At 69.2% G+C, this 55,573-nt stretch carries 54 protein-coding genes and 4 pseudogenes (1 of these 58 cut by a window edge); 28 read left to right on the top strand and 30 right to left on the bottom strand.

From position 1 onward, the window contains the following. The 7 genes from ABZT02_RS34180 to ABZT02_RS34150 all read right to left on the bottom strand — a co-directional run. Nucleotides 1-440, bottom strand: partial view of a cell division protein FtsK gene (locus tag ABZT02_RS34180; RefSeq protein ID WP_356024590.1) — the beginning only. 1,786 nt of this gene lie to the left of the window's left edge; 440 of the gene's 2,226 nt are visible here — the first part of the coding sequence; it begins with the start codon at nt 438-440; its stop codon lies beyond the left edge, outside the window. Between the two features lie 255 nt (nt 441-695). Then, on the bottom strand, nt 696-1,076 hold the full coding sequence (locus tag ABZT02_RS34175; protein WP_356024587.1) for an RRQRL motif-containing zinc-binding protein: 381 nt from the start codon (nt 1,074-1,076) through the stop codon (nt 696-698). Further along, nucleotides 1,076-2,065, bottom strand: a complete 990-nt coding sequence (locus tag ABZT02_RS34170; RefSeq protein WP_356024585.1) for a DUF2637 domain-containing protein — start codon at nt 2,063-2,065, stop codon at nt 1,076-1,078. Before ABZT02_RS34170 ends, ABZT02_RS34175 begins: the two co-directional genes overlap by 1 nt. Next, complete coding sequence (locus ABZT02_RS34165; RefSeq protein ID WP_356024583.1) at nt 2,062-2,715, bottom strand: GGDEF domain-containing protein; 654 nt, start codon at nt 2,713-2,715, stop codon at nt 2,062-2,064. Before ABZT02_RS34165 ends, ABZT02_RS34170 begins: the two co-directional genes overlap by 4 nt. Then, nucleotides 2,712-2,999: a hypothetical protein gene (locus ABZT02_RS34160; protein ID WP_356024580.1), complete on the bottom strand. Its 288-nt coding sequence runs from the start codon at nt 2,997-2,999 to the stop codon at nt 2,712-2,714. The genes ABZT02_RS34165 and ABZT02_RS34160 overlap by 4 nt, the downstream gene beginning before the upstream one ends. Nucleotides 3,000-3,112: 113 nt before the next feature. Next, nucleotides 3,113-3,562, bottom strand: a complete 450-nt coding sequence (locus ABZT02_RS34155; protein ID WP_356024578.1) for a transcriptional regulator — start codon at nt 3,560-3,562, stop codon at nt 3,113-3,115. Nucleotides 3,563-3,567: 5 nt separating this feature from the next. After that, a complete protein-coding gene (locus ABZT02_RS34150; protein WP_356024576.1) occupies nt 3,568-3,825 on the bottom strand; it encodes a hypothetical protein in 258 nt (85 codons plus the stop codon). A 561-nt stretch (nt 3,826-4,386) separates the two neighbouring features. Here ABZT02_RS34150 and ABZT02_RS34145 point away from each other — a divergent pair. Together ABZT02_RS34145 and ABZT02_RS34140 are read left to right on the top strand one after the other, a co-directional pair. Then, nucleotides 4,387-5,154 carry a helix-turn-helix transcriptional regulator gene (locus tag ABZT02_RS34145; RefSeq protein WP_356024574.1) on the top strand — a complete coding sequence of 256 codons (768 nt, stop codon included), beginning with the start codon at nt 4,387-4,389 and terminating at the stop codon, nt 5,152-5,154. Then, the gene (locus ABZT02_RS34140) at nt 5,154-5,627 is read left to right on the top strand and encodes an NUDIX domain-containing protein (RefSeq protein ID WP_266526881.1); all 474 of its coding nucleotides are present in this window, start codon (nt 5,154-5,156) and stop codon (nt 5,625-5,627) included. Before ABZT02_RS34145 ends, ABZT02_RS34140 begins: the two co-directional genes overlap by 1 nt. Here ABZT02_RS34140 and ABZT02_RS34135 read toward each other — a convergent pair. From ABZT02_RS34135 to ABZT02_RS34120, 4 genes are all read right to left on the bottom strand, one after another. Then, nucleotides 5,615-6,184, bottom strand: coding sequence for an HD domain-containing protein (locus ABZT02_RS34135; protein ID WP_356024571.1), 570 nt, complete (start codon nt 6,182-6,184; stop codon nt 5,615-5,617). The two genes, ABZT02_RS34140 and ABZT02_RS34135, sit on opposite strands and share 13 nt — an antisense overlap. Before the next feature lie 11 nt (nt 6,185-6,195). Beyond that, complete coding sequence (locus tag ABZT02_RS34130) at nt 6,196-6,642, bottom strand: winged helix-turn-helix domain-containing protein (protein WP_356024568.1); 447 nt, start codon at nt 6,640-6,642, stop codon at nt 6,196-6,198. Nucleotides 6,643-6,747: 105 nt separating this feature from the next. Beyond that, nucleotides 6,748-8,760, bottom strand: a complete 2,013-nt coding sequence (locus tag ABZT02_RS34125; protein ID WP_356024566.1) for a HEAT repeat domain-containing protein — start codon at nt 8,758-8,760, stop codon at nt 6,748-6,750. A 10-nt stretch (nt 8,761-8,770) separates the two neighbouring features. Beyond that, a complete protein-coding gene (locus ABZT02_RS34120; RefSeq protein WP_356024564.1) occupies nt 8,771-9,595 on the bottom strand; it encodes a hypothetical protein in 825 nt (274 codons plus the stop codon). A 743-nt stretch (nt 9,596-10,338) separates the two neighbouring features. Here ABZT02_RS34120 and ABZT02_RS34115 point away from each other — a divergent pair. Next, entirely contained in the window at nt 10,339-11,463 is a 1,125-nt protein-coding gene (locus tag ABZT02_RS34115; RefSeq protein ID WP_356024561.1) for a hypothetical protein, read from the top strand. A 125-nt stretch (nt 11,464-11,588) separates the two neighbouring features. Here ABZT02_RS34115 and ABZT02_RS34110 read toward each other — a convergent pair. Beyond that, nucleotides 11,589-11,723: pseudogene (locus ABZT02_RS34110) on the bottom strand (integrase core domain-containing protein); the annotation flags it as partial. A gap of 41 nt (nt 11,724-11,764) precedes the next feature. Between ABZT02_RS34110 and ABZT02_RS34105 the strand changes: the two are divergent. Both ABZT02_RS34105 and ABZT02_RS34100 read left to right on the top strand, forming a co-directional pair. Next, the gene (locus ABZT02_RS34105) at nt 11,765-12,826 is read left to right on the top strand and encodes an IS630 family transposase (RefSeq protein ID WP_356024559.1); all 1,062 of its coding nucleotides are present in this window, start codon (nt 11,765-11,767) and stop codon (nt 12,824-12,826) included. Nucleotides 12,827-12,884: 58 nt separating this feature from the next. Beyond that, on the top strand, nt 12,885-14,039 hold the full coding sequence (locus tag ABZT02_RS34100; protein ID WP_356024557.1) for an alpha/beta hydrolase: 1,155 nt from the start codon (nt 12,885-12,887) through the stop codon (nt 14,037-14,039). Between the two features lie 293 nt (nt 14,040-14,332). Here the strand turns inward: ABZT02_RS34100 and ABZT02_RS34095 are convergent. The 3 genes and pseudogenes from ABZT02_RS34095 to ABZT02_RS34085 all read right to left on the bottom strand — a co-directional run. Continuing rightward, nucleotides 14,333-14,872, bottom strand: a pseudogene (locus tag ABZT02_RS34095) (DDE-type integrase/transposase/recombinase); the annotation flags it as partial. An 87-nt stretch (nt 14,873-14,959) separates the two neighbouring features. Beyond that, nucleotides 14,960-15,379: a hypothetical protein gene (locus ABZT02_RS34090; protein ID WP_356024555.1), complete on the bottom strand. Its 420-nt coding sequence runs from the start codon at nt 15,377-15,379 to the stop codon at nt 14,960-14,962. A 1,218-nt stretch (nt 15,380-16,597) separates the two neighbouring features. Beyond that, entirely contained in the window at nt 16,598-17,737 is a 1,140-nt protein-coding gene (locus ABZT02_RS34085) for a pentapeptide repeat-containing protein (RefSeq protein ID WP_356024552.1), read from the bottom strand. 659 nt (nt 17,738-18,396) lie between these two features. On the opposite strand from ABZT02_RS34085, the gene ABZT02_RS34080 reads away from it, so the two are divergent. The 3 genes from ABZT02_RS34080 to ABZT02_RS34070 all read left to right on the top strand — a co-directional run bounded on the left by ABZT02_RS34080 (nt 18,397) and on the right by ABZT02_RS34070 (nt 21,295). Continuing rightward, nucleotides 18,397-18,903, top strand: coding sequence for a hypothetical protein (locus ABZT02_RS34080; RefSeq protein ID WP_356024550.1), 507 nt, complete (start codon nt 18,397-18,399; stop codon nt 18,901-18,903). 375 nt (nt 18,904-19,278) lie between these two features. Next, the gene (locus tag ABZT02_RS34075) at nt 19,279-19,944 is read left to right on the top strand and encodes a hypothetical protein (protein WP_356024548.1); all 666 of its coding nucleotides are present in this window, start codon (nt 19,279-19,281) and stop codon (nt 19,942-19,944) included. Nucleotides 19,945-20,404: 460 nt separating this feature from the next. Beyond that, nucleotides 20,405-21,295 (top strand): SDR family oxidoreductase, encoded by an 891-nt coding sequence (locus ABZT02_RS34070; RefSeq protein ID WP_356024546.1) that lies wholly within the window; start codon nt 20,405-20,407, stop codon nt 21,293-21,295. 25 nt (nt 21,296-21,320) lie between these two features. Here the strand turns inward: ABZT02_RS34070 and ABZT02_RS34065 are convergent, their stop codons facing one another. The 10 genes and pseudogenes from ABZT02_RS34065 to ABZT02_RS34020 form a co-directional block, all read right to left on the bottom strand. Next, nucleotides 21,321-22,298: a glycosyltransferase family 9 protein gene (locus tag ABZT02_RS34065; RefSeq protein ID WP_356024543.1), complete on the bottom strand. Its 978-nt coding sequence runs from the start codon at nt 22,296-22,298 to the stop codon at nt 21,321-21,323. Beyond that, the gene (gene rfaE2, locus ABZT02_RS34060; protein ID WP_356024540.1) at nt 22,295-23,788 is read right to left on the bottom strand and encodes a D-glycero-beta-D-manno-heptose 1-phosphate adenylyltransferase; all 1,494 of its coding nucleotides are present in this window, start codon (nt 23,786-23,788) and stop codon (nt 22,295-22,297) included. The genes ABZT02_RS34065 and rfaE2 overlap by 4 nt, the downstream gene beginning before the upstream one ends. Next, the gene (locus tag ABZT02_RS34055) at nt 23,785-24,441 is read right to left on the bottom strand and encodes an SIS domain-containing protein (protein WP_356024538.1); all 657 of its coding nucleotides are present in this window, start codon (nt 24,439-24,441) and stop codon (nt 23,785-23,787) included. Before ABZT02_RS34055 ends, rfaE2 begins: the two co-directional genes overlap by 4 nt. Next, nucleotides 24,438-25,673 (bottom strand): glycosyltransferase, encoded by a 1,236-nt coding sequence (locus ABZT02_RS34050; protein WP_356024536.1) that lies wholly within the window; start codon nt 25,671-25,673, stop codon nt 24,438-24,440. Before ABZT02_RS34050 ends, ABZT02_RS34055 begins: the two co-directional genes overlap by 4 nt. Continuing rightward, nucleotides 25,670-26,632, bottom strand: coding sequence for a glycosyltransferase (locus tag ABZT02_RS34045; RefSeq protein ID WP_356024533.1), 963 nt, complete (start codon nt 26,630-26,632; stop codon nt 25,670-25,672). The genes ABZT02_RS34050 and ABZT02_RS34045 overlap by 4 nt, the downstream gene beginning before the upstream one ends. Beyond that, nucleotides 26,629-27,540 carry a glycosyltransferase family 9 protein gene (locus tag ABZT02_RS34040; RefSeq protein ID WP_356024832.1) on the bottom strand — a complete coding sequence of 304 codons (912 nt, stop codon included), beginning with the start codon at nt 27,538-27,540 and terminating at the stop codon, nt 26,629-26,631. Before ABZT02_RS34040 ends, ABZT02_RS34045 begins: the two co-directional genes overlap by 4 nt. Nucleotides 27,541-27,711: 171 nt before the next feature. Then, nucleotides 27,712-28,245: pseudogene (locus ABZT02_RS34035) on the bottom strand (HAD family hydrolase); the annotation flags it as partial. Continuing rightward, a complete protein-coding gene (locus ABZT02_RS34030) occupies nt 28,242-29,276 on the bottom strand; it encodes a glycosyltransferase (RefSeq protein WP_356024531.1) in 1,035 nt (344 codons plus the stop codon). The gene ABZT02_RS34030 and the pseudogene ABZT02_RS34035, both read right to left, overlap by 4 nt. Continuing rightward, complete coding sequence (locus ABZT02_RS34025; protein ID WP_356024529.1) at nt 29,273-30,907, bottom strand: carbamoyltransferase C-terminal domain-containing protein; 1,635 nt, start codon at nt 30,905-30,907, stop codon at nt 29,273-29,275. Before ABZT02_RS34025 ends, ABZT02_RS34030 begins: the two co-directional genes overlap by 4 nt. A 44-nt stretch (nt 30,908-30,951) precedes the next feature. Beyond that, a complete protein-coding gene (locus ABZT02_RS34020) occupies nt 30,952-31,947 on the bottom strand; it encodes an NAD-dependent epimerase/dehydratase family protein (protein ID WP_356024527.1) in 996 nt (331 codons plus the stop codon). 607 nt (nt 31,948-32,554) lie between these two features. On the opposite strand from ABZT02_RS34020, the gene ABZT02_RS34015 reads away from it, so the two are divergent. From ABZT02_RS34015 to ABZT02_RS33985, 7 genes are all read left to right on the top strand, one after another. Further along, nucleotides 32,555-33,853: an MFS transporter gene (locus ABZT02_RS34015; protein ID WP_356024525.1), complete on the top strand. Its 1,299-nt coding sequence runs from the start codon at nt 32,555-32,557 to the stop codon at nt 33,851-33,853. 225 nt (nt 33,854-34,078) lie between these two features. Beyond that, on the top strand, nt 34,079-34,276 hold the full coding sequence (locus ABZT02_RS34010) for a hypothetical protein (protein WP_356024523.1): 198 nt from the start codon (nt 34,079-34,081) through the stop codon (nt 34,274-34,276). A 91-nt stretch (nt 34,277-34,367) separates the two neighbouring features. After that, on the top strand, nt 34,368-35,441 hold the full coding sequence (locus ABZT02_RS34005; RefSeq protein ID WP_356024521.1) for an acyltransferase family protein: 1,074 nt from the start codon (nt 34,368-34,370) through the stop codon (nt 35,439-35,441). Nucleotides 35,442-35,495: 54 nt separating this feature from the next. After that, nucleotides 35,496-36,092 (top strand): hypothetical protein, encoded by a 597-nt coding sequence (locus ABZT02_RS34000; protein ID WP_356024519.1) that lies wholly within the window; start codon nt 35,496-35,498, stop codon nt 36,090-36,092. 184 nt (nt 36,093-36,276) lie between these two features. Further along, on the top strand, nt 36,277-36,789 hold the full coding sequence (locus tag ABZT02_RS33995) for a SigE family RNA polymerase sigma factor (protein WP_037903645.1): 513 nt from the start codon (nt 36,277-36,279) through the stop codon (nt 36,787-36,789). A gap of 8 nt (nt 36,790-36,797) precedes the next feature. After that, the gene (locus ABZT02_RS33990; protein WP_356024515.1) at nt 36,798-37,202 is read left to right on the top strand and encodes a hypothetical protein; all 405 of its coding nucleotides are present in this window, start codon (nt 36,798-36,800) and stop codon (nt 37,200-37,202) included. Nucleotides 37,203-37,249: 47 nt separating this feature from the next. Beyond that, on the top strand, nt 37,250-37,756 hold the full coding sequence (locus ABZT02_RS33985; RefSeq protein ID WP_356024829.1) for a peptidylprolyl isomerase: 507 nt from the start codon (nt 37,250-37,252) through the stop codon (nt 37,754-37,756). Nucleotides 37,757-37,807: 51 nt separating this feature from the next. Here the strand turns inward: ABZT02_RS33985 and ABZT02_RS33980 are convergent, their stop codons facing one another. Continuing rightward, entirely contained in the window at nt 37,808-38,830 is a 1,023-nt protein-coding gene (locus ABZT02_RS33980; RefSeq protein ID WP_356024513.1) for a Ku protein, read from the bottom strand. Nucleotides 38,831-38,891: 61 nt separating this feature from the next. Here ABZT02_RS33980 and ligD point away from each other — a divergent pair, with 61 nt between their 5' ends. Further along, nucleotides 38,892-39,773, top strand: a complete 882-nt coding sequence (gene ligD, locus ABZT02_RS33975) for a non-homologous end-joining DNA ligase (protein ID WP_356024511.1) — start codon at nt 38,892-38,894, stop codon at nt 39,771-39,773. Between the two features lie 440 nt (nt 39,774-40,213). Here the strand turns inward: ligD and ABZT02_RS33970 are convergent, their stop codons facing one another. Continuing rightward, a complete protein-coding gene (locus ABZT02_RS33970; RefSeq protein WP_356024508.1) occupies nt 40,214-41,017 on the bottom strand; it encodes a nuclease-related domain-containing protein in 804 nt (267 codons plus the stop codon). A gap of 130 nt (nt 41,018-41,147) precedes the next feature. On the opposite strand from ABZT02_RS33970, the gene ABZT02_RS33965 reads away from it, so the two are divergent. The 8 genes from ABZT02_RS33965 to ABZT02_RS33930 all read left to right on the top strand — a co-directional run bounded on the left by ABZT02_RS33965 (nt 41,148) and on the right by ABZT02_RS33930 (nt 49,038). Beyond that, nucleotides 41,148-41,654: a protein phosphatase gene (locus tag ABZT02_RS33965; protein ID WP_356024506.1), complete on the top strand. Its 507-nt coding sequence runs from the start codon at nt 41,148-41,150 to the stop codon at nt 41,652-41,654. 46 nt (nt 41,655-41,700) lie between these two features. After that, nucleotides 41,701-42,489: a hypothetical protein gene (locus tag ABZT02_RS33960; RefSeq protein ID WP_356024504.1), complete on the top strand. Its 789-nt coding sequence runs from the start codon at nt 41,701-41,703 to the stop codon at nt 42,487-42,489. Further along, nucleotides 42,486-43,721, top strand: a complete 1,236-nt coding sequence (locus tag ABZT02_RS33955; protein ID WP_356024502.1) for a HAMP domain-containing sensor histidine kinase — start codon at nt 42,486-42,488, stop codon at nt 43,719-43,721. Before ABZT02_RS33960 ends, ABZT02_RS33955 begins: the two co-directional genes overlap by 4 nt. Nucleotides 43,722-43,818: 97 nt before the next feature. Continuing rightward, nucleotides 43,819-44,313, top strand: a complete 495-nt coding sequence (locus tag ABZT02_RS33950) for an SH3 domain-containing protein (protein WP_356024499.1) — start codon at nt 43,819-43,821, stop codon at nt 44,311-44,313. A gap of 56 nt (nt 44,314-44,369) precedes the next feature. Beyond that, the gene (locus tag ABZT02_RS33945) at nt 44,370-45,731 is read left to right on the top strand and encodes an FtsW/RodA/SpoVE family cell cycle protein (protein WP_356024497.1); all 1,362 of its coding nucleotides are present in this window, start codon (nt 44,370-44,372) and stop codon (nt 45,729-45,731) included. Nucleotides 45,732-45,748: 17 nt separating this feature from the next. After that, the gene (locus ABZT02_RS33940; protein ID WP_356024827.1) at nt 45,749-47,212 is read left to right on the top strand and encodes a penicillin-binding transpeptidase domain-containing protein; all 1,464 of its coding nucleotides are present in this window, start codon (nt 45,749-45,751) and stop codon (nt 47,210-47,212) included. A gap of 45 nt (nt 47,213-47,257) precedes the next feature. Continuing rightward, nucleotides 47,258-47,767 carry a DUF3291 domain-containing protein gene (locus ABZT02_RS33935; protein WP_356024495.1) on the top strand — a complete coding sequence of 170 codons (510 nt, stop codon included), beginning with the start codon at nt 47,258-47,260 and terminating at the stop codon, nt 47,765-47,767. Between the two features lie 50 nt (nt 47,768-47,817). Beyond that, nucleotides 47,818-49,038: a PQQ-binding-like beta-propeller repeat protein gene (locus tag ABZT02_RS33930; protein WP_356024492.1), complete on the top strand. Its 1,221-nt coding sequence runs from the start codon at nt 47,818-47,820 to the stop codon at nt 49,036-49,038. 12 nt (nt 49,039-49,050) lie between these two features. Here ABZT02_RS33930 and ABZT02_RS33925 read toward each other — a convergent pair whose 3' ends face one another. Then, on the bottom strand, nt 49,051-50,157 hold the full coding sequence (locus ABZT02_RS33925; RefSeq protein ID WP_356024490.1) for a ferritin-like domain-containing protein: 1,107 nt from the start codon (nt 50,155-50,157) through the stop codon (nt 49,051-49,053). A gap of 90 nt (nt 50,158-50,247) precedes the next feature. Here ABZT02_RS33925 and ABZT02_RS33920 point away from each other — a divergent pair, with 90 nt between their 5' ends. From ABZT02_RS33920 to ABZT02_RS33905, 4 genes are all read left to right on the top strand, one after another. Further along, complete coding sequence (locus ABZT02_RS33920) at nt 50,248-51,186, top strand: diiron oxygenase (RefSeq protein ID WP_356024487.1); 939 nt, start codon at nt 50,248-50,250, stop codon at nt 51,184-51,186. A 139-nt stretch (nt 51,187-51,325) separates the two neighbouring features. After that, a complete protein-coding gene (locus ABZT02_RS33915) occupies nt 51,326-51,973 on the top strand; it encodes a TetR/AcrR family transcriptional regulator (RefSeq protein ID WP_356024485.1) in 648 nt (215 codons plus the stop codon). Continuing rightward, nucleotides 51,966-52,268: a hypothetical protein gene (locus ABZT02_RS33910; RefSeq protein WP_356024483.1), complete on the top strand. Its 303-nt coding sequence runs from the start codon at nt 51,966-51,968 to the stop codon at nt 52,266-52,268. The genes ABZT02_RS33915 and ABZT02_RS33910 overlap by 8 nt, the downstream gene beginning before the upstream one ends. Before the next feature lie 101 nt (nt 52,269-52,369). Continuing rightward, on the top strand, nt 52,370-53,458 hold the full coding sequence (locus tag ABZT02_RS33905) for an NlpC/P60 family protein (RefSeq protein WP_356024480.1): 1,089 nt from the start codon (nt 52,370-52,372) through the stop codon (nt 53,456-53,458). Nucleotides 53,459-53,715: 257 nt separating this feature from the next. Here the strand turns inward: ABZT02_RS33905 and ABZT02_RS33900 are convergent, their stop codons facing one another. After that, nucleotides 53,716-54,408: a hypothetical protein gene (locus ABZT02_RS33900; protein ID WP_356024478.1), complete on the bottom strand. Its 693-nt coding sequence runs from the start codon at nt 54,406-54,408 to the stop codon at nt 53,716-53,718. 84 nt (nt 54,409-54,492) lie between these two features. Then, nucleotides 54,493-55,477: pseudogene (locus tag ABZT02_RS33895) on the bottom strand (site-specific integrase); the annotation flags it as partial. Nucleotides 55,478-55,573: the final 96 nt, after the last annotated feature.

The raw sequence follows: 55,573 nt of genomic DNA, 5'->3' as shown, positions 1-55,573 counted from the left end.
AACTTCGCGGCACCGGACGGCGCCTGAAGCGTGAGCCGTGCGGCGTAGACCGGAGACCGCAGCGCGTGATAGCCGACCGAGTGGGCGTAGTGGCGGGCCACCCATCCGGTGGCGGTCTTCAGTTCCGCCACGGACTTCAGCCACAGCGGAACGACCGGACGGCGCTGCGCGGCGAGCAGCCGACCGAGGTAACCCGGACCGGTCGCCTTGACGCTCGGAAGGTCGACCATCACGCGGGCGGTCGGATCGCCCGACTCGATACCCGACCGACTCGGGTCGGGGTCGGCCGACGGGTCGGCGTCGGGTCGGGTGGTCGGGTCGGCCGACTCGGTCCGGGCCGACCGTGCCTTGTCGAGGTCGACTACCTCGCCCCCGGAGTCGGCGGCCATGTCGGCTTCGAGGCGGTGGAAGAGTTCATTCTCATCGTCGGGGTGCTTCACTGAAGGTTCCTTCCAATGGGAGGCAGGGCGGGGTCCGGCCGACGCTGTAGGAGGTGGGCGGACGGACCCCGCACGGCAGTGCTACGGGGGGTGGCATGGGAAAATCTGAGGCCAGGACGCGGCAGTGCGAGTGGTGCGGCAAGCCGGTGCAGCACCCAGAAAGCCGCTGGCGAAGGCAGCGTTTTTGCAGCAAGGCACACCGCCGCAGGAACCGAATCCTGGACGCTGTCTGGGAGTTCCTGGACATCTGGTAGGTCACGCAGCGCGCTGTTCCTCGGGATAGGCGCAGGGCACGCACATGCCGAGCGAGGTGGGGATGACGTATCCCGCATCCGTGCGGCACTGCGGGCAGGTACGGCGGGCGCGCATCGCCTTGGCGAGCGCGGCCCGCTTGCCGGGCGTCATCGGCCGCACGGGCTTGGCTCGGTCGACGCAGTAGAGGTAGGCGACCAGCGGCCCGCGCCGGTAGCGCGGGCGCAGCACCTGCGCCGCGATCGGCTGACCTCCCGGACGTAAGCCACGGGCGCGCAGTTGGCGACGAGTGGCGAGCCCGTCGGGGGCGTAGCGCCACGGGTAAGTGGGGACGCCGTACTGGCTGCCGCTCGGGTCGTAGCACTTGCCGAATGCCGCGGGCATCAGGCGGCCTCAGCCTCGGACTCCTCGCCCTCCGTGTCGTTGACGGAGTGCAGCGGGCGGCCCTCAGCGCGCTCGGACTTCAACACGTCGCGCAGTGTGCGGGCGTTGGTTGCCGAGCAGTGCACTTCGGTGCGGATACGTTCCGCAGTCAACTCCGCGTCCGGCCACTGTGCGGTGACCGTGCGTGCCTCGGTCAGCAGCTCCTCGAAGGTGCGCTGTGCCTTGGCCTTTCCCTTGACGGGAGTCCGGCGGCGCGGACGCTGCTTGGCATCGGCCGGGGGCGTCGGCGTGGCCACCGGTGGCGGCGCGGGGGTGGTCTCTTCGATGGCGGGGGCGAGGTCGCCCATGCGCAGCATCACGCGTTCGCGGCGCGGGGTCTTGGACCGCCACTTGCGGCCGTACTGCTCGCGCAGATCCGCGCGAGCCAACTGCCGCTCCTTCTCCCGCGCCAGCGCCTCGCTGTATGAGGTGACCTCCCACAGCGTCATGCGGCGCCAGAGTGCAAAGGTGGAGGGGAAGGCGAGCAGCCAGCGGGAGAACCGGATCTTCTCCATGCGCCGGCCGGTGGCAGCGCCGATCCGCACGGCGTAGATATGCGCGCCGATCTCGGAAAAGACCACCCACAGCAGCGGCATGGTGCCGTGGGCGACCTTGGCCGAAAGGGAGTGTCCGGCGGCGATGTTCAACCCGCACGTGATCAGCGTGAGCGCCCAGGGCACGAACCGCACCCACGCGAGCGCCATATCCATGCGGATCAGCAGCAGGTTGGCGACGGTGAATACCGGGATGGCTACGTCGATACCGACCGGCAGCATCCACGGCGAGGCAAAGCCCCAACTCGCGGCGGCAGCAGAGACCGCGTCGAAGGAGGAGATCAGTCCCAGCGCACCGACCGCGGCGGCGGCGAGCGCGCCGATTCCGGCGAGTCCCAGTTCCGGGCGGGTCAGCGGCGGCACTCCGGACGCGGGTGTGTCGGGGGTGGTAGTCATGCTGCTGCCTCCATCCCGCTGGACGTGCCGGGGCGACCGGCGCGGCGGTTGTTGACGGTCCCTGCTTGGGGGGTGAGGTCCAGAGCGGTCAGCCAGTCGGCGCCGGAGTTCTTGGCCGCGTACATCTGCTCATCGGCCAACCGCAGCAGCGTGGACAAGTCCACGTCGTCGGCGCGAGGGTCGTAGGCGACCGCGCCAACGGAGGCGCCCACCGTGAGGGGGCGGCCGTCGACGGTGACCGGCTGCTCGATGGCGCGGGTCAACTCGCCCAACGTCCACGACAGATCAGCGCGACTGAAGACGCGAGCCACCGCGGCGAACTCGTCACCCCCCAGGCGCACCACGGTGCCCCCGTTGATGTCGGCCCATTCCGCGAGCCGCCGACCGGTGGCCGCAATGACCGCGTCGCCGGCAGCGTGCCCGTAGGTGTCGTTGATCTCCTTGAACCTGTCGAGGTCAACGACGTAGACCGCACTGGGACCCCCCGCCAACACCTTCATGGCGCGCTCCGCGAACGCGTCGCGGGTGAACAGACCAGTCAGCGGGTCACGTCGGGCGGTCTCGATACGGCGGCGCAGGCGCAGCGCGTGCAGTGACCATCCGGCCGCCATCGGCACGCCGGCCGCAGCGGCAAACAGCAGCTCACTCATGCCGCAGCCCCCTTGCGCGCCGCACGCTGGCGGGCGGGGCGGACCAAGGGAACGACGTCGAACAGGTCCGGGTTCTCCTCGATGACCTGCGCCGCGATGCGGACCAGGTGGTCGGGAAAGTTCGGGTTGTCGGCGAGGATGTCGCGCGCCGCGTCTTCGCGGGCCGCGCGCTCTTCGTCACTCTCGCCCTCGACCCCGAGCCACAGCTCAACCGGGGTACCGAGCGCGAGTTCCGCGAAGTCCTCGGTAGAGATGGCCTGTTGGCGGCCGATGTACGTACGCATGGCAGTTCTCCTGGCATCGAAGGGATGCCGGGGCGGTCGCGGTCTTTGGCGAGAGGCGACCACCCCGGAAAGGCAACGCCCGCACCGCAGACGCGGGCGGGGCGGTACGGGGGTCAGACGGTGGCGATGATGAGCGCGGCGACCAACAGCCACAGGTAGTGGAAGGACTGGTCAAGCGCGTAGGCGCCGGTCCCGATGTGCGGGTTGTCGTCGCGGCCGGCGCGCGGAGCACCCAGCCGGTAGAACTCGCCCTTACCGGTCACCTTGGCCAGCCATGCGAGCGTGCTGCGCCGGTCAGCCCACCAGTGCGTGGCCGCGTCCATGGCGAGCCCAGCGACCGTGCCGAGCAGCGACAGGCGCAGGTTCAGCAGCCAGGCGACCGGCAGCAGGACAGCAACCTTGGTGGCGGTCAGGGTGGCGACGTGCCGGGCGTCGGCGAGACGGCCGACCCAGCCGGGGCGGCCCTTGTGAGCGGACTGGTGCGAGGTCTGCACCCAGTGATCGCCCACGCTGTGAGCGACGTACAGGGCGATGAACACGGCGGCGAACGTGGCAGCGTCCACGGCGGTCACCGGCTCTCGTCGCGGGACTGCACCAGCTGAATGGCCAGCCGGGCGAAGTGAGCAACGGCGTCGAAGTCCGCGAACGTCACGCCGTAGGTCTCGGCCGTCTGAAGCATCCCATGCAGGATCGAAGCGGCATCAGCCGTCTGAGCGGCCGTCGGGCGGTGTCCGGGGGTGAACTCCATGGCGGCCGACCCAATGCGGTTGGCGATGTTGTCGAGGTCGCTTTGATTCACGGTTCTTCTCCTGGTGTCGAGGGACATGAGGTCGAAGCGGTCGCGGTCCTTGGCGAGAGGCGACCGCCTCGCGGAGCGTGGCGGCGGAGTCAGAGACGATCCCGGCTCCCCTCAGCGCTGCTCGTACGAGACGAGCAGCGGAGGCAACCGGCCGCCGCGCCAGAGCGCGGCGGCGAGGTGAGGTGGTGCGTTGTCTCCTTCATCGCGACCGCGCTCCCGTGTCAGGTAGAGCTGTCCGGCCTCGAAGTAGGCGTATGGAGACGTGACCTTGCGGTCTAAGCCCTCCGGTTAATGCCAAGGCGCCGGGTCGCCTCCCCCCGTCCGATGCGGGGCTCCTGGTCGTGCGCGCGTTCCGGTCGCTGACGCGATCAGAACGAGAGGAACATGTATTACGTGTTCCTCATCTTGCAGAGGGAGGTTCGCCCCGTCAAGCCCTTCGGCTGATGGAGGTCTGCGAGACCCTCGCGCTCGATGTACCTACAGACTGGCGTCGGCAGCGACGACGTTCGACTTCGCGGTTGCGCGGCTCAAGTCGTTCTTAGCTACCGTGAAGTCGAACCAAGTCGTCCCAGGAAGTCGGAGGTTGGCATGGCGAACGAGCGACTGCGCGGCGCGATAGTGGACTTGGGCCTGACGCTCGATGAGGTCGCCGAACGACTCGGGGTCGCGGCCAAGACGGTTGAGCGATGGATCAACGAACCTGAGCGCAAGCCATACCGCCGCTTCCAGTTCGCAACGGCATCGCTGTTGAGGTGCGAGGTGTCGTACCTGTGGCCCGACGAGCGCACGTCAGCTGAGGTCGCGGCTGCTGGCAACGCGGAGTTGGTCAGGCTCTATCCGCACCGGTCCGTCGTTATGCAAAACCTCTGGACGAACCTCTACTCCAAGGCGACCCGTCAGTTTGACCTGCTGGTGTACTCCGGGTTCTGGCTCACGGAAGACGCGTCGTTCCACCGCATCGTGAAAGAGAAGTCAGCCGACGGAGTGCCCATCCGCTTCATCCTCGGGGAGCCCACGTCGCCGGCCGTGGCGGTGCGCGGCGAGGACGAAGGGATCGGCGCGGCGATGGCGGGCAAGATCCGGAACGCCCTCATCAACTACGGCCCGCTCTTCGGTCTCCCTGGGGTGGAGTTCCGGCTGCACAGTACGACCCTCTACAACTCCATCTACCGGGCCGATGACGAGATGCTGGCGAACGGGCACCTCTACGGCGTCGGCGCCTACATGGCGCCCGTGCTGCACCTCCAACGCGTGCCCGGCGGTGAACTCTTCGACGCCTACGCTGAGAGCGTTGAGAAGGTCTGGCAATCGGCCCGCCCGATCTCTTCTCCCGCCGATTGGGAAGGCACTGCCTGATGAGCCGCATCGACTACTTCCGCGACCCGAACGCCCCTCAGGCCAACTCGGTGGTGCCCTCGGTCACCGCGATCGTTCGAGACGACACGGGGCGGTTGCTGCTCATCCACAAGACCGACAACGACCTGTGGGCGCTGCCCGGTGGTGGCCACGACATCGGCGAGCGCATCGCTGACACCGCCGTACGTGAGGTCGCGGAAGAGACCGGGATTGACGTCGAGGTAGACAACATCGTCGGCCTCTACACCGACCCTGAACACGTGCTGGCGTACGACGACGGAGAGGTCCGGCAACAGTTCTCCATCTGCTTCCGAGCCCACCCTGTCGGGGGCTCCCTGCGTACGAGCAGCGAGTCAAAAGAGGTCCGCTGGGTTGACCCAACGGACCTTGACGGGCTGGACATTCACCCGTCGATGATGCTGCGCATCCGCCACGGCCTCGACGACTCGCGGCGAGAGCCCTACATCGGCTGACTGCCGGCGGAGGCCTGCGCCAACCGGCTCTCAACACGCTTCGCCGCTGCGTGAATCTCGGGGGCCGCGCGCTGAATGAACCGCCCGACGATCGTGTCTGGACCGTACCGGTGCACGATCTCATCCAGCCGCTCGGTCGAGGTGGTCTGCGTTCCGTCGGGCGTCGTCGTCATGTCGCAGAAGAGCAGGGCGTCGACCAGGTCCGGACGCTCTAGCTCGAACTCCCCTTCAAGCTCCTGCCTCAGCCCGCGTTCCTCGGCTTCCAACAGGGCGCAGGAGTGGTGGGCCACGAGACGAACGACCCGCTCGTCTGCCTTCTCCTGGTCGCGGAGGAACCGCGCACCGTCCAGGGGATGAAAGCCGGTCGTGGCGATGGCCGGCGAGTACCCGATGTCATGCAGCACCGCGGCAGCTTCCAGCAACTCAGCATCGGCACCCATGATCGGGCCCAAGGAGCGAGCGCGCTTGGCGACCCCCAGCGAGTGCGCCCACCTGCGCGGGAGCGGATCGGACAGCAGCGATTCGGAGAGCGAGTACGCCCACTCAGTCAGTCCCATGACGGCCAAGACTACGGCTGGGCGGTGGACGTCGGGAGAGCGCGTACAGTTCGCCCCTTGCCGTGCACGGTGGCGAGCAGGCCGTTTCCTTCCATCTGGGCAAGGACACGACGCACCGCAGTACGGGAGGCGCCGAAGCGCTCACAGAGCTTCGCTTCGGATGGGTACTTATCGCCCTCGGAGAGTGAGTCCTCCGCGATCAGGTCTGTCATCCGCTCTCCGAGGGAACGTCGATCACCACCTCGGACGACGCGCCACCCGATACCGGGAACTGACTCGACAACGCCTTCAGCCTCCAGCACCTTCAGAGCGCGGCGGACGGTGTTGCGGGAGACGGCGTGCGATCTCATCAGGGCGGCCTCTGACGGCAAGGCATCACCTACACCTCCCGCTTCGATCTGCTGGCGCAGCGATTCAGAGACCTGCAAGTACGTACCTCGCGGACTGGCTTGCGGCACCTAGCTCCCCCCATCCTCGACCTCTGTCACGCCATCCAGGCGGCCCCTCTACTCGTCCAGTTTCCCACGTCAGCCCCAGCGAGCCATCGGCACCTGCCTCCCGTCTCACCGCCCTCGCAACCGTCTCCCCCACCCGCGATGCGGGAGATTCTTGTCTCCGTGAGCACTTTGCCCACTAGAATCCACATCGGGAGCTGCTATTTCTTTCATTACTTCGACCCAGCGTTCCTGGGCATCCAAGTTTGCAGCTGCCCCGATAAGTTGTTGGACCAAGGGCGCCACCGATTCGGCCCACCCATCTGACCGCGGCCGGATATTAAGGCTCTTCGCCAGCACATCTAGCATCCGCGAGTCAATACGTCCTGATTGGACAGCCGAAATAATATAGTCGAGCAAGTTCCTGCGAAGACCGTCACCAGACAATGCAGCCTGTTCCACCATGGAACGAATAGCACCTGCACGAACCCAGCTATCCTTGTCTGCGAAGCGGTCTTGCAACGCAGAAGCGTTGCGTGGAGAGGGATGCATTCCCAAGGCGTGAACGGCACGCCACCTATGCACGGGTGACGCCTTTCGTGAAATTTTCACAAGCTTCTTTGCAGCCTTTTTATCAAGCGTGCACCGCCGCAGAGAGTTAGACAATGCCCAACCTTCCAGCGAATCTTCAACGCACAGCCTCTTGATGAGCTGAGGACTAGCAGGGAAGCCATCCTCAATGCTGAACATTTCCAGCCAAGAGGCGAAATCGGATTCCCCCGTCATCGAATCTTCTACAATCGCAATAAGATCAGATCGACACTTCGATCCCAGCATCATGCTAGAAAGTGTCGACCCATTGAGCCTGAGGGCGTCTTCTACTTCCTCCACGGTGTTTCGAACCGGATCCCATCTCTTCTCGGCCAGCATCGCGAGAACGGCGACTATCATCCCCTTAGAAACTCTCCCGTTTATCAGAGAGTAGCCTGCAGCAGAGTAGTTCCAGTCGTAAACCAAGGATATGAAGCAGTCAGCCCGCTCGGCCCCCTCTATCTGCTCAACCGCGAGCCGGAGAGCATCAAAAGACACCGCCCCCAGCGTAACTTGATCAAAAGACGATGAATTCCAATCCTGAGCGTTGTGAGCCAGATGGCGGGCAACGAGAAAATCATGGAGCAAATGATGCGAAAACCATGCACCCTCATCTTTCACCTTCAAAGTGCCTGACTCCACTAGGCACCTCGTATTGCGCTCGCCAGCGAGCTTGGTAAACCTGGCCAGGTCCACTATCCTGCTCTGATTTTGCTGATACTCATGCATCGCCGCCAGGGAAACCTTCCCCAAGGCGTCGTCTGGGATATCGAGAATACTCCTGTAGAAGGCTTCGATGGTCGCAGCTCCGCTTGCTCCAACAGATTCCGATTCCAACGCTCTATCCAAGAAGAACGGTCGCGTCAGGAGCCCTAGATTTACAGGCAATGCGGTTACTTTACGACTTTTCTCCCAGACCCTCTTTATCTCCTCCTGATGCAAAGGTAGAACTGTAGCCAGCAGCCAACGGTCCGGGTTCATCGCACGGCGGGCTAGGCGGTCAGTAACTACAACACTCAAAAACGGGTAGCGGCGTGCTAGTTCGTCAAGGGCCCGCAAGGCTGGCCCTACATACTCCCGCGAGGCCTCATTGAGACCATCCGCCAGAACAAGCGTGCGGGGAGCGTAACCATGATATTTGAGCACAGACTTAAGTGGAGGATCGGACAAGTTAACAAGCTCACGCATTATGTAGTCTGGGTCCCCGGAAGCCGTACTCGTGGCAGGAAGATCCCTCAGCGGCACCCACACAGGAACGATCTCTGACTCCGAAGCCTTAAGCGCAAGCCGGGCCAGAGTCCATGTCTTCCCACTGCCCGCTTCCGCCGATAGAAGTATTCGCCCTGTCTCAAAAGCCTTGCCCAGAATTTCTTTTTCAGCCCTTTCACCGGACGTCACGTCTGGAAAACGTCCCTGGAAGAGCTCGTCGTATCCCCGACACCAAGCCACTCGCGGCCGAAAGGCGGGTTCATGAGAAATGATTCTCAACGCCTTCGCGTGAACGATCGAGCGCATGCCATCCCAGACCGCCGCCTCTTCGTTTTCGTCCATGCGCCTCGGTTCACCTCAATCTCGTATCGGGCTCATCCTCAAGGAATTCGTTAACCAATTCATGGACGAATGCACTGGCAATCTCCGCAGTCGCCTCCTTGTTCACCTTCCGTTCAGTATTATTACCCTTTGAATTAATCATGTCGGAGATGCAGCGAACTACAAGGAGTCTTGGATTGTACGATGGGTTGTCGCGCGATGCGGCTACAGCGGTACACACGCCGGCCGACTCCATGTCAATCGCTACAGCGTCATCGAAAGTCTTAACGACCCAACGCTGCTCTTCACTGGTCGGATCCCCATATACCTTATCGCCCGCCACAATGCTGCTATCAGTGAGGACCTTACTGCCTCGGAACTGCTTCCCACCGACAGGGTTCTTTCGGTTTCGCTCCTTCCAGTCATATCCAAGATGGGCCGCATGGTATTTGTGTAGCCTTATCGACGGGTGATCGTATGGGACGAAGCGGGTTTGCCTGCCATGCTTGCTCAGCTTCGCAAACGAGCAGTAGTGGATATACGGAGGAACCACAAGGTCACCGACAGAAATACCTTCTCTGCCATTGATTCCGCCCGCAATCCCGCAAAAGACGATGAGCTCCGGCTGCATCCGCTCAATTAGATCTTTGGTAGGGTCACCAACCATCAAGTTTCCCCGACCAACCTGACAGTGAATCACGTCCGGAAAGTCCGGGTCAGCATCAGGGGCCGCGTAAAAGTCATACTTGAGGTGCCTGCCAAGGTTGCACCTCTCGCGCACAGCCCACGTTTCCTCAGCTATGGCAGTGAGTATTGCTACGCGAGCATGCGCATAGCGGCCGTCAGTCTTTGGCATGTCGCCACCCCGCAATTCACGCTTGCGGGCCCCATGCAGCCCACTAACCACGCTACTGCTGGCACTCCCCGCGTGCATCTCTGTGAGCCTCTGTGAGAGCTTCCCCGGCCCATGCCACCCGAGGCCTTGCCGACTGCGTGGCTGACTGGGCGAAGCGTGCTGCCACACAAACCACCGGTCCTGGTTGACGCGACGCGTGCCGGGGCGAGCCAGCCTCAGTTCAGCATCCGGCCCACGCACGGTACGCGATAGAGATCGACATGGCGCAACGCTTCCGGTCGAAAAGCAGCAGGTCATGGCCCGTTCCCCTGCCCGTCATGGCATGCCCTCCGGAGCCGTGTGCGCAGGTTCGAATCCTGCCGGGGGCACTCGCCAGTCAGCCAGCGTGAATCACGCTCTGACCAGTGCGGATGCCGACTTGAGAGAGCGGGAGTCAGTCTCACTGACTCCCGCTCTTTCTCGTTGTCTCTCAGCGTTCGCGACACACCTCCGACACACTCGTCAACAACAGGACTGAGGGCCTGAGGATCAGCATCCACACCCCAGCCGCTTCAGCCTCAACCGACAGAGCCGTGTCGGTGCGTGAGCGTCGTACCAAGTCGCTCGCGCCCAAGCGGCGAAGCACCGGCCGACTACGGACGGCGAACGCCCGATCAGAGAAGTCGAGACACATCCTCAAACGAGGATGAATACTGTTCCGCATGGCTAGCCCAACAACTATCGCAACCGCACCCTTTCGACGGGTGGCAATTGCTTCCTCCCGCCGCATCATCCGCGACACCATGCAAGCGGTCGATGACTTGCCGGGATTTAATGCGATACAGCGGAGAGAGTTGCGCAAAGATGTACGGCGGATCATTTGCCGCCCTCGGGTTGCGACTATGCATCTCACTCAGCTCTGGATGCCTGCATACTACCTCGTAACCTGCATATCATTCTTTGGCATTCTAGCGGGAACGCTGGCATGGACCAAAGAAGCAGCCGTGCGCCCCGCCAGCATTGGCTTTGCAATCGGAGTAAGCGCAATGGCGGTTACCATGCTCATCTCTCGCACACTCAATGGACGATACCGTCGCATCCGTCTCTTGAGAAACTATCTCAATTCATCGTTCTTGCTTTACCTCTTCTCCGCACTGTCTTACTCTGCTCTACAGGCATCTTGGGCAGCCGCAACCGCGATGGTCGCAACATTTCCAATGTCACTTTTTGTGGGAATCTACTCATACTCGGCAATAATTGCATTGACCGTGCGTCGTCGAATGGGCCGGACCGGAAACATATATAGGATTGCCGCAAGGTCGATGCTTGAGACGGCTGCGTTGATTTCACGCAGCCGCACACGGTGGGACTCTCCCCAAATTTCACGGAAAGCAGTGGCATCCATCGAAGATCTCGCGAGGGCCTGCCAGAACTCACTTACACTACGACCTCGTATAGGTTTCTGGCACGCTGACGTCTTCTCGCAGACAGCTACTGAGGCACTTAAGGTCGCACACTTGGTGCGAGAGCACAAGAAGCCAATTGTATGCGCATCCATGGAAGAAGATTTCGAGAGAGTCGCAACGTCACTATCACATGGGTTCATTGCTCTACTAAATAACGACCGAAGCAAACTTCTTGAGAACGCTCCTGAAGCCATCCGTAAAGACCGCCTCAAGATTGCACTTCGACACCTGCTGCCAGTAGCACTGTTCACCGCAGCAGCTATCGCACTCCCAATGATCCCGCCAATCTCCGACCAGGAAAAAATCGCCGAAAGCCTGAGGCTAACTTTCATCGTGGCAGCAATCCTTTCCCTTGTGGCACCGCGGAGCGATTCCTCCACGCGGATCCTTGATACGCTAGAAAAATCAATTCCATCTAAGTAGCACTTAGCCAGCCGAGGCGGTTCGCGGGCAATAAATCACCCGCAGAGACCGCATGAAATAGAAGCTCAAAACTGCGCACACAAGCCTCCCAAAGTGGCCACCAGGGCTCGCTTTGGGAGGCTGTCCTAGTTGTACTGCCCAGGGAGGTTGGTCAGCCTGGTGATGGGTGGCTTGCCGCCGATTGCGGTGTGGGGGCGGTGGTGATTGTAGTGATGGAGCCAGGCCGGCAGGGCTTTGCGGCGGGCTGATTCGCTGGAGTATTTGATCAGAAACGGTTTGGGTTCTGGGTCGTTGGGTGGGTGTGAGCGATCTGGTGGTGGACGCGCGACATCTGTCGCCGTCGGCTCAGGAGGCCCTGCGGCTGCGGGCGGTGGCCGCGCTGGTGGCGGGACGGGACCGTGAGGACGTGGCGGCGGTTTTCGGCGTGTCGCTGAAGGCTGTCGACGGGTGGTGGGCGAAGTGGCAGGCCGGCGGGCGGGAGGCGCTGGTCATGCGTCCTCGTGGCAAGCCAGTCGGTGTGCACCAGGTGCTCGGGGAGGCCGAGCAGGTCGCGGTGCGTCAGGCGGTCCTCGATCACCGGCCCTGTGACGTGGGGCTTTCCGGTCAGCTGTGGACGCGGCGGTTGGTGGGCGAGCTGATCGCGAAGCTGTACCGGGTGCGGCTAACCGAGGTGGGGGTGGGCAAGTACCTGAAACGCTGGGGGCTGTCCTTCCAGCGGCCGGACAAGCGGGCCGTGGAGCAGGACCCCGATGCTGTCAGGCGCTGGCACCAGGAGACCTGGCCGGAGATCCGCGCGAAGGCGAGGAAGGGCGGCGGGGAGATCCTCTTCGCCGACCAGGTCGGGATCCGCTCGCCCCAGGTCACCGGTCGGACCTGGGGCGAGAAGGGGAAGACACCTGTGGTGCCGCGGAGCGGGAACCAGTTCACGGTGAACGCGATGTCGGCGATCAGCACCAAGGGCCGGATGCACTTCATGGTTTTCACCGAGAGCTTCACCGCCGAGGTGATGTGCCGCTTCCTGGACCGGCTCGCCGGCCACTTCGACCACAAGGTCCATCTCGTGGTCGACGGGCACTCCGCCCACCGTTCAAAGAAGGTCCGCGACTGGCTCGCCGCCCATCCCGACGACGTCGAACTGCATTTCCTGCCGCCGTACTCACCCGAGCTGAACCCCGACGAGCTGGGCAACGCCGACCTCAAGCACGGCCTGCCCAAACAGCACCGGGCCCGGAACCAGGCCGAACTCGCCGCCGAGACCCGCCGCTTCTTCCGCGGACGCCAGCGCCAGCCCCACATTGTCCGCGGCTACTTCGGCGGCCCACACGTCCGCTATGTCCTAGACGAGAACCCCATGAGTTTCTGATCATGAGGGAGAAAGGGCCGCTGATTTTACCAGAGTTGACGCGGGTACGGTGGTCACCATGCCTATGGGATACATAGCGACGACTGTGCTCATCGCCTGGTGCACGTTCTTCGCCGTCGTCGCACCGCGCCGGCCCCGCCGAATCGCGGGAACGAGCTTCTGGTTCGGCATGATCATCAACGAGGTGCCCCACTTCGGCATCTACTTCCTAGCGGCATCCACGGCACTGGCCGCCGGTCAGGGAGACCTGGGATCCACCGGCGCCCGAGCGACCGTGGCCCTCGCCGCCCTCACCACCCTCGCCCTCGCGTACTCCCTCTGGCTGGGAATCCGCTCGGGCCGCTCCATCGACGACGCACTCGACGAGGGCCTGGGTGCCGACTGGCGCGACCGCGTCCGCATCCCCCTGCGCCGCCACCGCCCCTGGCTCCGCATCCTGCTGCTGCCGGCGTACATGAAACAGCGCGACGTACGCGTCGTCCGCAACCTCAGCTATGGCGACGCTGGCCGTCACAACCTCTTGGACCTCTATCACCACCGCGACACCCCGCAGAACGCCCCGGTCCTCGTCTACTTCCACGGCGGCCAGTACACCAGCGGAGCCAAGAGCCGCGAGGCACGCCCCCTGCTCCAGCGCCTCGCCTCCCAGGGCTGGGTCTGCGTCAGCGCCAACTACCGCCTGCGCCCCGAGACGACGTTCCCCGGCCACCAGATCGACGCGAAGAAGGTCATCGCCTGGATGCGCGAGCACGGCACGGCCTACGGCGCCGATCCAGCCAGGCTCTTCGTCGCGGGCAGCTCCGCCGGCGCCAACATGGCCGGCCTCTGCGCCCTCACCCCCAACGACCCCAGGTTCCAGCCCGGCTTCGAATCAGCCGACACCACCGTCACCGGGGCCATCTGCTTCTACGGCTTTTACGGTCACTACTTCGGCACCCCGCCCGACGAACCCGCCCCTCCCATGCAGCCCCAGGGCTACATCCACCCCGCCGCGCCGCCCTTCTTCATCGCCCACGGCACCAACGACGCCCTGGGCACCGTCGAAGGCGCCCGGCACTTCGCCGCCCAACTGCGCGCCGCTTCCCACAACCCCGTCGTCTACGCCGAACTCCCTGGCGCCCAGCACAACTTCGACATCTTCCGCTCCCCCCGCTGCGAGGCCGTCGTCGACGGCGTCGCAGCCTTCACGGCCCGGACCCTAGCCACCCCCTGACCAGCAGCCCGTGACGGCCCGTCCGCCGACGGGATCACCCCCCGGAGCCCGCCTCAGGGGAGACCCTTTCAGTGATGCCGCCAGTCGGTAACGCTCACGCACCGTCAACGAGCCTGAACCCAAAGCGTTTCGGATCAATGAGCTTTTTCAGCGAGTTCTCCGGCGGGTGAGGCCGCCGAGCGTGTTGACGTGGCTTCCAAGCAGGCCAGTTGCTGCTCTGGCTGGGCCGAGCCGCTGTCGCAGCGTCACCCGATCGGTGGCCACTCTGAAGAAGCTCAATAGAAGCGGCCCAGTGCCCAGCCGTCGGCGAGGGTGCGGTGGAAGCGTTCGACCTTGCCGTTCGTCTGGGGCCGGTAGGGCCGGATCTTCTTGGGTGTGATGTCCAGCTCGGCGCAGGCCTGTGTCCAGTGCCGGGAGCGGTAGGCCGAGCCGTTGTCGGTGAGGACTCGTTCGATGCTCACGCCGCGGGCGGCGAACCAGTGGACCGCGCGGCCAAGGACACCGACTGCGGTGGCGGCCGTTTCGTCGTCGCAGATCTCGGCGTAGGCGACGCGGGAGTGGTCGTCGACGACGGTGTGGACGAAGGCGGTGCCCAGTAGCGGTCCGCGGTATTTGTTGTGGGGTTTGCCGGGGGTCGCGGCACGATTCTTGCGGCCCTGGGTGCCGCCGACGTAGCGCCCGCCGCCGCCGTCGGGCACGTTGCCGAGTTTCTTGACGTCGATGTGGAGCATCGCGCCGGGGTGATCGTGTTCGCAGCGGCGGACCGGCTCGCCGGTGGCGCGGTCTATATGGGACAGCCAGTTGATCCGGCACCGGGTCAGAACCGCGTGCACGGCGACCAAACGGGTTACGGTTACCACCCAAGGCTGGAACCTCAGGCAAGATGGGGTGTTTCTTGCTGTTGGTGAAAACACCCCGCCTTAGATCTCAACGGGATCGTACGTGCCGTCATGGAACTTGAAGGTCTTCACCTCGATGTCGCACTCGTCGCGTATGTAACCGCCGTAGCCCCGGCGCGCGACGTGAGGAGCGATCAGCTCTAGCAGTGCGTCAAGGTAGAGCGTGAGGTCATCGACCCAGTAGATGCGCACGAACAGCTCCCACTCGTATCGCTTCCCCGATGACGTGAACTCCTGCACCGTGCGGCGTAGGGACACGATGTCGCCGCCAGGAAGCCGGTCCTGGCCCGAGAGAAGCAGCGGGTACGGATGATCGTCTGGGTCCAGATCATCCGGACCTTCGTCGTCAATGCCCATATGCCAGCGCAGGGCCGCCAGAACCCGGGCAGGCGTGTCGTCGCGCAGGAAGCAGGAGAAGACAACCTCGTAGTGATCACTCATAGGGCGCATTGTGTCCGACCGCACTGACACCGCCGTGTGGCCGGCGGCAGGGCGCGTGCCAGACGCATGCCAGATCGTGTGGGGAACCACAGGGAACGCCGGGGAGTCAGCGCATACGCCCATCAGACGCCGAGTCCTTCTCCCCCAGGTCAGCGCATCAGTGGTCCCAAAAACACCTTTGCTTCCCAAGCTCAGAGCGCCAGCTCATGCTGACACTTCCCGCCAGAAGTGGGATTAGCAGCGATCGAATATTCCTACTTACCCTCGCGAACGTTCGCGAATTGATCAAATATGACCAGACCGCCATAAACCGCTGCTCGCCTCCTTGCCCTCTGGCCAACACGCGCGTTGGGGGGATATGGCCTGGCAACGACCCGCCTGGTTGACCATGAACGTCTGGACGTAACGTCCGGGATCGCTGCGTTGGTTCTCAGCGGCGTAGGCATCTACCTCATGGTTCCTGCGTCGCCCACGCAGGCGTCAACGGGGTACGCGATCACAACGCCCGGTGAGGCGGACCGAATTGGGCTCTGCCTCCATTCCGTCAAAGGTGTCGGCCAGGTGCCGAGGGAGGGGACGCTGTGGCTCGTGGTCCACGGGGCCGGTAACCGCGGCTATTACTTGTCCCGGCAAGTCCAACAGGACGCCAGCGGAGATGGCTGGGTCGCTAGCTCCCTCCAGGTCGGCAACGCGGCGAGTCTTGAGGGTCAGCAATACGAGCTGATCCTTTGGCGCCTCGACCCCGGGCTAACAGACGTAGTGGATCACGTGTTCACTTCGGAAGGCATGCCGGTGTTCGTTGGACCGCCGAAGGGGGCTACCCCGGTGGCGCACACGACAGTCAGTAGGACAGCCGACAAGTTCCCCTGCTGATAGGTCTGTACAGGACCCGGATTGCCGCGTGGCTACAGTTCGACAAGTTCAGCAGCCGGGCCGGGCGGCCGTCTCAGTTTCCGTCTCATTCACCGCGGTTCGCGGACGTTCGGGCTCGCTCACAAGCCCACTCCTGCGCACCGCCCATCCTTGCATGAACGCAGGTGAACGAGCCCGAACGATGCCCACCAGGCCGCCACCACAGTTGGAAAGCGTGTTGTTCCTGGGCACCGTCCTGACAGGGTCTTCCCCGTCGAGCTCTGGCCGTGCGGCAGGAGGGCCGCTCGCCACTGTGGTCCCTTCCAGCCAAACGAGCCGACGCCGACTCCAAGATGCGAGCAGGAGTTACAGGTCGATTCCCTTGACCAGCTCAAGTCTGGAGGCCAAGAATTCACTGCACCCAATGGCGTGCACCAGGTCGCCGAAATCCGCACCTCTCACATCGATCTCCGTGACCGAGGCCAGGAATACATCAACATACTTCAATGTCGCTTCGGTCAGATCGGTCCGCGCCAGTGTTGCCATGCGCAGGGTTGCGTGCGTGAGTGTCGCACGCGGCAGCCTGGCGTCCGTGAGTGTCGCCCGGACCATGAAGGCTCTCGTGAGGTCGGCCTCGTCCAAAGAGGCCTCGTTCAGCAATGCTTTCTGCAAGTTGACCTCCGTCAGCGTCGCGCGCCGCAGGTCTGCTCGCGTAAGGACCGCACCGCTCAGGTCGGCCTTCGCCAGCGTGCTTCCAGCCAACTTGGCTTTGGTGAGGTTTGCTTGGCGGAGGTCGGCGCCCGCAAGGTGGAGGCCGCGGAGGTCGAGGGTTTCGTTTGGGTCAACGTGAATGCGCAATTTGGTTCGTGCAAGGGCGGTGAGGGCCGCTTGCACATCCGCTTCGGGCCGATGAGGCAAGGGATTGACGTCAAGGCGGGGGGTGGGTCCGGGCGCCGGGGTGACTTCAGGTGCGTGGCGCCGAATGAAGCGGCCGAGAGCGCGCGCAGTGTTGGTAGCGGCTTGTTCAGGTGCGTCTTGGGCGATTTGTTCAAGTTCGTGAATGCTGGCAATGCGTACATCTATGTCCGGCGATGAGTTGAGCCGTTCGAGGTTCTTGGTCCAGCGATCCGTGATCTGTCCGTGGCGGGTAAGGCGGTAGGTACGCGCGGTGTAGAGCACTGTGATGGTCGCGCCGAGGGCAGCAACGAAAGCAACGATGGCGGTGCGGAGCCCAGTTACAAGCGTGGCGGATCCGTCGGCGAGTGCTTCGCGGTCGAGATACCCGGCGTCTAGGACGTAGGGACCGCGCCAGACCAGCCAGGGCAAGCCGGTGAGCAGGACCAATACGCCAACCGAGATCAGGGCGATCGTGGCCCGCCGGCGCAGACGAACTAGTCGTCGCGTGCGCAGCTGGCGCCGCTCCAGCTTGGTCATCATCCGCCGCTCGAAGCGCCTCGCCTGGAACCTGTTGAGGGCCCGGAAGACGTACCAGAGTCTTTCCTCCATGCCCAGTAGATGCCTACCTGGTCCCGGCCGGTTGCGACTCCGCACCGGATACGCCTCCTACTGTGGCGTGTTCGAGTCCGGAGGGCGAACTCCCAAGCCAGCCTGCCGCTGTCGCACCTACCTAGCCGCCTTCTGGTCACGCGTTCGGCGGCAGACTTTCTGCTCCTCTTCTCCGTAGGTCAGCCTGCTGGGTTTCACTGCACAGCCGAGCTTCCCAAGTTGAGGGTCGGGCACCGTCAGGACGTGCCGGCGCCTGGCTTGCTATGGTCGACGGCACTGGCAACGTGGTAGAGGCCGGTGGGGGCGTGCAGCGAGGCATACGCGCGCCTGGCCCGTCGGCGCACCCGCCATCGCGGCTGACTGTCGGCGGTTGAGGTTCGTGCCACAACCGTGCCAGATGCAGGGGTCAGCCACGGTCAACACCGGTCTCCCATCGAGTACCTGCCCGCTCCTCGCCTGGTAGAGCCGCAGCTCCGGAGCAAGATCACCCTGCCCCTCTCCTGAAGTGGTTGTCCAACGCGCTCGCGGGGAATCGAGGCGTCCGCATATCCCGCTGGGAGCTGGGACGAGCAAGGCTGTCGGAGCACCCAGCTGCCTCATGGGCTGGCGGGCGTCGCCGCCTCCTACCCAAGGGCTCGACAAAGTGCTGTACTGCAGACATGGGGGATGTATGGGCAGCCGTCAGTGCCATTAGTGCCGCAATCGGAACCGTCTTCGTCGTAACTGCCTCGTTTTTCGCGTACTCACAGATTAAGGAGGCACGCCTTTCAAGACATGTGCAACTTCTCATCTCCTTCCAAGAGAAGTATCACTCGCAAGCAGCGCGCCATTTTCGGCGTCGCCTCATAGGCGGCGAGTTCGGATCGCCTGAGCAGTTTGATCCGACTCGTATGAGTGCCGACGATTTCCACTCCTTCTGGCAGCTTCACGATCAACTCGAAATGCTGGGAGTCCTCGTCGAGCAAAGGCTATTGGCTTTCGACCTCGTAGTCGCTTGCTTCCACCGCTCCCCGCCACAGGTCTGGGCAGCCATCGAGCCTTACATCGTGGACCGGCGCACTAATGCTTCCCCCCTTGAAGGGGCCCATTTCGAGCGGCTGGTTCAGCGCTACCACGACTCTCCCGTCCTTGGAGCCGAGTACTGGGAACGTCAGGGCGCCCTGTAAGTAACCGATTGCTAGTCAGCTCCACACCACGACGTCCCATCTGCAATGCTGCACGGCGGCCATATACGGCTTCCCAGCACGTCCCGCTCCGGCTGTCCGCACCTCCAATGCCCCCGCGCAGGTCGAATCCTGCCGGGGGCACGGTGCCCGAAGACCCCGCCAGCAGCGCTTTCGCTGAGGACGGGGTCTTGGCGTATGTGCGGGCGTGTGCCGCTCGGAGCGGCCGTAGGTCGAGGCCTGGGGACGAGGCGTGGGCGAAGACTTCGGGGCTCTGTCGCAGGTGTGTCGCGCTCTCCGCGGCTCTCGGTTTCGGTGCTGCGGTCAGCCGCAAGGCAGGGAAGCGTACGTGTCAGTGGTGTGCGCTTGGATGAGCGGGTGACCATTCATGATGTTGCTCGGCAGCTGCCCGAGATAGCAGTCCTCCGAGAGCACTGCCGTTCCATGGCCATCCTGGAGGCGATTCTCAGCCCTGGGTGGGAGGGCCGTTACCACTCGTTCAACGGCCACTGGTCCGAGAAGGAGTCGATGGCCTCGATGCGGAACGGAGCGGGCGACGAGTACTCGATCGTCTTCTCGGACGCCGGTGCCTTCGTCCGTGGATTCGATCACGAGTCACCTATGAGCCCCTATGCAGAGGACGGCCCGTGGCCCGGAGTGCTCGACGAGGTTCCCGACGTCTTCCGACCGTGCGTTGAGGAGCCCGCGTTCTCGGATGAGGACGGGATGCCTGTCGTCACTGCGTGTACGTGGCGAGAGACGGGAGACGGTGGCTGGAAAGCCGGATCGATCGACTTTCCCCACAGGGCAAATGAAGACCCGGACGGTGCCGGCTATCTCTTCCAACTATTGCTGGATCGCTCGCCAGAAGCGTTTCAGGATTGGGCCGAGGGCTACTACGAGGTCTCGGTCGACCTGGAGGCCGTTCGTCACATCCTTTCCTCGCGTCCGCTGACCGAAGGAGTGATCAGCGCGTTGAACTCAGAGATCGACCTGGTCGACCTCATGCAGGACGTTGCGGAAATCGGTTATCCGACGAGTTGAGACGTTCAGCAATGGAGAAGCCCCTGGACACAATGCCAGGGGCTTCGGACGCGGGCAGGTGTGTCTCGCTCGTACTCTCGAAGCAGGTCCTGGATCCGCCGGTTGGCGGCGTCTTGCCGTCCGGCGGGGCATTTGACGTAACGGGTAAGCAGGACCTCAACGCCTGATACCCGGCCGCTCGGCAACCTGCTCATCCCAGGGTCTTTGTCCCCGGGCCAATTTCAGATCACCCGCCTCCTGACTGGCCCTTCGCTACCAACCGTGCTCGACGGTGGCGGAGTTGGAGACCCACTCGGCGCCTGGCGGGAGCTTCCACGCGCAGGTGTCGTACAGGTTGGACAGCAGTTCCTGCTCCTCATCGGTTGAGACCTCAGGTAGGCGGCGGGGTCGTCGCTTTTCGGGTGGGGCAGGGCGGGAACTCGCTCGTTCGTCCTGACCCGCCGACGCTGAGGAGGCCGCCGTGGCGGAGCACCAGCACACCCAGCAGGATCCCGCGACGCAGCACCCGCGCCCGGAGTTTCCGGCGCAGGATCAGCCGCACCCGGGCTGGACCGGGCCGATGGACCCGCCGCCCGACCACGGGGAGGAGTCCTACCGGGGCAGCGGGCGGCTGGAGGGCCGTAAGACCGTGATCACGGGTGGGGACTCCGGCATCGGGCGGGCGGTGGCGCTGGCCTTCGCGCGGGAGGGTGCCGATGTGCTGTTCACCCATCTGCGGGAGGAGGCGGACGACGCGCGCGAGACGTCCCGCCTCGTCGAGGACGCCGGCCGCAAGGCGGTCGCCGTGCCCTGTGACATCCGGGAGGAGGAGAACTGCCGGGCGCTGGTGGAGCGCGCGGTCGCCGAGTTCGGGCGCATCGACGTACTGGTGAACAACGCGGCGTTCCAGATGTCGCAGCCGGACGGCATCGAGGCCATCACGACCGAGCAGTTCGACCGGGTCATGCGCACCAACCTGTACGGGATGTTCTGGCTGACCAAGTTCGCCCTGCCGCACATCCCGGAGGGCGGCAGCGTCATCAACTCCACGTCGGTGCAGGCGTACAAGCCCAGTCCGCACCTGCTGGACTACGCGATGACGAAGGGCGCGATCGTGACCTTCACGCAGGGGCTGGCCCAGATGCTCGCGGAGCGCGGTGTCCGCGTCAACGCGGTCGCGCCGGGCCCGGTGTGGACGCCGCTGATCCCCGCGACGATGCCCGACACCGTGGAGTTCGGCAAGCAGAGTCCGCTGGGCCGCCCGGCTCAGCCCGCCGAGCTGGCCCCGGCGTACGTCTACCTGGCTTCCCAGGAAGCGAGCTTCGTCACCGCGGAGATCCTGAACGCGACCGGCGGCACGCCCCTTCCGTGAGCCTCCGCCGTGAACCCGAGCCGCTTCAGCGGACCGGACGTCGTACGGGCCGCAGCAGGGACAGTGCCGCGTCGGTGGCCTCGTCGGTGTCGATCCGCAGCAGCTGGGGGTCGGGGGTGTCGCCGTGCGGATCGCCGGGCGGTCCGGGTTTCCACAGGGCGATGTGGCGCCCGGCGCGGGGTGGGCCCCACAGGTGGGGTGACACCGGTCCGAAGAGTGTCACGGACGGGGTGGCATGGGCCACGGCGAGATGCGCGAGTCCGGTGTCGCCGCTCACGACGAGCGCGGCGCGGGCGACGAGCGACGACAGCTCGCCGAACGGCAGACCGCCGCGCACCACGTTCCGCTCGGGCAGGCCCGCGCGCTCGGCGACGTCCAGGACCAGTGCGTCCTCCCCCGGGCCGCCGGTGAGGACGACCTGGTGACCGGCGGTGCGCAGGCGCCGTACGAGACCGGCGAAGCGTTCGGCCGGCCAGCGGCGGGACGCGGACTCCGCGCCGGGATGGACGACCACGGCTCCCGGTGCCGGAGAGGGCGGGCCGGGCGGCGGCAGCCGCAGGTCGGCGGGGTCCGCGGCGATGCCGTACGCCGCGAGGAAGTCGCACCACCGCTCGCGTTCGTGCTGGTCCGGCCGCCACACCGGGGGCTGGGGAAGGGCCGGGTCCGGCTGGGCGTGGGCCAGGAGTCGGCGGGGCGCGAGGGCGGCCAGTGCGTCGCGGCTCTCCGGTCCGTTGCCGTGCAGGTCGATCGCGAGGTCGGGAGGCGGACCCGTCCAGCGGTCCAGTGCGGGCACGGCCCGTTTCGGAGCCTCGGCCGGGAGGATCTCGTCCACCGCCCCCGTGACGAGCGCGGCCTCACCGAGCGCCGCCGGGATCGCCAGGACGACGCGATGCCGGGGAAAGGCCCGGCGGATGCCGCGCAGCGCGGGCACTGCGGCGAGCAGGTCGCCCAGGCCCAGCGCGCGCAGCACCAGCAGGCGGAGTCGACCGGGTGGGGCGGTCAACGGCCCCTCCGTCCGGTCAGAGGCGTCGGTCGGGGGGCCGCCGCCGCGCGTTCCGCGATGCCGGTGGTGGAACGGCCGTCCAGGTAGGGGAAGAGAACGACCTGTCCGCCCCAGCTCTCCACCAGCGACGCCTCCGGCAGCCGGGCCAGGGCGTAGTCGCCGCCCTTGGCCCAGATGTGCGGGCGCAGCTCAGCGAGCAGTCGCTCCGGTGTGTCCTCGTCGAACACGGCGACCGCGTCGACGCATTCCAACGCGCGCAGCACCCGGACCCGGTCCGCCAGCGGGACCAGGGGCCGGCCGTCGCCCTTGCGGCGGCGTACGGAGGCGTCCGAGTTGACGCACACCACCAGGCAGTCCCCGGTACGGCGGGCGGCCTGCAACAGGGCGACGTGACCGGCGTGCAGCAGGTCGAAGCAGCCGCCGGCGGCGACGACGGCCCCGCCCGCGGCCCGGACCCGGGCGGCCGTGCGCAGGGCGTCGTCGGTCGGCTCGCCGTCGTCCGAGGGGCGCGGGTGAGTGGCCGGTGCGGCGTCCACGGCGAAGGCGCGGGCGCCCCCCTCGGCGACGTACCTGGTGGCGGCGTGTACGGCGGCCCGCACGGCGGTCTCGGTGAGCTCGCCGTCCGCGAGGAGTCCGGCGGCGGTCGCCGCGAACCGGTCCCCGGCCCCGCAGGCGTCGCCCTCCGCGGTGACCGGTGAGGGGACCAGCAGGGGGGTCTCCCCGTGTGACAGCAGAGCGCCCCGCCCGCCCAGCGTCACGGCCACGGAAGCCGCGCGCCAGCCGCGGACGAGCGTGTCGGCGTGGCGTGCCGCGGCGTGCAGCGCGCCGGCGCCCTGGGACTCCTCGCCGGTGTCGGCGTGGCGTGCCGTGGCCTGCAGGGCGCTGCCACCCCGCGGCTCCTCTCCGGTGCGCAGCCGGTTCGCGAAGACACGTGCCTCGGGCGCGCACGGCGTCGCCAGCCGGACGCCCGGCACCGGCGGGTTGCCGCGCGGATGGGGATCCCAGACGACGGGCACCCGCGCGGCCGTGGACCGCAGCGCGTCGCGCAGTACGTCGGCGGTGCCGCGGCCGTAGTCGGCGACGAGCACGGCCTCGGCCTTCGCGATGGCCCGGTACGCCTCGTCGGTGCGCTCCCGGGCCCGCCCGTCACCGTCGTCCAGGCGCAGCAGCGGCCGGTCCTCCGTGAGGACCCGCGTCTTGCTGGACAGGGTGCCGGTCAGGGGCAGCCGCACCAGGTGCACCCGGTCGGCCAGCAGTCGGCACACGGACTCGCTGGCCTCGTCGTCGCCCAGCGCGGTGACGAGGGTGACCTGCCTGCCGTCGGCCGCGGCGAGGCAGGCCGCCAGGGCGGCTCCGCCCGGGCGGGTGATGTGCCGGAGCGAGCTGACGACCGGGACGGGCGCGTCGGGGGCCAGTCGCTCGACCCGCCCGTACAGATCGTGGTCGAGCAGCGCGTCTCCTACGACGAGCAGCGGGGCCGGGGCGCTCATACGCGGTCCTCCGCTTCCGAGTCCGCGTCCGAGTCCTCGTCCGCGTCCGTGTCCGCCCGTCGGCCGCCGTCGCACGGCACCTGATCCGCGACGGCCCGGTCGAAGGACTCGCAGAGCATGTGGACGGCCACGAGGTGCAGTTCCTGGACCGTGGCGGCGGCCGCCGCGTCCACGCACAGGGCCTCGTCCGCGGATCCCTCCAGCGGGTTCGGCGCCGGGCCGGTCAGGGACCAGACGCTCATGCCCAGGCGATGGGCCTCCTTGGCGGCGACGAGCAGGTTGGCGCTGGTGCCGCTGGTCGACAGGAGCATGAGCACGTCCCCGGTGCGGCCGTGCGCGGCGACCTGCCGGGCGAAGATCTCCTGGACGCCGTAGTCGTTGGCGATGGCGGTGGTCGATGACGTGTCGGCGTGCAGCGCGAGCGCGGAGAACGCCGGACGGTCCTCGCGGTAGCGGCCGACCAGTTCGGCGGTCAGGTGCTGGGCCTGGGCCGCGCTGCCGCCGTTGCCCGCGACGAGGAGCCGGGCGCCCGCGCCGAGGCGTTCGGCGAGGGAGGTCCCCCAGCTCCGGACGACGGGGGCGGCGTATTCGCGGAACCCTTCGAGAGCCTTCATCAGGTCGTCGCAGTGTGCGGCGTCGGCGGCGGGTTTCATCGGACGACTCCCGAGAGCGAGGGGACGGAGGAGACGGCGCCGTACACCCGGGTCACCCCGTCGGCGACGCGGTCCCAGGTGTAGCGGGCGAGGACACGGCGTCGTCCGGCGGCGCCGTAGCGGCTGAGCCGGTACGGGTCGTCGAGCAGCTCGCGGACGGTCCCGCCGAGGTCGTGGTCCTCGTCGGGCGGGACCAGGACGCCCGTGACGCCGTCGGCGACGGTGTCGAGCTGCCCGCCGACGGCGGTGGCGACGACGGGTGTGCCGCAGGCCATGGCCTCGACCGGGACGATGCCGAAGGGCTCGTAGCGGGGGACGGACAGCACGAGGTCCGCGGCGGACATCAGGGCGGGCATCCGGGTACGGCTCACACCGCCCAGCAGCCTCACCCGGTCGGCCACCCCGCACTCCTCCGCGATCGAGCACAGCCTCTCCGTCTCCGGTTCGGCGAGGAGCAGGGCCGGTTCGGGGCCCCCGGCGACGAGGAGTTCGGCGTCCGGCACGTCCGCCAGGGCGCGGATCGCCCGGTCGAAGCCCTTGCGGGGCACGAGCCGGCCGACGGTGAGCAGCCGCCGGGGCGCGGAGGGGGCCCGGCGCGAGTGCGCGACGGGCGCGAACCGCACGGGGTCGACACCGCAGGGGACGACGTGGATCCGACGGCGGGGCAGCCCCATGGCGACGAGTTCGCGCACCTCGTCCTCGCAGGTGGCGATGATGCCGTCGCACTCCCGCCCCACGGCCGTCTCGATCGCGACGCGTTCGCGCGGACTGGTGTCGGCGGCGCCCTGATGCCGTTTCTTCACGGTGCCGAGCGCGTGGTACGTCTGCACCACGGGCACGCCCGAGGCGCGTGCCCCGGCCACCGCCGCCATGCCGGACATCCAGAAGTGGGCGTGCACCACGTCGGGCGGCTCCGTCGCCCACTCGCGGGCCAGCCACGCCCCGAACTCCTCCATGTACGGCAGGAGTTCGTCCTTGGGTATCGGGGCCGGCGGCCCGGCGGGCACGTGGACGACCCGCACCCCGTCGGCCGTGACGACCCGCTCCGGCAGCCGCGGGTCGTCGCGGCGCGTGTAGACGACGACCTCGTGGCCCCGGCGGGCCAGCCGAGCGGCGAGTTGGGCCACGTAGACGTTCTGGCCGCCCGCGTCGGGGCCGCCGGGCTCGGCCAGCGGGCTGGCGTGCTCGGAGACCATGGCGACGCGGCCGGCGGCCGGCCGGCTGGGGCTCATCGGGTGACCTCCTTGATCAGGCGTTCCCAGTCGTCCCGGAAACGCCGTTCTCCGTAGCGGGACCGTGCCGCGGCCCGCGCGGCCTCCCCGGTCCGCCGGGCGTGGGCCCGGTCCGCGAGGAACCTTCGGACGGCTTCCTCCAGTACGTCCAACCGGTTGGAGACCACCCCGGCGCCCTCGGGCACGGCCTCCCGCACCTCCGTGGTGTCGAGGGCGACCACCGGCATCCCCAGGAACATGGCCTCCAGCAGGGACAGTCCGAGCGACGTCCACCGCACGGGATGCAGGTACAGGCGGCGGCGGGCCATCGCCGCGTGCAGGTCGCCCTGCGGCAGGTCCCGGCTGCGGCAGCGGTCGGCCGGCAGCCCGAGCCGGTCGGCGAGTCCCTCCGTGCGCATGCCGAAGACGTCCAGCGGCACCGAGCGGGCGAACCGCGGCAGCAGGTCCGTCCCGGTGGTACGGCCGCGCCGCACGGGCTCGTTGACGACGACGGCAGCGCGGGCCTCCTCGCCGGTCCACAGGTGCCCGGGGTCGATGATGCCGTGCTCGATCACCTCGGTCGGAGCGCGTCCGTTGTCCCACGTCAGGCGGTTGAAATGGGTGACGTGGACGAGCGGGATGTCGCTCCGGTCGGCGAGCGGGTGGCGGGTGTCGACGGGCGACTCGTGCGGGCTGTTGTGCTCGACGTAGACGGCGGGTACGTCGGTGCCGGGCCGGCGGCCCGTCCACCGCCGCGCCAGGTCCGGCTCGTGCGGCCGTTGCAGCACCATCAGATCGATGTCGGCCTCGCGCAGTTCGGCGGGGCTCAGCTCCCGCACGGTCGCCGGCCACTCCCAGGTTCTGGCCCGCCCCAGTCCGTCCGGTCCCCGATCGGGCGTCACCGGGACGAGGAAGGTGTACGGGCCCTGGACGAACGACGTGAGCCACGAGCCGTGCACATGCCAGACAAGGATGTTCATGCGCTCTCCTTGAGGAGTTTCTGCACCGCGCGCACCACGTCCTGGGCCGTGACCTCGTTCAGGCACGGATGGCCCGGTACGGGGCAGTGCCGGGCCCTGCTGTCGGCACAGGGCGCGTTCTGGTCACCGAGGAGCACGTGGGGCACGCCGTACGGCGCCCACCGCTCGGCCGGGACGACGGGCGCGAACAGGGAGACGACGGGGGTGGCGACGGCGGCGGCCAGATGGGCGGGTCCGGTGTTGGCGCTCACCACGACGTCGGCCGTGCGCAGGACGCCGGCCAGGGTGTGCGGGGTCGTCCTGCCGCCGAGGTCCACCGCCCAGTCGCCGCTGACCCGCCGGGTGAGGTCCGTCTCGCCGGGGCCGCCGGTGACGACGACGCGGTGACCCGCGTCGGCGAGCAGGGCCACGGCCTCGGTGCAGCGTGCGGGACTCCAGGCGCGGGCGGGCGCGCTGGCGCCGGGGTGTACGACGACGTACGGGCCGTTGCCGGTCAGTGCGACGATGTCCGGCGGCGGGACGACGCGCAGCCGGCCGTCGTCCCCGGGGGGCGCGAGGAAGCCCAGGGCGGCGGCGGTGTCGAGCGCGGCCTCGGCCTCGTGCCGGCCGGGCAGCCGCTGATGCCGTACGTCGAGCAGCCGGCCGGGGTGGTCGACGCTGTCGGCGCCGATCCGTGCGACGCCGGCCATCCGCAGCACCAGGGCGGTGGGCAGGGGGCTCTGATGGAACGACGTGAGGATCAGCGCGGTGTCGAACGCGTCCGCCCTCAGGCGTTCCACCAGCCCCTCGACGTCCGCCTCGGCGACGGCCGGCGCGTCCACGCCCTCCCACGGGGCCGCCCACACGATCACGTCGTCGACGCCGGGCAGGAGCCGTGCGGCCGGTTCGCCGAGCGGGCCGCAGAGCATCGTCACCCGGGCGGAGTGTGCGGCGACCGCCCGGACGGCGGGCCCGGCGAGCAGGACGTCACCGAAGCTGTCGAGCCGCACGACCAGTGCTTTCGGCTTGTCCGCCGCCCAAGGCGCCTCGGCCGCTGCCGTGCCGGGCGTGCTCGTGCCACGGCCTTCCCGCGGCGCCTCCGCGAGGAGCGCGCGGACCGCCGTGAGCAGGTCGGGGGCGGTTCGGGGAGCGGCCTCGATCTCCTCGGGGCGCGTGGCCGCGTCGGGTACGAGTACGCCGTGGGCGCCCGCGGCGTGCGCGGCCAGGACGTCGCTCGCGATGTCGCCGATCACCACGCACTGTGCCGGAGCCACCCCCAGGCGTCGTGCCGCCTCGATCACCAGCCCCGGCCGGGGCTTGCGGCAGTCGCAGCCGGAATCGGGCAGGTGCGGGCAGTACACCCAGGTGTCCAGGCCGCCGAGCAGCGCGTCGGCCCGGGCGTTGACCCGCCGTACGTCGGCGTGCGTGAGCAGTCCGCGGCCGATGCCGGACTGGTTGCTGACCACGCCGGTCGCGACGCCCGCCGCGCGCAGCAGGTCCAGGGCCCGCCTGGCGCCGGGCAGTGGTCGTACCAGGTCGGGGTCGCCGTTGTAGGGGACGTCCTCGACGAGGGTGCCGTCGCGGTCGAAGAGCACCGCGGCGGGCCAAGTGGCGTGTGGGGTCGGTTCGTTCACCGCGTGCTCCCCATCGGTGCGGCGCGTCGATGGCGTATCAGGCCGGCGAGCCAGTGGCGGACGGCGAGGGGCGGGATGACCGTGCTGGTGGACAGCATGGTGGCGATCTCGTGGGCGGTCCGCGGCCCCGGTGCGATACGCGCCAGGGCGAACTCGGCCGTGCCCAGCGCCCACAGCGCTCCGGCGGCGCCGGCGGCCCTGGGTCTGCCGGTCACCGCGCACCCGGCCGCGACGAGCGCGCCGGCCGTCACCAGCGCGTGCCGGGCGAGTCGTCCCCGGGGTGCCTCGGCGCGCGCCCACCAGTCCCGTCCGTGCAGTCGGGTCATCAGGGCGTCGTCGGCGTTGCCGCGCTGGGCCCGTACCGACACCCAGCGGTCGGCCGGACGCACCGGGTGACGCGTGGTGCGCCGTCCGCGGCACAGCGTCCAGCCGGCGTCCAGCATCCGCAGTGCCAGGTCGGCGTCCTCACGGAAGGCCCGGGGGAACCGCTCGTCGAAGCCGTGGACCTCTGCCAGCGCGGCCGTGCGACAGGCCATGTCCGCCGTGGCCCAGGCGGCCCGTTCCAGCCCGGCCGTGCCGCGCTCCCAGTCCGTCGGCCGGCGGTCGGTGGGCAGCGGGACGGACAGCCGGCCCTGGATCCCGCCGGTGGTCGCGTCGGCCGCCGCGAGGTCCTCGGCGAGCCGGCGGGACCAGTCCGGCAGCACTTGGACGTCGTCGTCGAGGAAGACGGTCCAGGGGGCGTCGACCGTGCGCCAGCCGGTGTTGCGGGCGGCCGCGGGGCCGCGGCCGCCGCTGCGCAGGGTCCGCACCCGCCCGCGCAGGACGCCCGCGGCCTCCAGCGGCAGTTCCCCAGCCGGGTCCGGACGGTCGTCGACCACGACGACCTCAGCGGGCGGGTGACCGGTGGCCGCGGCGAGCGCGCGCAGGCAGTCGGCCAGACAACGGCGTCCGATCGTCGGCACGACGACGGAGTAGGCCGGAGGGGACAAGGAGGGAGCGTCCGGAGGGGACGAGGAGGGAGCGCCCGTCATGCGAACATCCCCTTCCGCCGGATCGCGAACGGCCCGAGGGCCAGGAGGTCCACGGGCGCGGACCCGAAGCACTCCAGGGCGTCCCGCGGGTCGTCGACCATGGGCCGACCCGCCGTGTTGAGGCTGGTGTTGACCACCACGGGCAGCCCTGTGCGGCGTTCGAAGCCGTCGATCATCCGGGCCACCAGCGGTTCCGCGTCGCGCTCCACGGTCTGGATCCGGGCCGTGCCGTCCACGTGGACCACGGCCGGGATGCGGTCGCGCCACTGGGCGGCCACGTCGTGCACGAACAGCATGTAGGGGCTGGGCAGGGGCCCGTCGAAGAGTTCCGCCGCCCGCTCCGCCAGCACCATGGGGGCGACCGGGCGGAACTCCTCCCGTCCCTTCACCGCGTTGAGTCGTTCCAGGTTTCCGGCGCGGCCCGGGTGGGCGAGCAGCGACCGGTGGCCGAGGGCCCGGGGGCCGTACTCGCTGCGTCCCTGGAACCAGGCCACGATGCCGTCCCGGGCGAGCTCGTCGGCGACGGTGTCGGCGATGTCGGCGGGCTCCTCGTAGGGAACGGCGGCGCGCTCCAGCCATGCGCGCAGCTCGCCGTCGCTCCAGCCACGCCCCAGGGCGGCCGTCGGCATGGCCTCCACCGTCTCCTTCTGGTGGGCGAGGTGGAGCGCGGCGCCGAGCGCCGTCCCCGCGTCCCCGGCCGCGGGCTGCACCCAGACGAGGCGGAAGGGTCCGTCCCGGTGCAGCCGGGTGTTGGCCACGCAGTTGAGCGCCACGCCGCCCGCCAGTGTCAGCACCTCCTCGCCGGTGCGCTCGTGCAGCCAGCGCGCCAGGCCGAGCAGGACCTCCTCCAGACACGCCTGTGCGCCGGCCGCCACATCGGCGTGGTCCTGGGTCCAGGGGTCACCCGCGGCACGGGGCGGGACCAGCGACGACCAGGGGACCGGACGGGCCCGGAATCCGCCCTCGCCGTCCGGGTGGACGTACTCGCGCAGCTGCTCGACGAAGCGCGGCCGGCCGTACGACGCCAGGGCCATCACCTTGAACTCGTCGCTGCTGCGCAGGAATCCGAGGTGCTGGGTGAGCTCCTCGTAGAACAGGCCCAGGGAGTCGGGCAGCGACTGCGTACCGAGCACGGCGAGCTCGCGGTTGGCGTAGCGGCCCGCGAGATGGGAGCCGCATTCGCCGCGGCCGTCCAGGACGAGGACGGCACAGTCCGGGTAGGGGGAGGCCTGGCCGGCCGAGGCGGCGTGGGCGACGTGGTGCGGGACGAAGCGCACCTTGGCCGGGTCGAGCCCGGGCAGGGCCTCGGCCAGGAACTCGGGGGCCCGGCGGGCGTACTCCTGACGCAACTGGTCCCAGGGGTCGTCGAGGCCCAACTGGTCTGCCGGACGGGCGAGTTCGGGGTCGTAGGAGTAGGCGACCGCGTCCAGCTCGGCCGGGGTGAGACCGGCCTGCTCCAGGCACCAGCGGGCGGACAGTTCGGGCAGTTCCCACGCGGAGAAGGGGATGGGCCGCTTGCCGTGCTTGCGACGGCTGAAGCGCTCCTCCTCCGCCGCTGCCACGATCCTGCCGTCCATGACCAGGGCGGCGGCCGGGTCGTGGAAGAGGGCGTTGATTCCCAGGACACGCATGCGGTTCCTCCGGGGCGTGGTGGACGACTTCTCGGCCGGTGGGCTCAGAGCTGCCTGACCGGCTCCGGGCCCGGCCGCGCCGCGGCGAAGAAGGCGATGGTCTGCTTGATCCCTTCCTCCCAGGGCACCTTGGGCGCCCAGCCCAGCAGTTCACGGGCCAGTCGTGTGTCGGGGCGGCGGCGCTGCGGGTCGTCGACGGGGCGGTCGACGAACTCGATGCGCGAGGAGGAGCCCGCCAGTTCCACCACCCGGCGGGCGATGTCCCGGACCGCGACCTCGTCGGTTCCGCCGATGTTCACGGGCCGTACCGAGCGGCTCGCGGCCACCAGCAGGACCCCGTCGACGGTGTCGTCGACGTAGCACAGGGACCGCGTCTGGCTGCCGTCGCCCGCCACCGTCAGGGGTTCGTCGGCCAGTGCCTGGCAGACGAAGGTCGGCACGGCGCGCCCGTCGTGGGCGCGCATGCGCGGCCCGTAGGTGTTGAACAGGCGCACGATGCCCGCGTCGGCGTCCCTGACCCGTACATGGGCGGTGACCAGTGCCTCGGCGAACCGCTTGGACTCGTCGTACACGCTGCGCGGACCCACCGGGTTGACGTTGCCCCAGTAGTCCTCGCGCTGCGGATGCACGAGGGGGTCGCCGTACACCTCGGACGTCGAGGCGAGCAGGAAGCGCGCCCGGTCCCGTTCGGCCAGGGCCAGCATGGTGCGGGTGCCCAGGCTGCCGGCGTCGAGCGTCTCCAGGGGCAGCCGCAGGTAGTCGGCGGGTGAGGCGGGACAGGCGAAGTGCAGGACGACGTCGTACGGTCCCGGCAGGCGCCGTAGGCACTCGGGCCGGGAGACGTCGCACTCCACGAACCTGAATCCGGCGCGGCTCTCCAGGGGGGCGATGTTCCGGCGTGATCCGGACACCAGATTGTCCGCGCAGTCGACTTCGACACCTGAATCCAGCAGGCGCTCGCACAGATGGCTGCCGATGAAGCCGGCACCGCCGGTCACCACGGCACGGCGCCAGGGCACGCGAGGGGTGGCATCAGTCATGGGACGTCCTTCAGCCGTGCTCGCGCGCCGGAGAGCGGCGCGCACGTGTCCGGTGCGGCGCGAGCGGCTTATGGGAAGGGAGTGAAAGGACAGCGAGTGAAAGGACAGGGAGGGACAGGACGCAGGGACGTGCGTCGGGAACAGGACCGTCCTGGCCACGGCCGCCGTTCGGCCGACGGAACGAGCAGGGGGTTTTCCGCGCCAGTAGCCTTCACACCTTGATTCCTATTGTGCATAGGACCGCAGCACGCGCGACCGCAGCGGAAGGCACCCGAAGTCTGTGAGCAAGCACACTCGACGCGGCAAGTGACGTGCGCGGGAGCGACAGTTGAGCCCGTGAGGCCGGGGGCGCGCGGCGCACCGCGGCCGACGCCCCGGGCGGGTCTGCCACGATGGTGCGCGCCGTGACCGACTCGGTGGATGGCCGCGCAGCGCAGCCGGCGTTCCTCGGTTCCGCCTACCTGTCTGACCTGCCACTTCGCCTCTCGGGTACCGCACTGTGTCTTCCGCTCCTGCCCCCGCCTGCCCTTCCGCCGCCCCGGACGTCGCCGCGGCCCCGCCCCGGGAGGCGTCACGCTCGCCGTGGCGCTCCCTGAGACATCGCAGCATGCGCTGGTGGTCCGTCGCGAACCTCGTGTCGAACACCGGCACCTGGATGCAGCTCACGGTGCAGAACCTGCTCGTCCTGCAGATCACCGGGTCCGCCGCCGCGACGGGCCTGTCGATGTCCGTCCAGGCCGGCCCCGCCCTGTTCATGAGCCTGCTGGGCGGAGCGGCCGTGGACCGCTGGTCGCGCAGGCTGACGGCGGCCGTCAGCCAGACCCTCCTCGGCGCGGTCGCCTTCGTCACGGCCGCGCTCGTGGCGCTGGACCGGCTCGACATGACGTCCCTGCTGGTGCTGGCCGCCGTGACCGGCACGATCGCCACCGTCGACGGACCGGCGTGCGCCCTGCTGGGCAACGATCTGGTCCCGGCCGAGGACGTGCCCTCCGCCATCGGCATCGGCGCGCTGGTGCACAGCGCCGGCCGGCTCGTCGGGACCGCCCTGGCCGGCGTGACGGTCGGCTTTCTCGGCACGGCCGCCGCGTACGCGGCCAACGGACTGTCCTTCCTGTTCGTCGCCGCGGTCGTGCCGTTCCTGCGCCCCGCACCCGGCGCGGGGCCGACGGCCGGGCCCGGCACGACCGCCGCCGCCGCACGGACCGGAGCCGGGCCCGGCACGACCGCCGACCCGACCGCCGATACGACCGCCGATACGACCGTGCGCGGCGGCCTGCGCTTCTTCGCGCGTCGGCCCCGTCTGGTCGCGCTCGCCGGCATCACCGGGATCAGCGCCGTCTTCGGCCGCAACTACGGGCTGACCCTGGCCGTGCTCGTCACCGGGCCGCTCGCGGGCGGTGCGGGAGCCTTCGGTACGGTGTCCGCCGTCCTCGCCGTCGGCGGCATCCTGGGCGCGTTCCTCGGCGCCCGGCTGCGGCGGCCCTCCGTCCGGCTGGTCGGCACGCTGGCCGCCGCGGGCGCGCTGCTGCAACTGGCGGCCGGGCTGTCACCGTCGATCGCCGTCCTGCTGGTGCTGGTCCTGCCCATGGCCGTGGTGGAGTCCGTCTCCGACACCGCCGGAACGGCCGTCCTCCAGACCGACCCGCCCCCGCACCTGCGCGGGCGCGTCCTCGGCGCGTGGAGCGGCATCGGCACGGTGTGGAGCCTCGGCGGCCCACCGGCGCTGGGCCTGCTCATGGAACTGGCCGGGGTACGCGGGGCCCTCGTGACCGGTGGCCTGCTCATCGCCGGCACGATCGGCGCGGGATTCCTGGTACGAGCGCGCCGGACACCGGAGCCCGTGACCCTGCCGACGAAGCCGGGCGGTGAGGTGGCGGGACGGGAAGCGCTGAGCACGGCTGCCTGAGAGGTCAACAGGGAGGTCGGCACTCCGGCGGAGGTCTCACCGCCGAGTCCGCCGCATACCCTGCGTCACCTCGGTGGCTCCCCGTGCCCGGCCACACCGTGAACGCGCGGGCTCGACACCCAGCCGCCGGGCGATGTCCGGGACCCCCGACTGGTCCGGGTGCTTCGCCCTCTTCGCCGACCGGCGGCCCGCCTACGACGACCTGCGCGCGGCCGCGGTCGCCGGGTGAAGCGGGGTCAAGGACGGCGCCCGACCGCCACCGGCCCGGCGCTGCCGCGGGTCGTCGACTCGGACAAACAACCGCTGCGCGTCTACTTCGGCACCGCGCCCCTGGAGACGGTTCCCCACGTCTGTGCCGAGCGCCTCAAGACCAGGCAGGACCGGGCCGACGTCGCCGCGCAGGCCCAGGGCGACCTGGTGTGAACCGGGCTCTGTGACACCACCCGAGAGCCGGCGTACAGCTCGCACACAGGTACGGAGTTTGGGCCGCTCCCGGAGTGGTGAGGCGCCCGGGATGCACGAGCAACTTGCTTCGGTCGCCCCTCGGGAAAGACCCGCAGCGCAGCGTCCCGCGGAGCGCGACGCCTTCTTCGACAACGCCAAGTACCTGGCGATCGTGCTGGTCGCCGTGGGGCACGCGTGGGAGCCGTTGCGGGACGGGAGCCGGGGCGTGTCGGCGCTGTACCTGCTGGTGTACGCCTTTCACATGCCGGCGTTCATCGTCGTCTCCGGCTACTTCTCGCGGAACTTCGACGCGAGTCCGGGGCGGCTGCGGCGGCTGGTGACCGGGCTCGTCGTGCCGTACGTCGTGTTCGAGACGGCGTACACGTTCTTCACGCGGTGGACGGACCAGGTGCCCAGCCGGCCGGTGAGTCTGCTGGACCCGCTGTATCTGACGTGGTTCCTGGTGGCGTTGTTCGTGTGGCGGCTGACCACCCCCCTGTGGAAGCGGGTACGTCATCCCGTGCCGCTCGCCCTCGCCGTGGCGATGCTCGCGACCCTCACGTCCTCCATCGGTGACGACCTCGACCTCCAGCGTGTCCTGCAGTTCCTGCCGTACTTCGTACTGGGGCTGTCGCTCAGGCCCGAGCACTTCCGGCTGGTCCGTCGGCGGGCGGTACGGCTGCTCGCCGGGCCGGTGTTCGCGGTCGCGCTCGTGGCGGCGTACTGGGTGGTGCCGCGGATGAGCGGGGCGTGGTTCTACCACCGGGACAGCGCACAGGAGTTGGGTGCGCCCGCTTGGTCGGGACCGGTGATGACGCTGGCCGCCTTCGGGTGTTCGCTGGTCCTGGTGGGGTGCTTCCTCGCGCTGGTGCCCGGGCGGCGGACCTGGTTCACCGTGTTGGGCACGGGCACGCTGTACGGCTATCTGCTGCACGGCTTCCTCGTCCAGGGTGCCCGGTTCTGGGGCTGGTACGGGCCCGGCTGGGTCCACTCACCGCTCGGGGCGGCCGCGGCCGCCCTCGTCGCCGCCGCCGTGGTGACCGCGCTGTGCACCCCGCCGGTCCGACGCGCGCTGCGGTGCGTGGTGGAACCGGAGATGCGGTGGGCCTTCCGGCGAGACGCGGCCCAGCCGGGCCGCGCCTGACGGAAGTCGGCCGTACGACGGGACGCGGCTCGGACGCCGTCCCGTGCGGGGCGCTTGTGCCAGGCCTACATCGACGGCCCCTCGGCAACCGCGGAAAGCGACCGCCCCGGACAGCGACCGCCCCGGACTCGGCACGGTGGTCGACTCCCCCGGGACGGCCAACAGCCACTGCCCCGGCACGACCTACGACGGACGCCCCCGAACGCCGCCCCGTCCCGGGCGCGTCTCCGCCCGGCCTACTTCGACGGCCGCTCGGCGACCGACGGCACCGGGCTCGGCACGGTGGTCGGCTCCGCCGGGACGGGGCTCGGGGCGGTCGAGGACCGCTCGCCCGGCACCACCGTCGGCACCGGACTCGGCGCGGTCCCCGGGACGGAGGGCACCGGGCTCGGCGCCCTCGTCGGCGCGGACGGGACCGGGCTCGGCTCGGACGGCCCGTCGGACGGCGCAGGTGACGGCACAGCGGACGGCACCGCCGAGGGGACCACGGACGGCACGGGCGAGGGCGCGGCGGACGGCACCGAAGTCGCCGTCGGCCTCGGTGTGGCGGAGCCGGTCGCGGCGCCCGCGACGGCGGCCCAGCCCGCCACGGCCACGGCGCTTCCCGCGAGGACGCCGATCAGGAGACGGCGGGTGGGTCGGATGCCATGACGGTATGTCAAGTCGGCTCCTCTGTAGTGGGGTCGGGTTGCGTGAGAGGAGTACGGGGCACCGGCCGGGACGGGTTGCACGCCCCGGCCCGGAAACTTTTCTTCCGTGGGCGTGCAACCTCGCGGAGCGTCTCGCCGTACCTCTGAAGGACAGGTGTGATCGGTTCGGCGGAGGGTCGGGGCGGGTGCGGGAAGCAGTCCGGGAGCGGGAGTTCCGGGAGTTCGCCGAGGCCCGGCAGGGGCAGCTGAGACGCAGCGCGTATCTGCTGTGCGGGGACTGGCACCAGGCCCAGGACCTCACCCAGACGACGCTGATGAAGCTCTACGCCTCCTGGGGCCGGATCCGGCGCGACGGCAACGTCGAGGCCTACGCCCGTACGATCCTCACCCGCGCCTTCATCGACCAGTACCGCAAACGGAGTTGGCGGGAGGAGCCGACGGAGGAGGTGCCCGAACCGGCGTCCGCGGAGCCGCCGGACACGCCCGAGCTGCGGCTGGTGATGCAGGCCGCCCTGATGGAACTGCCGCCCCGCTACCGGGCGGTCCTGGTACTGCGGTTCTGGGAGGACTGGAGTGTGGAGCAGACCGCCGAGGCGCTGCGCGTGACACCGGGCACGGTCAAGAGCCAGAGCGCCCGCGGGCTGGTCCGGCTGCGCGGGCTCGTCGAGGGCCTGGCGGGCGAGACGAGCGGGAGGTGAGGCGGGAGATGGACGACTCGGACGAGTACGGGGAGGGCGACCGGGTGCGGGGCGCCTTCGAGGCCATCCTCGACGGCTCGCGGGAACCGGCCCTGCCCAGTGTCACCGACGCGGCCGTCGCCGGCGGGCGACGGATCCGACGCCGTCGTACGGTGGTCTCGGGCGCGGTGGGGGCACTGGTCGCCGCTGTTCTCGCCGCCGGGGTCGTGGCCGCGCTGCCCGGTGCGGAGCCCGACCGCTCCTCGGTTCCGCTGGCCCCGGTGAGCAGTCCCCCGGCCGCGACCACCGACAGCCCCGCTCCTGCACGGCCATCGGCGGTACCTTACGAACCGGGGACCGTTCCGACACCGTCGGGCACCGGTCCGAACGGCTCCACCGTCGGTACCGCCCCCCGGACGTCGCTCGCCCCCTGAAGGCCGTGTGACAAGATGCTTCGGTCATGCCCCACCAGAAAGGGACGATTCCCATGTCCAGGGTCGAGCTGACCACTAATTTCGGCCGTATCGTCCTCGAGCTCGCCGACGCCGAGGCGCCCAAGACCGTCGAGAACTTCCTCAAGTACGTCGGCAACGGGCACTACGACGGCACGATCTTCCACCGGGTGATCAACGGCTTCATGGTCCAGGGCGGTGGCTTCACCCCGGACATGGTGCAGAAGCCCACGCTCGCGCCGGTCCCGAACGAGGCCGACAACGGTCTGAAGAACACCATGTACACCGTGGCGATGGCGCGCACCAGCGACCCGCACTCGGCGACCGCGCAGTTCTTCATCAACGTCTCCGACAACGAGTTCCTCAACTTCACGGCCAAGAGCCCGAACGGCTGGGGTTACACGGTGTTCGGCAAGGTCGTCGAGGGCCAGGACGTCGTCGACCAGATCAAGGGCGTGCGGACCGGCAGCAGCCGCGGTCACGGTGACGTGCCGACGCAGCCGGTGATCATCGAGTCCGCGAAGGCCGTCGACTGACCTCGGCGGGAGACTGACGCGACCTGCGCGGTGCCGTCGGCGGTGCGCAGGTCACGCGGTCCGTTTGCGGGCGGCCGTCTTCTTGGCGGCCGTCTTCTTCGCGCTCGTCGCCTTCTTGGCCGACGCGGTCTTCTTCGTCCCCTGTGACGACTTGGCCGACGTCTTCTTCGCGGCGGCCGTCTTCTTCGTCGCGGCGCTCTTGGCGGTCCTGGCGGTCGACTTCTTCCCGCCGGTCTGCTTCGGCTCGGAGCGCGCCGACTTGCGCTGGGGCAACTGCCTGACCTCCGCCGGCTCCTCGCCCCGCGACTCCTTCGCCTCCCGCACGCTCTTCTCCAGCGCGGCCATCAGATCGAGGACCTTGCCGGCGCGAGCCTGCTCCGGGGCCTCCGGGGGCGCCTCGCCCGCGGCCTTGGCGGCGACGACCTCCTCCAGGGCCTCGCGGTACTCGTCGTGCAGTTCGTCGAGGTCGATCTCGCCGAGGGTGTCCATCAGGGCGTCGGCGAGGTCGAGTTCCTTGTCGCTGATGGTGACCTTGGTGTCGGGGGCGAGGCCCTCGGGCGCGCGAACCTCGTCCGGCCAGAGCAGCCCGTGCAGGGCGATGGCGTCCTCCACCACCCGGAGCATGCCGAGGCGTTCACGGCCGCGCAGCGCGTACTTGGCGATGGCCACCTTGTTGCTGCGCTTCAGCGCCTCCCTGAGCAGGGTGTACGGCTTGGCGGCGGGGGCGCCGCCCGCCTGGAGGTAGTACGACGCGTCCATCTGGAGGGGGTCGATCCGGTCGGCCGGCACGAAGGCGACGATCTCGATGGTCTTGGCCGTCGGGAGCGGGAGGTGGGACAGGTCCTCGTCGGTGATCGGGATGATGGTGCCGTCCGCGTCCTCGTACCCCTTGCCGATCTCCGCCTGGCTGATCTCCCGGTCCTCCAGTTCGCAGACCTTGCGGTAGCGGACCCGGCCGCCGTCCTCGGTGTGGATCTGGCGGAAGGAGATCGAGTGGCTCTCGGTGGCGTTGACCAGCTTGATCGGGATGCTGACCAGGCCGAACGAGATGGCGCCGTTCCAAATGGATCTCACCAGCAGCACCCTTTCTGGGGTATTACACCGTTTTGCCAGGTATGCCTGAGATTCTCATCGTATGACGCCGATCACTGAGGTGGAGGGGCGACGGCTCGCGCTCAGCAACCTGGACAAGGTGCTGTATCCGGCCACCGGCTTCACCAAGGGCGAGCTGCTGCACTACTACGCCACGACGGCCGAGGTGCTGCTCCCCCATCTGCGTGACCGTCCCGTCTCCTTCCTGCGCTATCCGGACGGACCCGACGGTCAGGTCTTCTTCGCCAAGAACGTTCCGCCGGGTACGCCCGACTGGGTCACCACCGCCGAGGTGCCCCGCTCGGAGGGGCCGGCCCGGATGGTGCTCGTGCAGGACCTCGCGAGTCTGATGTGGGCCGCCAACCTGGTCACCGAGTTCCACACCCATCAGTGGCCGATCGGCACCCCCGACGAGGCGGACCGCCTGGTCCTCGACCTCGACCCGGGCGCGCCCGCGACGGTCCTCGAGTGCTGCGAGGTCGCGCTCTGGCTCAGGGAGCGGCTGGCGGCGGACGGCATCGAGGCGTACCCGAAGACCGCCGGTTCGAAGGGACTGCATCTGCTGGCGGCGGTGCGGGGAGCGTCACCCGACCAGGTGTCGGAGTACGCCAAGCAGCTCGCCGTGGAGGCGGAGCGGGCGATGCCCCGGCTGGCCCTGCACCGGATGACCCGCAACCTGCGTCCCGGAAAGGTCTTCGTGGACTGGAGCCAGAACGCCGCCCGTAAGACCACGGCGACGCCGTACACCCTGCGGGCCCGGGCGCGGCCCCTGGTGTCGGCGCCGGTGACCTGGACGGAGGTCGAGCAGTGCACGGCACCCGAGCAGCTGGCCTTCCAGGCGGTTGACATGGGGCCGCGTCTCCAGGACTACGGCGACCTGCTGGCACCCCTCCTGGACGGTGAGCGGGCGACGCGGTTGCCGTGAGGGCGGCGGCCATGGGGGTGCCGGGTGAGGTTGGCGGGCAGGTGGGTTTCGGCAGTTGCGCTGGGCTTGGGCCGGGCGCCTCCGGGGGTGCCGGATCAGGTTGCAGGGCGGGTGCGGGCCGGTGGGGGCCGGCAGCTGCGCTGGGCTTGGGCCGGGCGCCTACGGGGGGCCGGATCAGGTTGCAGGGCGGGTGCGGGCCGGTGGGGGCTGGTCGCGCAGTTCCCCGCGCCCCTAGGGGGTTGCAGTCACCTGCGCCACGACGGGCCGTTCGCCACCCCTCACGCGCCACGACCCGGCCGTACGCCACCCCCCACGCGCCGCAACCCGGCCGTACGCCCCCCACGCGCCACGACGGGCCTACGTAATTCCTCCCGCGCCGCGACGGCCGCTGCGGACCCGGCTCGGGCCGCAGGGGCTGTGTCGGCCCGCGTTGCGTTCCGTCAGATCTGCGTCCATGTGTGGCGGTCGCGGGCCATCGCGTGCAGGGCCTCCACGTCCGCCGGCTTGAGGACGCCGCCGAGGCGGGTGAGGTCTTCGAGGTCCGTGTCTTGCAGGACGCGGACGCCGCGGGGCGGGAGGGTGAGCGTGAGGTCGGAGGGGGCGACGAGGGCGAGGACCGGGTGGACCTCGGCGGTCAGGGCGTAGGAGGCGCGGTCGGCGTCGGCGCGGACGCGGCGCAGGAGGGGCTCGGGGTCGCGGCGGCCGAGGGTGACCATCGGGTCGGCGACCGTGACCCGCTGCTTGCGGGCATACAGGGCGTGCACGGCGAACAGTCCGCCGGGGCCGATCGCCAGATGGTGGACGCGGTCACCGCCGGGGAGCGGGACGGAGTGCAGGGTGTGCCAGCCCGCGCCGTCGAGGCGGTCCAGCGCCTCGCCCACGGTCTGCTCGGCCTCCAGCGCGCGCCGACGGGGGTCACGGCGGAGCCGGTGCGCGGGCCCGGGGTCACGGTCCAGGGCGATCTGGAGGGCCTCGCCGGGCCGGTTGGGCGCGAGGTCGTCGTCCGGGTGGAGGGAGAGGCGGGCCAGTTCGGCGGGCGTCGGCACCGGGGGCGGGCCCACGGCCACCCGGCCGGTCAGGAAGGGCCCGAGGGCGTCGAGCACGTCCTGTCTGCGGTCCTCGCTCAGCAGGTTGATCCGGGCCGCCTCACGGTCGTACCAGGCGATGTTCCTGCCGTCCGTGAGGCAGACGTACAGCCGCTCCTGACCGTGGCGCCAGGTCGGTACGACGCGCAGTCCGCTCATGCACCATCACCCCACCGACCATGGGAACAGGCGGGGTGCTGCACAGGCAAGAAGCCGGATACCTTTGGGGTGAGTTGCAGCGAGTTGCAGTGAGTTGCAGGGCTTGGCGCAGGGGCTTGGGGAGGCGCTGTTGCGGACCCGCAGGAAGCAACCCGACGTACCGGCTCCGGACAGAGCGTGGGACGAGATCGTGCCCGGGCTGTGGATGGGCGGACATGAGTTCCGGGCCCTTTCCGGGCAACGGGAGTTCGCCGTCGTACGGGACGAGTTCGAGCTCGTGCAGACGCTTCTGCGGCTGCCGGGCCACGGTCCCGATCCCGGCGTCGAGCACCATGTGTGGCCGATTCCGGACGGTCCGCTGGACGGCACCCAGCTCGCGGGCGTGATCCGCCTGGCACAGGCCGCGAGCGACGCACTGGACGAGGGCCGCACAGTCCTCGTCCGCTGTTATCACGGCTACAACCGCTCGGGCCTGGTCGTGGCGCACGCCCTGGTCCACCGGGGGCACACGGCCGACGCGGCGATCCGGCTGATCCGGGGCCGGCGCTCGCCGTGGGCGCTGCACAACGAGCTGTTCGTCGAGTACCTCCGGGCCGGCCTGTCCACGGCCCGGCTGCTGGAGGAGCTGACGGAGTAGGTCTGCCCGGGCCCACCGGACGGCAAAAAGGACGTCCGTACGAATAATGTGTACGGGGCCGACACCCCCGAACGGCCCCGACCCCAGGAGCACAGTGCCACCCGCCCGCCGCGCACCCCGTACGCCCCGCGCCGTAGCCGCCGTGGCCGCCGTAGCCCTGCTGCTCGCGGCCGCGGCGGGCTGTGGCGACGCGGGCGACCTGGTGGGCGCGGGCTCGACGCCGACCGCGATCAGCCCGGACCGGCTGTGGCCGCGGCTGACGCCCGCCTCCAGCCCGGCCTTCGAGATCGGCGAGGTGGACTCGGAGGTCGTGGCGGGCGTCTCGGTGCCGGGCGACGACATCCGCACGGTGGATCCGGTCGCTGTCGTACGCGCCGAGATCAAGGAGGATCCCAGCAGCTACGCCGACGCGGGCTACGTCGAGACGGCCCGCCGCATGGCCGACTGCGGGAAGGCGGGGGCGGCCGGGAAGAGGTGTCCCGTCCTGCGGCCGTACTACCGCGACCTGACCGGTGACGGGCACGAGGACCTGACGCTGGGTTTCCGGCAGCTGCCCGGCCATGTCACCGCCGTACGCGTCTACACCGTGGAGAAGCACCGGCTCCTGCGGGTCATGCACTGGGAGGACGCGGTCAGCGGGGTCGAACTGGCCGGGCGCTCCGTGATCATCCGGTCGCCGTCCGAGGTGGCCGGGTACGAGTACCGACTCCAGTGGACCTGGGATCCGCAGCAGAAGTCGATGCTCCTGACGCACGACGAGATGCTGCGCACCGGCAGCCGGGCCCTCGGGGACGCGCCGAGCCCGGTGCCCGGCCCGTCCGCGAGCTCGCGATGAGGCTCGCGCTGCCCCGCTGGTCCGGCACGCTGGCCGTGAAGGCCGCCGTCTTCATCACCGTGATGTGCTGTGCCCTCGCCGCCCTGCTGGGTGTCCTGGTGCATGTCTCGGTGACGAACCAGACCGTCGGTGAGGCCCGTGACCTGGCGCTGAGCCGGCTGAAGGAGGCGACCGAGGCGTACGAGGCCGGGGACACACTGATGTGGGACGCGGGCGTGGATCCGCCGGACCTGCCGGGGTCGCTGCGGACGCTCGCGGCGGCCGGGGACCGCGGCACGATGGTCGCCGAGCACCGCGGCCGCCCCACGATGTGGGCGGCGGGGCCGGTGGACGGGAACCGGGCGCTGGCCGTGGAGGTCGACTACTCGCAGGGCGCGCGGACGATCGCGGGACTGGACCGGGCGATCCTGTGGTCGTCGGCGCTGGCGATCACGGCGACGCTGCTGGTGGGTGCGTTCGCCGTCACCCGGGTGACGACCCGGCTGCACACGACCGCCCGGGTGGCCCGGCGGATCACCGCGGGCGACCTCGACGCGCGGGTCGACGATCCCCGTACGAAGGATCCGTCGCGGCCGCAGGACGAGGTGGCCGCGGTGGCCGCCGCGCTGGACTCCATGGCGGGTTCGTTGCAGGGGAAGCTGCTGAGCGAGCAGCGGTTCACCGCGGATGTGGCGCATGAGTTGCGGACGCCGTTGACGGGGCTGCACGCGGCGGCCGAGCTGTTGCCGCCGGGTCGGCCGACCGAGCTGGTGCGGGACCGGGTGGCCGCGTTGCGGACCCTGACGGAGGACCTGCTGGAGATCTCCCGGCTGGACACGGGGCGGGAGACGGTGGAGCTGGACGCGGAACGCCTGGCCGCGGTGGCCGAGCGGGTGGTGCGGGCGTCCGGGACCGACACCGAGGTCGTCGTCGTACGGGATCTTGCCGTGGAGACGGATCGGCGGCGGCTGGAGCGGGTGTTGGGGAACTTGGTCGCGAACGCGCATCGGCATGGGCGGGGGCCGGTGTCCGTGACGGTCGACGGGGCCGTGGTGACCGTTCGGGACCATGGGGAGGGGTTTCCGGAGTATCTCGTCGAGCACGGGCCGCAGCGGTTCCGTACGGAGGGCGGGGCTCGGGGGCACGGGCTGGGGTTGACCATCGCGGTGGGGCAGGCCGAGGTGTTGGGGGCGCGGCTGTCGTTCTCGAACGCGGCGGACGGTGGGGCGGTCGCGACTCTGACGTTGCGGTAGGTGCTGCTCCTATGGCCCATCCGGAAAGGCGACGCGCCCGCACCACTCCTAACGTGGCGAACAGTCAGGTTTGCACCCGCCTCACGGAGGTCTCCCCATGTCTCTGCGCTCCCGCTTCCCCATAGCCGTCGCCGCCGGCGCCCTCGCGGTCGCCGCCCTCGCCACGCCCGCCGTCGCCGACGACGGGTGGGGCGACGACCCCCAAAGCACCTCGGGGAACCACCAGAACCAGGGCCAGGGCCAGGGCCAGAATCAGGGCCAGGGCCAGGGCCAGGGCCAAGGTCAAGGTCAAGGTCAGGGCCAAGGTCAGGGCCAAGGTCAGGGCCAAGGTCAGAACCAGGGCCAGGGCCAGAACTCCCGCCTGTCCAGGGGTGTCGTGACGGCCAGTTCGCTGGCACTGCGCAGTGCGCCGAACCGGGGCGGGCAGATCATCCGATGGGCCGACCGCGGCGAGGTCGTCAGCATCTTCTGCAGGACCAACGGCCAGAGCGTCCAGGGCAACCGCCAGTGGTACCTCCTCACGGACGGCACCTGGGCCTGGGGCGCGGCCCGGTACATCAGGACCATCGGACCGGCGCCACGCTGGTGCTGACTCACATCCCACGAAGGCTAGGCAGACATCCCGTCCTATTTGGGTAAGTTCCGGACATGACCAAGGCCGCAACCATCGTCGCCCCCGCGGACACCTCCGCTCGCGCGGCACGCCTGCCCCGGCGCCGCGGCATCGAACTGGCCCTCATCGTCCTCGCCGTCCTGCTGTCGGTGTACGGCTACTGCGCTGTCGGCCTCGCCAGGAACGGCACCGTCCCGCCCGGCGCCGCCGGTTACGGCGCCGGGCTCGGTGTGCTGGCGCTCGTCGCCCATCTGGCGGTGCGGCTGAGGGCGCCGTACGCCGATCCGCTCCTGCTGCCCATCGGCGTACTGCTCAACGGCCTGGGCCTCGTCCTGATCTACCGGCTCGACCTGGAGACGCCCGGGGACCGCGCGGCCCCCACCCAGCTGGTGTGGTCCACGGTCGGGGTGACCCTGTTCATCGTGGTCGTGCTGATACTGCGCGACCATCGGGTGCTCCAGCGGTACGCCTACGTCTGTGTCGCCGCGGCGTTGGTCCTGCTGATCCTCCCGATCCTCTTCCCCTCGGTGAACGGGGCCCGCATCTGGATCCGGATCGCCGGGTTCTCCATCCAGCCGGGCGAGTTCGCGAAGGTGCTGCTCGCGGTGTTCTTCGCCGCGTATCTCGCGACCAACCGGAACGCGCTGGCGTTCGCGGGCCGACGGTTCTGGGGCCTGCAACTGCCCACCGGCCGGGTTCTCGGCCCGCTGCTCGCCATCTGGCTGATCAGCGTCGGGGTCCTGGTCCTGGAGCGGGACCTCGGCACCTCGCTGCTGTTCTTCGGGCTGTTCGTCGTGCTGCTGTACGTGGCCACCGGGCTCACCGGCTGGATCGCGCTGGGACTGCTGCTGGCCGCCGTCGGCGCCTTCGCCGTGGGCTGGCTGGAGCCGCATGTGCACACCAGGGTGGAGGACTGGCTGCACCCGTTCGCCTCGATCGAGGCCGGCCAGGGACCGAACCAGCTCGCACAGTCCCTGTTCGCCTTCGCGGCGGGCGGGGTGCTGGGCACCGGGCTCGGGCTCGGCCACTCCGTCCTGATCGGCTTCGCGGTGAAGTCCGACTTCATCCTGGCGACGGCCGGCGAGGAGCTGGGCCTGGCCGGGCTGTCCGCCGTCTTCCTGCTGTACGCCCTGCTCGTGGAGCGCGGCTACCGGGCGGGCCTCGCCCTGCGCGACCCCTTCGGACGGCTGCTGGCGATCGGCCTCGCCTCGATCGTCGCGCTCCAGGTGTTCGTGATCGCGGGCGGGGTCGGCGGACTGATCCCGCTCACCGGCATGGCGATGCCGTTCCTCGCGCAGGGCGGCTCGTCGGTCGTGACCAACTGGGCGATCGTCGCCCTGCTGATCCGGCTGAGCGACTCGGCCCGCGACCGGTACGACGGCAAGGAGACCCCGTGACGACACGAGGCCCCGGCATGACCCGTTACATCCGGCACGCCGCCTGCTTCTGTGCCCTGCTGCTCGTGGCGCTCCTCGTCAACGCGACCCGCGTCCAGGTCTTCGAGGCCCGCGTCCACGAGGAGAACCCGGCCAACCGCCGTGAGAACATCGCCCGTTACGGCCGCGAGCGCGGCGACATCCTGGTCGGCGGGCGGCCGGTCACCGGATCACGGGACACCGGGGAGCAGTTGCGCTACGAACGGACGTACGCGGACGGGCCGTTGTACGCGCCGGTCACCGGCTTCGCCTCGCAGGAGTACGGCACGACCCTCCTGGAGCACGCCGAGGACTCGGTCCTGTCCGGCTCGGACCCGCTGCTGACGCCGTTCCCGCTGTGGAACGACTTCACGAGGAGACGCAACCCGGGCGGAGACGTCGTCACGACGCTCAACGACGCCGCGCAGAAGGCGGCCTTCCGCGGGCTCGCCGGGCGCAAGGGCGCGGTGGCGGCCGTGGAACCGGCGACGGGACGCATCCTCGCGCTGGTGTCCTCGCCGTCGTACGACCCGGGGGCGCTGTCGGGCAACGACCCCGGGGTGGGCCGGTCCTGGGCGCGGCTCAACGGCGACCCGGACCGTCCGATGCTCAACCGGGCGGTACGGCAGACCTATCCGCCGGGTTCGACGTTCAAGGTGGTCACCGCGGCGGCCGCGCTGGACGCTGGGGTGATCAAGGACGTGGACGCGCCGACCGACTCACCGGTGCCGTACACCCTGCCCGGCACCACCACCTCGCTCAGCAACGAGTCGGACGGCTGTGAGGACCTGTCCCTGCGGGAGGCCTTCCGGTGGTCGTGCAACACGGTGTTCGCGAAGCTCGGGGTGGACGTGGGGGTGGGCGACATGACGGCCACCGCGCACGCCTTCGGCTTCAACGACTACGCGCTGCGGATCCCCTTCTCGGTGGCCCGCAGCACCTTCGACCCGACCGTCGACAGGGCGCAGCTGGCCCTGTCGTCGATCGGCCAGTACAACACCCGCGCGACCCCGCTCCAGATGGCGATGGTCTCCGCGGCCGTCGCCAACGGCGGTCAGATCCGCACGCCCTATCTGGTGGAGCGGACCACCACGGCCGGCGGCAGCATCGTGGACACGGCGGGCCCGCGTCCGGTGCGGCAGGCGATGTACCCGGCGACGGCCGCGGTGCTGAAGGAGCTCATGGCCCAGGTGGTGACCGAGGGCACCGGCACCAACGCGGCCATCCCCGGCGCGATCGTCGGCGGCAAGACCGGCACCGCCCAGCACGGCATCGGCAACGCCGGGATGCCGTACGCCTGGTTCGTGGCGTGGGCGCAGGGCGAGCGGGACGTGGAGCCCAAGGTCGCGGTGGCCGTGGTGGTGGAGGACGCGTCGGCGGTCCGGGGGGACATCACCGGGGGCGGGGTGGCGGCGCCGATCGCGCGGGCGGTGATGAAGGCGGTGCTCAACTCCAAGGACTGAGACGGGGGTTGAGACCCTCCGGACGACCGACCTACCGTTCGGTCCATGACTGAAGCCATCGCGTACCAACTCGCCCAGGTGAACATCGGCCGTCTCAAAGCCCCGCTGGACTCAGCTCAGTTGAAGGACTTCGTCGACAACCTCGACCCCGTGAACGCCGACGCGGACGCCGCCGACGGTTTCGTCTGGCGACTGGAGGGCGACTCCGGCGACGCGACGGACATCGCCGTCTTCGGCGACGAGTGGCTGATCATCAACATGTCGGTGTGGCGGGACGCCGACGCGCTCACCGCGTACATGTACCAGGGCCGGCACCGCGCGATGCTCGCCCGCCGCAGGGAGTTCTTCGAGCGGGTCCAGGAGGCGATGGTGGCCCTGTGGTGGGTCCCGTCCGGCCACCGCCCCACCGTCGCGGAGGCCGAGTCCCGACTGCTGCACCTGCGCACCAACGGGCCCACGCCGTACGCCTTCACGCTGCGGACCCCGTACCCGGCGCAGGGGGCGGAGCCGGTCACGGCTCTGCAGATCCCGGACGATCTGGGGTGCCCGGCCTAGATCGCGCCCGTACGCTTCCCTCGGTATCGGTTCTTGCGGGGTGGGGACGCGTGTACGAGGACAGGGCGCCGGAGTCGGTGTGGCTTCCCAAGCGGCGGTGGCGGAAGCTGAAGCCGGTGTGGGAGGCCCGGCACACCGGCCGGGCCGACGGCGAGGCGCTGGGGAGTGTGCTCCATCAGGGGCTCGTCATCAGGGCCGCCTTCGACCGGTTGCGGGCCTTCGAGGTCGGCACCGGCAGGGAGCGCTGGACCTGGCAAGTGCCCGGCCGTGACGTGCTGGCAGCCATGTCCGACGAGGTGGTCGACGGCGTCGGGCTACTGGCCCACTGGCCGGACGTCGACGACGGACGGAAGCAGGCCTCCGTCACCGCCCTCGACCTGACGTCCGGCGAGACGCTGTGGACGGCCCCGCGGGCCCTCGACGAACTGTGGCATGACGGCTCCGAGCTCAGATCCGGCACCGTCGCCCTGTCGGGGGCGCGGGCCATGGTCGCCACGGGAACGGCGGTCGCCGCCCTGGACGTCCGTACCGGCCGCCAGGCCTGGGTCGTGCGGCACGACCGTGACGCCGACGTGCGGATCGGGGCCGCGGGAGAGCAGCTCGTCGTGGTCACGCGGCACGCGGGGACCACCACCGTCAGGGCGGTCTCCGTCGCCGACGGCCGGGTGCGCTGGAAGAAGCCGCTGGCCGTCGACGGTCCCGTCGCGGAGGTGCGTCTGGTCTCCGCCGACCCGCTGCTGCTCGCCGTGGAGGGCGAGGGTCGGCGCGGCGCGAACTGTCTGCTGAGGCTGGACGCGGACGGGAACACGGTCACCGAGTTCGCGGCGGCCGACGACGGCGCGGTGATCGTGCCGCACGCGCCCTGGCGACTCGACCACGGACAGCGCTGGACGGGCTGGGCCGGGGACACGCTGGTCACCTTCGTCGACTCGCCCTCTTACGAGCGTCTGAGCCGTCTCGCGGGATTCTCGCTGTCGACCGGCCGGCACCTGTGGACACGGGAGAGCACCTGGGACATCGGCGCGCTGGCCTTCCACCGGGGCCATGTCGTCACCCTGCGGCACCACGAGCACGAGGTCGAGGAGCGCGTCGAGTGGCGGTGCGAGGTGCGGGTCCTCGACCCCGCCGACGGCCGTGAAGTGGCCCGGCGCCGACTACGGGTGACGCGGGACGAGCCGTACGCGATGCACCTGCACGGCGACCGCCTGCTCTGGGTCAGCAAGCGGAGCGCGCCTGACACCCCGCCGGTCAAGGCCTACGACTGGCGCTGACCGGGGCCCGCCTCACTCGCGCGCCCCGTGCTCGATCGCCTCCCGCACCTCCGCCACCCGTTCCCGCTCCTCCGCCGCGAAGCGCTCCGCGTCCAGTTTCTCGGCGATCTCCTCGTCCTGGGCCATGAGGAGGTCGAGGTTGGAGTTGCCCATCTCGAAGACGCCCATGTCGACGTAGGCCTGCTGGAGGCGCTTGCCCCACAGGCCGATGTCCTTGACGCAGGGGACGATCCGGGAGAAGAGCAACTGGCGGAAGAGGGCGAGGAATTCGGAGCGCTCGGCGTACTCCTCGGCCTCCGCCTTCGGCACGCCGAAGTTCTCCAGGACCTCGACTCCGCGCAGCCGGTCGCGCATCAGGTAGCAGCCCTCGATGACGAACTCCTCGCGCTCGCGCAGTTCGGCGTCGGAGAGCTGCCGGTAGTAGTCGCGCAGTGCCATGCGGCCGAAGGCGACGTGCCGGGCCTCGTCCTGCATGACGTAGGCGAGGATCTGCTTGGGAAGGGGCTTGTCGGTGGTGTCGCGGATCATGCCGAAGGCCGCCAGCGCCAGTCCCTCGATGAGGACCTGCATGCCGAGGTAGGGCATGTCCCAGCGCGAGTCGCTCAGCGTGTCGCCCAGCAGGGACTGGAGGTTGTCGTTGATCGGGTACAACATTCCGATCTTCTCGTGGAGGAAGCGGCCGTAGACCTCCGCGTGCCGCGCCTCGTCCATCACCTGGGTCGCCGAGTAGAGCTTGGCGTCGAGATCGGGGACGGACTCCACGATCCGCGCGGCGCACACCATCGCGCCCTGCTCGCCGTGCAGGAACTGGCTGAACTGCCAGGAGGCGAGGTGCCGGCGCAGTTCGCCCTTGTCCTTGTCGGTGAACTTCGCCCAGTACTTGGTGCCGTAGAGGGAGATGGACTCGTCGGGGGTGCCGAGAGGGTCGCACGGATCGACCTCCAGGCTCCAGTCGATGCGCTTCTGACCGTCCCACTGCTTGTCCTTGCCCTTCTGGTACAGGGCGAGCAGACGGTCGCGGCCGTCGTCGTACTCCCAGCTGAAACGGGCCTTGCCCGTCGCCGGTACCTGCCAGTGGGGGTCCCCGGGCTCCGTGGTGTACAGGTCGAAAGTCGGCATGTTCCGCAGGCTGCCCCTTTGTAGACGCCGGGTCAACAAGTCGCGCGCAAGGGATTGACGGTCTTGCTGACAAGCAGTCTCATAAGAGCCATGACGAGTCTGACAGAAGTCGACGCGCTCGAAGGGCTGCGTGATGCCCTCGGCCTGCTCAAGGACCGGGAGCAGGTCGCCGAGCGACTGCTCGACTCCTCCGCGAAGCACTCCTTCGATCCGGACAAGGAACTGGACTGGGACGCGCCCTTCGAGGAGGGCCTGTGGTTCTGGCCGCCGGAACTGGTCTCGCTCTACGACACCCCGATGTGGAAGCGGATGAGCGAGGAGCAGCGGATCCTGCTCTCCCAGCACGAGGCCGCGGCGCTGGCCTCGCTGGGGATCTGGTTCGAGATCATCCTCATGCAGCTGCTGTGCCGTCACATCTACGACAAGGCGGCGACGAGCGCGCATGTGCGGTACGCGCTCACCGAGATCGAGGACGAGTGCCGGCACTCGAAGATGTTCGCGCGGCTGATCACCCGGGGCGGCACGCCCTGGTATCCGGTGAGCCGGGCCCATCAGCAGCTCGGACGGCTGTTCAAGACCATCTCCACGACCCCGGGATCCTTCACGGCGACGCTGCTGGGCGAGGAGATCCTCGACTGGATGCAGCGGCTGACCTTCCCCGACGAGCGGGTGCAGCCGCTGATCCGGGGCGTGACACGGATCCACGTCGTGGAGGAGGCGCGGCATGTCCGCTACGCCCGCGAGGAGCTGCGGCGGCAGATGGTCTCCGCTCCGCGGTGGTCGCAGGAGTTCACGCGGGTCACCTCCGGGGAGTTCGCGCGGGTGTTCTCCGTGGCGTTCGTGAACCCGGAGGTGTACACGAACGTGGGCCTCGACCAGCGGGAGGCCTTGGCGCAGGTGAAGGCGAGCGGGCATCGTCGGGAGGTCATGCAGACGGGCGCGAAGCGGCTGACCGACTTCCTGGACGACATCGGGGTGCTGCGGGGTGTCGGCAGACGGCTGTGGAGGTCATCGGGGCTGCTGGCCTGATGTCGGCTGCGGGCCGGTGGGGGCTGGTCGCGCAGTTCCCCGCGCCCCTGAACGACCTCACCTGGACCTGCTCAAGGGGCGCGGGGAACTGCGCGACCAGCCACAACGGACCCGAGGTCGGCCGACTACCCTTCGAGGCATGACCCCATCCGCGCCCGCCTACCGCAGACTCGGCGTCGAGGAGCGACGCAGTCAGCTTCTCGAAGCCGCCCTCGGACTCTTCGCGCACCGCGCCCCCGAGGAGGTCTCCCTCGACGACGTGGCGGAGGCGGCCGGAGTCTCCCGTCCCCTCGTCTACCGGTACTTCCCCGGCGGCAAGCAGCAGTTGTACGAGGCCGCGCTCCGGTCCGCCGCCGACGAGCTGGAGCAGTGCTTCGACGAACCCCTGGACGGTCCCCTCCTCATCCGCCTCTCCCGCGCCCTCGACCGCTACCTCGCCTTCGTCGACGAGCACGACGCCGGCTTCAGCGCCCTACTCCAAGGCGGCAGCGTCGTCGAGACGTCCCGGACCACCGCCATCGTCGACGGCGTACGACGGGCCGCCGCCGAGAACATCCTCAGCCACCTCGGCGTCACCGAGCCCGGCCTGCGGCTGCGCATGACCGTACGGATGTGGATCACCGCGGTGGAGGCGGCCTCCCTGATCTGGCTCGACGAGAACAAGCAGCCCCCCGTCGAGGAACTGCGGGACTGGCTGGTCGAGCAGTTCGTCGCCGTGCTCTCCGTGACCGCGAACCGCGACCCGCAGACCGCCGCGCTGGTCACGGCCCTCGCGGCGGATGTCTGACACTGGTGCCGTGAAGAGCGAAGACACCCCCTTCGAGGGCGGCCCCATGGACGGCCGGGTGCTGCCCGTGCTGCTGGGTCCGACCGGGCATCCGCCGAAGACGTACCGCATCCCCCTCCCCGACCCGGCCGGTGGCCCGCCCGCCGTGCTGGTGTACCGCCGGGTGCCCAGGGGTCACAGCAAGCTGGGGATCCAGAAGGGGTGGAAGTACGCGTACGACCCCGAGGGCAAGGCGAGCGACCGGCTGAAGTGGCCGTGGTCCAAGCCCGACAAGCCGGCTGACACCGACGGGTGACGAGGTTGCGCCGAACCGCCCACCCGACGCGCGAAGACGCCGGCACCGACTGATGCTCACCGTGCGGAACAGAGGGGCTGCTCCGCATCGGAGGTGATGACGTGTCAGGAAGGCTTCTGCGTCTGGTGTGTACGGTGGCGGTGGCGGCCGGTGCCGTCCTCGCACCGCTGCCCGCCGCGGCCGTACCGGAGCCGGAGCCGCGTGAGCGGCCCGTCGCCGATCTGCTGACGGACCTTCAGCGGCTGTACCGGGAGGCGGAGGAGGCCACCGAGACCTACAACGCCACCGAGGAGAAGCTGAAGGAGAAGCGCGCCGAGGTGAGCCGCCTGGACGCGGCGCTCTCCAAGGCCCGGCTCTCGCTGTACGACAGCCGGGGTGCCGCGGGGCGGCTGGCCCGGCAGCAGTACCAGCACAGCAGCACCGACATCTCCCCGTACGTCCGCCTGCTGCTGGCCCGTGACCCCCAGCACGCTCTCGAACAGGGCCATGTCATCGGTCAGTTGGCGCGGGAACGGGCCGAGACGGTGGGCCGCCTGACCGGCACCGAGCACCGTGCCGACGAACTCGCCCGCAAGGCGCGCAGGGCGCTCGACGACCAACTCACCCTCGCCGCCCGGCAGAAGAAGAACCGGGACGCCGTACGGGGGAAGCTCGTCGGCGTGGAGGAACTCCTCGCCTCCCTCACCGCCGAACAGCTGACCAGGCTGGCCGAGTTCGAGGAGAAGGGAGTCGAGAAGGCGCAGGAGGAGCTGACGGCCTCGGGCGCCCTCGGCGAGGATGCGCGGAAACCGTCGAGGGAGGGCGAGACGGCCCTGCGGTACGCCCGACGGCAGCTGGGGAAGCCGTACGAGTGGGGCGCGGAGGGCCCGAGGACCTACGACTGCTCGGGTCTGACGTCCAGGGCCTGGGCGCACGCCGGCACCCCGATCCCGAGGACCAGCCAGGAACAGTGGGCCCGGCTCCAGAGGATCCCCCTCAAGGAGCTGCGCCCCGGTGACCTGGTGATCTACTTCCCGGAGGCCACGCACGTGGCGATCTACGCAGGCGGGGGCAAGGTGATCGAGGCCCCGAGAACGGGCGAGAGGATCAGGATCTCCCCGATCGCGGCCCACCCGCTCCTCGGAGCCGTACGTCCGGACGACCTGCCAGGGGCGCGGGCGCCCCGCCACGCCGGGCCCGCGCCCGCATGACGACGATCAGCCGCCCGCCACCGAGGCCAGGTAGGCCCCCGTCTTCTCCGGGCTCAGAGAAGTGGGCACATGGCCGGACAGGCCATCTACCTGCGATTTTCCTCCCACAGGCGGCCCAGTGAAGGGCCGTGGGCCGCCTGTGGGCCGTCAGGCTGGGCGCTGAGCCGTGCGACAGGCGATTGCGCGGTGGGGCCAGCCCCCACAGTTGGACAGGCCTACACCGCTGGAGGAACCGCCCAGGCTCGCGCCGGCGGAACTCAGCTCTCGGCCGCCGCCTCTCCGTCGGGAGCACTAGAGGCCAGGTTGGCCTTGCGGCGTTCGTGAAACTTCCTAGCGCTCTCCAAGTTCGCGAAGAGGAACGCATTCGCTCTTTTAGCTGCCCAATATGACATTAGGCGACTGTTGATCTCTTGGCCGTTGCTGAGAGTAACGCGGACACGAAACATCAGGAGCCTGGCACGCCACTTGCCCGGGCGAGAGCTAACAGTCAGCTCATCATCTAGAACCCAGCGCGCACCGCCGAACGGCGCAATGTTCTTCCTGTCCTCGCCTACAACGAACTTGACGCGGCTGTTGCGCAGCAGCATTGGCAAGCCATCAACGATGCTGAATCTGTAACCTAGCCGGATGAGTCCAAGGTACCGAGGCACTACTTGGACCTCGTCAACTTCGACACTCGCAGAGCTACGGTTGCGAACGTGTACGTGAAGGTAGGTCCGCCATTTGGTGGGGTCTGCCTCCTTGAGGAGCTCCTCGGGGTTGTGAGCTCTCAGTCTTACGCTCAGCTTGAGCCGGGGGCCTCCGCGCCGGTAACTGGCAGCGGAGATCAACATGTTGGTCAGCGTAAACATGGCACTGGCCGCTGAGACCAGTATCGCGATGGCGGGTAGCGGCATTACCCAAGGATGCCTAAAGCGCTCCGAGTTGGACCCAGGCTTGAGGAGCTTCACTGGGATTCCCTGCTTACCGCTCACGCACTGCTGGCCAAATGACCCGCTAGCGCCACCCTTAGCACTAGCGGACCTGGCCCGCCGTCAGGCCAGGTGCTGAGCCTTGTCGTAGACGGTCGCGATCGCCTTGCGTGTGCGTTCCTGACTGCTCGGCATGAGGTGCGCGTAGATCCGCAGCGTCAGCGCCGCGTTGCTGTGTCCAAGGTACTGAGCGACGGCCTTGATGTTCTCCCCGCCGTCCAGGAGCGCGGGACGCGTAGAAGTGCCTCAGCGCGTGCATGCCGTGCTCGCGCGCGGCAGCGTAGCCGTCCTCCTTCGCCTCCGGCTCGGGGATGACTCCGGCCGCGACGAGAGCGGGCTTCCACGCTTCCTCGTTCAGCGAGGTGCGCCAGACATGGTTACCTCCAGGCGCCATGAAGACGAGCCGCCTGGTCACCTTCGGCCCGTCAGGCGTCCGCCAGGGCAGCGTGATCTCAACCGGCCGGAACTGCTTCATATGAGCCCTAAGCGCGTCAGCCACGGGACCGGGCAGCGGCACGTCCCGCGTCTTGCCGCCCTTGGGCAGCGCGAACACGGGCTTGCTCCGGCTGAGTTTGAGCTGCTGCACCACATGCAGAGTGTCGGAGTCGAAGTCGACAGCGTCCACGGCAACCCCCAAGATCTCACCTTGACGCATGCCACAGCCCGCCCCCAGGTCGACCATCGCTCGATACCGCTCCGGCATGGCAGCCTGCACGGCGAACACCCGCTCAGCAGACCAGGGCTCCACGCGCTTGGGGTCAAGCGCCGGCGGCTTGACGGAGCGAGCGGAGCACGGGTGGCGGCTCAGGTATCCGTCGTCCACGGCCGCGCTCAGCGCAGCGCGCACGTTCGCGTAGATGGCCCTTCCGTACGAGCCGGGCACGCCGTTCTCTTCGAGCGCCGCCACCCATTCCCGGATGTGCTCCGGCTTGAACGAGCCGAGCGGGCGCGTCCCGATGTACGGGTAAGCATGCAACCCGAGTTGGGAGTTCATGGACTCGATGGTGTTCGGGTCGTTGGTGAGCGTCTTGAGCCACTTTTCTGCGTACGGGACTGCTGCAGGGTTGGGTGACACCTGACCTGGCTTGCTGAGAAGCGGCCTGGAAGGATGTTGCAGTGCCCAAGCCGTATCCGAAGGAGTTCC

The organism is Streptomyces sp. NPDC005402 (assembly GCF_040606575.1).
Lineage (GTDB): Bacteria > Actinomycetota > Actinomycetes > Streptomycetales > Streptomycetaceae > Streptomyces.
The sequence above is the reverse complement of the archived record's forward strand: the minus strand, read 5'-3'. Positions and strand labels throughout refer to the sequence as shown.

What these genes read in the sequence shown, in the direction of transcription:
- ABZT02_RS34045 (WP_356024533.1), bottom strand. Translation starts at nt 26,632, where the DNA reads ATGAACATCCTTGTCTGGCATGTGCACGGCTCGTGGCTCACGTCGTTC.
- ABZT02_RS33970 (WP_356024508.1), bottom strand. Translation starts at nt 41,017, where the DNA reads ATGAGCGGACTGCGCGTCGTACCGACCTGGCGCCACGGTCAGGAGCGG.
- ABZT02_RS33935 (WP_356024495.1), top strand. Translation starts at nt 47,258, where the DNA reads ATGACTGAAGCCATCGCGTACCAACTCGCCCAGGTGAACATCGGCCGT.
- ABZT02_RS34090 (WP_356024555.1), bottom strand. Translation starts at nt 15,379, where the DNA reads ATGAGTGATCACTACGAGGTTGTCTTCTCCTGCTTCCTGCGCGACGAC.
- ABZT02_RS34165 (WP_356024583.1), bottom strand. Translation starts at nt 2,715, where the DNA reads ATGAGTGAGCTGCTGTTTGCCGCTGCGGCCGGCGTGCCGATGGCGGCC.
- ABZT02_RS34135 (WP_356024571.1), bottom strand. Translation starts at nt 6,184, where the DNA reads ATGGGACTGACTGAGTGGGCGTACTCGCTCTCCGAATCGCTGCTGTCC.
- ABZT02_RS34170 (WP_356024585.1), bottom strand. Translation starts at nt 2,065, where the DNA reads ATGACTACCACCCCCGACACACCCGCGTCCGGAGTGCCGCCGCTGACC.
- ABZT02_RS34125 (WP_356024566.1), bottom strand. Translation starts at nt 8,760, where the DNA reads ATGGACGAAAACGAAGAGGCGGCGGTCTGGGATGGCATGCGCTCGATC.
- ligD (WP_356024511.1), top strand. Translation starts at nt 38,892, where the DNA reads ATGACGCCGATCACTGAGGTGGAGGGGCGACGGCTCGCGCTCAGCAAC.
- ABZT02_RS34140 (WP_266526881.1), top strand. Translation starts at nt 5,154, where the DNA reads ATGAGCCGCATCGACTACTTCCGCGACCCGAACGCCCCTCAGGCCAAC.
- ABZT02_RS33950 (WP_356024499.1), top strand. Translation starts at nt 43,819, where the DNA reads ATGTCTCTGCGCTCCCGCTTCCCCATAGCCGTCGCCGCCGGCGCCCTC.
- ABZT02_RS34015 (WP_356024525.1), top strand. Translation starts at nt 32,555, where the DNA reads ATGCGCTGGTGGTCCGTCGCGAACCTCGTGTCGAACACCGGCACCTGG.
- rfaE2 (WP_356024540.1), bottom strand. Translation starts at nt 23,788, where the DNA reads ATGAGCGCCCCGGCCCCGCTGCTCGTCGTAGGAGACGCGCTGCTCGAC.
- ABZT02_RS34050 (WP_356024536.1), bottom strand. Translation starts at nt 25,673, where the DNA reads ATGAGCCCCAGCCGGCCGGCCGCCGGCCGCGTCGCCATGGTCTCCGAG.
- ABZT02_RS33990 (WP_356024515.1), top strand. Translation starts at nt 36,798, where the DNA reads ATGGACGACTCGGACGAGTACGGGGAGGGCGACCGGGTGCGGGGCGCC.
- ABZT02_RS34030 (WP_356024531.1), bottom strand. Translation starts at nt 29,276, where the DNA reads ATGACGGGCGCTCCCTCCTCGTCCCCTCCGGACGCTCCCTCCTTGTCC.
- ABZT02_RS33940 (WP_356024827.1), top strand. Translation starts at nt 45,749, where the DNA reads ATGACCCGTTACATCCGGCACGCCGCCTGCTTCTGTGCCCTGCTGCTC.
- ABZT02_RS34025 (WP_356024529.1), bottom strand. Translation starts at nt 30,907, where the DNA reads ATGCGTGTCCTGGGAATCAACGCCCTCTTCCACGACCCGGCCGCCGCC.
- ABZT02_RS34005 (WP_356024521.1), top strand. Translation starts at nt 34,368, where the DNA reads ATGCACGAGCAACTTGCTTCGGTCGCCCCTCGGGAAAGACCCGCAGCG.
- ABZT02_RS34080 (WP_356024550.1), top strand. Translation starts at nt 18,397, where the DNA reads ATGGGGGATGTATGGGCAGCCGTCAGTGCCATTAGTGCCGCAATCGGA.
- ABZT02_RS33960 (WP_356024504.1), top strand. Translation starts at nt 41,701, where the DNA reads ATGTGTACGGGGCCGACACCCCCGAACGGCCCCGACCCCAGGAGCACA.
- ABZT02_RS33945 (WP_356024497.1), top strand. Translation starts at nt 44,370, where the DNA reads ATGACCAAGGCCGCAACCATCGTCGCCCCCGCGGACACCTCCGCTCGC.
- ABZT02_RS34055 (WP_356024538.1), bottom strand. Translation starts at nt 24,441, where the DNA reads ATGAAACCCGCCGCCGACGCCGCACACTGCGACGACCTGATGAAGGCT.
- ABZT02_RS34020 (WP_356024527.1), bottom strand. Translation starts at nt 31,947, where the DNA reads ATGACTGATGCCACCCCTCGCGTGCCCTGGCGCCGTGCCGTGGTGACC.
- ABZT02_RS33955 (WP_356024502.1), top strand. Translation starts at nt 42,486, where the DNA reads ATGAGGCTCGCGCTGCCCCGCTGGTCCGGCACGCTGGCCGTGAAGGCC.
- ABZT02_RS34100 (WP_356024557.1), top strand. Translation starts at nt 12,885, where the DNA reads ATGCCTATGGGATACATAGCGACGACTGTGCTCATCGCCTGGTGCACG.
- ABZT02_RS34150 (WP_356024576.1), bottom strand. Translation starts at nt 3,825, where the DNA reads ATGTCCCTCGACACCAGGAGAAGAACCGTGAATCAAAGCGACCTCGAC.
- ABZT02_RS34145 (WP_356024574.1), top strand. Translation starts at nt 4,387, where the DNA reads ATGGCGAACGAGCGACTGCGCGGCGCGATAGTGGACTTGGGCCTGACG.
- ABZT02_RS34160 (WP_356024580.1), bottom strand. Translation starts at nt 2,999, where the DNA reads ATGCGTACGTACATCGGCCGCCAACAGGCCATCTCTACCGAGGACTTC.
- ABZT02_RS33920 (WP_356024487.1), top strand. Translation starts at nt 50,248, where the DNA reads ATGACGAGTCTGACAGAAGTCGACGCGCTCGAAGGGCTGCGTGATGCC.
- ABZT02_RS34085 (WP_356024552.1), bottom strand. Translation starts at nt 17,737, where the DNA reads ATGGAGGAAAGACTCTGGTACGTCTTCCGGGCCCTCAACAGGTTCCAG.
- ABZT02_RS33925 (WP_356024490.1), bottom strand. Translation starts at nt 50,157, where the DNA reads ATGCCGACTTTCGACCTGTACACCACGGAGCCCGGGGACCCCCACTGG.
- ABZT02_RS34040 (WP_356024832.1), bottom strand. Translation starts at nt 27,540, where the DNA reads ATGCTCTGCGGCCCGCTCGGCGAACCGGCCGCACGGCTCCTGCCCGGC.
- ABZT02_RS33915 (WP_356024485.1), top strand. Translation starts at nt 51,326, where the DNA reads ATGACCCCATCCGCGCCCGCCTACCGCAGACTCGGCGTCGAGGAGCGA.
- ABZT02_RS34175 (WP_356024587.1), bottom strand. Translation starts at nt 1,076, where the DNA reads ATGCCCGCGGCATTCGGCAAGTGCTACGACCCGAGCGGCAGCCAGTAC.
- ABZT02_RS33910 (WP_356024483.1), top strand. Translation starts at nt 51,966, where the DNA reads ATGTCTGACACTGGTGCCGTGAAGAGCGAAGACACCCCCTTCGAGGGC.
- ABZT02_RS34120 (WP_356024564.1), bottom strand. Translation starts at nt 9,595, where the DNA reads ATGCCAAAGACTGACGGCCGCTATGCGCATGCTCGCGTAGCAATACTC.